Here is a 57,671-nt window from a genome sequence, read left to right as displayed (position 1 = left end):
TCCGCCTGCCGGCCGCTGCGGTACAGCGCCAGCATCAGCAGTTCGCGCAGCCGCTCCCGCAGGGGGTGGGCCGCGGTCAGCGCGGTCAGCTCCGAGACGGACTCCGCGTGGCAGCCCTGCTCCAGGTCCATGTCGAGCCTGGACTCCAGGAGTTGCAGCCGCCACTCCTCCAGGCGCACGCGCTGGGTGTCGGCGTACGGCCCCGGGATCCCGGCCAGCGTCTCGCCGTCCCACAGGGCCAGCGCCCCGTTCAGGTGCTCGCGTGCCCGGCCGAGGTCGCCGCCGCCCCGCGCCTTCTCCGCGCGCGCCGTCAGCTCCTGGGCCGACGTGAGGTCCAGCGCCCCGTCGCCCAGCCCGCGCACCGCGTATCCGCCGGACTCGCTGACCAGGACCCCGGGGCCCAGCACCTTGCGCAGCCGGGAGGCGTACGTCCGCAGCGCCGCCAGCGCCTGCGAGGGCGGTTCGCCGCCCCAGAGCGCGTCGATCAGCTCCGCCGCGGTCGCCGTACGCCCCTCGCGCAGCAACAGGGCCGCCAGCAGCGCGCGTTGCTGCGGGGAGCCGGTCCGCAGGGGCTCCCCGCCCTGCCAGGCCCGCACCGGACCGAGCACGCCGAAGCGCACCGCGGCCGGTTCCGCGCCGGCAGCGGGGCCGGAGCGCCGCTGCTCAGGTACTCGCGGCCCACCGTCCATGCGTACGTCCCCCCAGGCATCCGAACAACGGTGCCAGTTTGCCTTGTTCACGCCTGTTGCGTCAGCCGTGGGAGACACCGATCACAGCACCGCGCCCCCGGTTCCACCACATCCCCACACACCCGCCGCCCCAGCCGCCCCGCCCACCGCGCGTGTTAGCCACCGGCACCCCGCCGGACCGGACCTCCGCGCCGGCCAGGACCGAAGGACAGAGCGTGCGCATCCCCCCGCCGGCCCTCCGCCCGACGGCCGCCGTCCTGCTCGCCGCCGCGCTGAGCGGATGCGGTGGTGGCGGGACCGCCGAGTACGGCACCGCGGACCGCTCGGTCACCGTGGACGCCGGTGACGCGTTCACCCTGAAGGTGCCGGTCGCCTCCTACATGGGCGACAACTGGTACCTGGCCGGACCGCGCCCCGGCACACGGTGCTGCGGTACGGCGGCAAGCGCCGGGAGATCCCCGGCGACGGCAAGGGCGACGAGTACTTCGACTTCACCGCGGTGAAGCGGGGCAGTGCCACCGTGCGGCTGCTGTTCTGCCCGCGCGGGCTGTGCCACAGCGTGCGGGAGGCCGAGTCCGAGGCGGCGTCCGGTCCGAGCCCTGCGCCGATCCCGACGGCCCGCTCCACGCCCGGCCCGGACCCCGCGTACTTCACGTACACGATCACCGTCCGCTGACCCGACCCGAGCGGAGAGCCTCATGCCCGCCACCCCCGAGACCCGCACGGACGACGACGTCCTCGCCACCACAGACATCGCCCTCCTTCTGCGCCACGGACTCGTCCGGCAACCTCTGCGCACCGCCCTGTTCGGCGACGGGGTCATCGCAGCCGCCGTCACCCTCGACCGGCTCGCGACCGTGCCGCGCTCGGTGGCCTACGTCGCCCGGATCGTCCGCTCAGGCGGCCTGCGGTACACCGCCGCCCTGCGTGAGCCGCTGCCGTCCCCCGAGGCGTCCGCGCGGCTGCGTGAGTGGCTGGAGGCCGCCGCGGACGCCGCCGGTGACGACGCGGAGGCCGAGACGCGTGCGGCCCGCTGGCTGGAAGCCGTCGCAGAGGTGCTCGGCCTGCGCCACGACGCTCGCCGCCGCCACGGGCGTTCAGGGCGTTCCGGGTGATTCTTCCCCCGCGGGTGCGCTCCGGCCGACTGTCAGGGACCAGCGCACAGTCGTAGGTGCCTCGACGGAGACGGTGCCGTCGTGGTCCGCTCCCGAAACGGCCACTTGGTTGTAGGTGGTGCTGACCTTGCCGGCGAGGCACTTGAGGGGGAAGGCGACGTGTACGGGCCGCACGGCGACTTCGACGGTTCCCTTGCCCTGGCACCGCACGGCGACGATGAGCGCGTCGCCCTTCCTCCCCTTCGCGAACCCGACCTCGGCGTTCCCCGTGGTCGCCGTCCGGCGGCCGGCCAGTGTCTCGTCCGCGTCCAGTTCCGGCGGCTTCTGCACGGCAGGTTCCGTGCCGCTGGGAGCGGTGGGCGCCGCTGCGTGCGATGAGGTCGCGTGCCCGGACCGAGCGGGTTGCCCGGTGCCGGAGCGGTCCGCGGAGCAGGCGGCCACCGGGAAGAGCATGGCGACACCCAGCATGCTGAGCGCGATGGGTGTCCTGCGAGGCATGGGCATGTCGGCGAGCAGGGCTCGGCTGCGCACGCGCATGACTTTCTCCTTCGGCAAGGGAGGCAATTCATTGCGAGCAGGTGCTCATCCGCTTTCCGGCGCGATCATGGCAGCCGGCCCGGGCGGACTGTCGGCTTCCGCGGATGTTCTGAGCAAGACATGAGCTTGATGTACGGGGCTGCGGTCCGAGGCCTCCCGGCCCGGCCGCTGCCGGAGTCTCAAGCGCCGCCCAGGAACACCGGGTTGGTGAAGGCGGCCATCACGCCCGGGACCGGGCCCAGGGCCGTTTCGTGGCGGAGTTCGGCGCGGACGTAGGCCGTGCGGGCCGGGGTGGTGTGCCATTCCAGCGTGCCTCTGCCCGACACCGGCAGGGGGCCGGCCGTGGCCACGACGCCCTGGTCGGTGACGAGCCGTACCGAGCAGCGCGGGACGCCGGAGGCCTCCAGGTTTACCGTCACGCCGGAGTCGTCCGCCGCGGTCAGCCGTTCGCCGATGCCGGCCCGCCGGCCGTCCGCCGCGGTCGCGGTGAGGGCGAGCCGGACGTGCCGGGACTCGGCGACGTAGGAGCGGCCCGCGCGCAGTCCCTCCAGGACCGCCGCACGGGTGAGGTCCTCGGCGAGGACGACCGTCTGGGGCAGTCCGACCGTGTCAGGGGCGCGGTGGGCGTCGCTGCTGCCCATCGCGGGCAGCCAGGACGTCCGGCCGCCGTCGGAGAGCAGGGCGTCCCACGCGGCCAGCGCCACCTCGTCGTCGGGCGTCCAGGGCCCGTTCCACACCTCGACTGCGTCCGCCTCCGCGAGGCCGTGTCGCCAGCCGCACCCGATGCCGTCGGCGTACGGGTGCGCGGGTACGGCCAGGCCGCCCGCCCGCCGGATCTCCCGCGCGAACCGCCCCCAGTGGCCGTCCCGGGCCCGGTACCGCCAGTCGATGAAGGTGCCCGGGTCCGTGCCGACGGCCAGGACGTGACCGTTCCGCGTGGTGACCTCCTCGCCCAGCAGGACCAGCAGGTCGTCGCCCGCCGCGTCGGCCCAGTGGGCGTGCGAGGCCGTGGTGTTGTGGTCGGAGCTGTTGACGAAGTCCAGCCCGGCCCGGCGGGCCAGCTCCGCGATCCGGGCCGGGGTGCGGCGGCCGTCGGAGTGCCAGGAGTGCAGGTGGCAGTCCCCGCGGTACCAGTCCCGCCCCCTGCCCGCGGCGCGCGCCGGCGGATGGACGGGCCGGGGGGTCTCACCGGGCGCCCCGGGCGTGAGCGTCACCGTCAGCTCGTACGACAGCCCCTGCGGCGCCACCGTGTACGGGCCGAGCACGATGTGCCAGGTGCCGGGGCGGAGCGGGCCGGGGAGGTAGCCGGGGGTCGCCTCGTCGGCGCGGACGAAGAACTCGGTACGGGCGCCGCCGGACCAGCCGCGGAAACCCGGGCCGCCCGGCTCCGTGCCCCGTTCGTCGAAGAGGCCGATGTCGAGCGCGTTGCCCGGGGTGCCGGCGGGCACCGGGGGCCGGTCGTAGGTGTAGGAGACGTGCAGCCCGGCGGTGCCCGGGGGGACGTGGACGGGCACGTACACGTAGTCCGGGGAGCCCGGGGGCAGGGTGCCGCGCAGCGTGGTCACCCCTCCAACGTAGGCCGGTCCCCGGCACCCGGGGCCGTTTCCGGCCCGCCGCGCGGACGCCCTTCCCGTTCGCGCGACACAACCCCCTTTTCCGCCCCCACACCCCCCCCCGCGTGCCCGCACCCACCCGAGCTCCCGGCACCCCCCGCGTGCCCGCCCCCCGCGTGCCCGCCTCACCCCACCCCCCGGCCCCCGCCGAGCTGCGCCCCCGCCCCACCGCCCCGGACCGTCGCCCGGTCGGTAGGGACGGGCGGGCGTTCGCCGGGTACAGATGCCCCATGCGTATCGCAGTCACCGTCTTCCTGACCGACGAGACCATCGCCCCCGTGCCGCTCGCCCGCGAGCTGGAGCAGCGCGGCTTCGCCGGGCTGTACCTGCCCGAGCACACCCACATCCCCGTCGAGCGGACCACCCCCTACCCGGCCGGCGGCGACCTGCCGCGCGAGTACGGCCGCACCCTCGACCCCTTCGTCGCCCTCGCCCAGGCCGCCGCCGTCACCGAACGGCTCGGCGTCGGCACCGGCATCACGCTGGTCGCCCAGCACGACCCGATCGACCTCGCCAAGCAGGCCGCCACCCTCGACTTCCTCTCCGGCGGCCGTCTCACCCTCGGCGTCGGCTACGGCTGGAACGTGGAGGAGGCCGCCGACCACGGCGTCGAGTGGCGCACCCGCCGGGACCTGGTCCGCGACCGGATGGCCCTGATGCGGGCGCTGTGGTCCGAGGAGCCCACCGCGCACGAGGGCCCGTACGGCGGTGTGCGGGCGAGCCACGCCCACCCCAAGCCCGTGCAGCGGCCGCGGGGTCCGGTCACCGGCCCGCGCACCCTGCTCGGCGGCGCCGCGGGCCCGGGACTGTTCCAGCACATCGCGGAGTACGCCGACGGCTGGCTGCCGATCGGCGGCCGCGGCCTGTCGGAGTCGCTGCCCGTCCTGCGGGCCGTGTGGGCCGACGCCGGCCGGGACCCGGCCGCCCTCCAGGTCGTCCCGTACGCGGTCCGCCCCACCCCGGACAAGCTGGAACACCTGGCCGCCCTGGGCATCGAGGAGGTCGTCGTCCAACTGCCCCCGGCGGGCGAGCCGGAGGTGCTGCGCGCGCTCGACGCGTACGGCCCGCTCGTCGGGTAGCGCGCCGTCAGGCGGCCGGCGGGGGCCGCGGCACCCCCGCCGCCGCTGATCAACGCGCCCGTATCCTCGAAGGATGACGACTTCCGCGACCTCCGGAACCGGCCCCACCGAGAACTCCATGCGTCGCGCCCTCAAACGTGCCCGGGACGGTGTCGCGCTCGACGCCGCCGAGGCGGCGGTGCTGCTCCAGGCCCGCGGCGAGGCCCTCACCGACCTGGCCGCCTCCGCCGCCCGGGTGCGCGACGCGGGCCTCGCGCAGGCGGGCAGGCCGGGCGTCATCACCTACTCGAAGAGCGTCTTCATCCCCCTCACCCGGCTGTGCCGGGACAAGTGCCACTACTGCACCTTCGTCACCGTCCCCGGAAAGCTCCGCCGCGCCGGCCACGGGATGTTCATGTCCCCGGACGAGGTGCTGGACATCGCCCGCAAGGGCGCCGCCCTCGGCTGCAAGGAAGCCCTCATCACCCTCGGCGACAAGCCCGAGGACCGCTGGCCCGAGGCCCGCGAGTGGCTGGACGCCCACGGCTACGACGACACCATCGCCTACGTCCGCGCCGTCTCCATCCGCATCCTGGAGGAGACGGGCCTGCTGCCCCACCTCAACCCCGGCGTCATGAGCTGGACCGACTTCCAGCGGCTGAAGCCCGTCGCGCCCTCCATGGGCATGATGCTGGAGACGACCGCGACCCGGCTGTGGTCCGAGCCCGGCGGCCCGCACCACGGCTCACCGGACAAGGAACCCGCCGTACGGCTGCGGGTGCTGGAGGACGCCGGCCGCTCCTCCGTCCCCTTCACCTCCGGTCTGCTGATCGGCATCGGGGAGACGTACGAGGAGCGCGCGGAGTCCCTGTTCGCGCTCCGCAAGGTCGCCCGCGCCTACCACGGCGTCCAGGAACTGATCATCCAGAACTTCCGCGCCAAGCCGGACACGGCGATGCGCGGCATGCCGGACGCCGAACTCGACGAACTGGTCGCCGCCGTCGCCGTCGCCCGGCACATCATGGGCCCGAGCGCCTGCCTCCAGGCCCCGCCCAACCTCGTCGAGGGCGAGTACGAGCGGCTCATCGGCGCCGGCATCGACGACTGGGGCGGGGTCTCCCCGCTCACCATCGACCACGTCAACCCCGAACGCCCCTGGCCGCAGATCGAGGAACTCACCGCCCGGTCCGCGGCGGCCGGCTTCGAACTGCGCGAACGCCTCTGCGTCTACCCGGAGTTCGTCCGCCGCGGCGAACCCTGGCTGGACCCGCGCCTGCGCCCGCACGTCGCCGCGCTCGCCGACCCGGAGACCGGACTCGCGCGCGCCGGCGCGGTCGTCGAGGGCCGGCCGTGGCAGGAGCCGGAGGAGGTCTTCACCGCGTCCGGACGCACCGACCTGCACGCCTCGATCGACACCGAGGGCCGTACGGGCGACCGGCGCGAGGACTTCGACGAGGTGTACGGCGACTGGGCGGCCCTGCGCGAGGCCGCGGCCCCCGGCATGGTCCCCGAGCGCATCGACACCGACGTGCGCCAGGCGCTGCGCACGGCCGCCGACGACCCGACCCGGCTCACCGACGCCGAGGCGCTCGCCCTGCTGCACGCGGACGGCCCGGCGCTGGACGCGCTGTGCCGGGTGGCCGACGACCTGCGCAGGTCGGTGGTCGGCGACGACGTCACCTACATCGTCACCCGCAACATCAACTTCACCAACGTCTGCTACACCGGCTGCCGCTTCTGCGCGTTCGCCCAGCGCCGCACCGACGCCGACGCCTACACCCTCTCCCTGACCCAGGTCGCCGACCGCGCCCAGCAGGCGTGGGACGTGGGCGCGGTGGAGGTGTGCATGCAGGGCGGCATCCACCCCGACCTGCCCGGCACGGCGTACTTCGACATCGCGCGGGCGGTGAAGGAGCGCGTGCCCGGGATGCACGTGCACGCCTTCTCCCCGATGGAGGTCGTCAACGGTGCGACCCGCACCGGCCTGTCGATCCGCGAGTGGCTGACGGCCGCCAAGGAGGCGGGTCTCGACTCCGTGCCCGGCACGGCCGCCGAGATCCTCGACGACGAGGTCCGCTGGGTGCTGACCAAGGGCAAGCTGCCCACGGCCACCTGGACCGAGGTCATCACCACCGCCCACGAGCTGGGCATCCGGTCGTCGTCCACGATGATGTACGGCCATGTCGACCAGCCCCGCCACTGGCTCGGCCACCTGCGCACCCTGGCCGGCATCCAGCAGCGCACCGGCGGCTTCACCGAGTTCGTGACGCTGCCCTTCATCCACACCAACGCCCCCGTCTACCTCGCCGGCATCGCCCGCCCCGGCCCGACCATGCGGGACAACCGGGCGGTCACGGCGATGGCCCGCCTCCTGCTGCACCCGCACATCCCCAACATCCAGACCAGCTGGGTGAAGCTCGGCACGGAGGGCGCGGCGGAGATGCTCCGCTCCGGCGCGAACGACCTCGGCGGCACCCTCATGGAGGAGACGATCTCCCGGATGGCGGGTTCGTCGTACGGCTCCTACAAGTCGGTCCGGGACCTGGAGGCGGTGGCCGAGGCGGCCGGACGGCCCGCGAAACCCCGCACCACGCTCTACGGCGACGTGCCCGAGGAACGCCGCCGGGCGGCCGCCGCCTCCGACGGGCACCTTCCCGACCTGCTCCCTGTCCTGGAGTGAGCGCGGACTGAGTACGATGATCCGACCCCGACCTCAGACGGGGGACTCATAGCGGAGGAGATGCGTACCCGTGGCTGCCCGACTGCCCTCGTGGGCCTGGGTCTCCGGCCTGACGGTGGGGGCCACCGCCGCCGTCATCGCCCTCGCGATACAGGCGAATCACGGTTCGCATCCCACGGCCGCGGTGGTCGAGCCGCGGCCGTCGGCGTCGGCGTCGGCCGGCACCGCGCCGCGCCCCCATGCGTCGGCCGACCCGAAGCCGCCGTCCGAGCCGGTGCTGCCGGAGCAGTCCGGCACCGGGCGCCGGATCGTGTACTCGCTCGGTGAGAAGCGGGTCTGGCTGGTCGACGCGACCGGCGCGGCCACCCGCACCTTCACCGTCTGGCCGGGTACGACGGGCCCGCAGCCCGGCCGGTACTCCATCACCCTGCGCAAGCCGGCCGGCACCGGCTCGGACGGCGTCGGGATCGAGCACATCATGTACTTCACGCTGACGAAGACCGGCGTGAACGTCGGCTTCTCCAACGCCATCGACGGCTCCTCGCCGCCGCCCGCGAACGGCATGGAGACCGCCGGCATCCGCCTCCACAAGGAGGACGGTGCCGCGCTGTGGGCCTTCGGCGCCCCCGCCACCCCGGTGGCGGTCGTCCAGTAGCCGTCAGACGGCGTCCGGTTGCCGGTCACCACCCGGCAACTGGTTGACGATCAGAGCGAGTCCGGCGAGCACGATCACCCGGGTCGCCGCGTCCAGCCCGTTCCAGGTCTTGGACTGCCACATCGCGAACCACTCCCCGCCGATCGCCACGAACCCGGCGCCGAACAGCAGCAGGATCATCAGCAGACCGTAGGTGGAGACGCGCCGGGCCCGCTCGTGCCGGCGCAGCGCCCACAGCGCGGTTCCCCAGATCAGGACGACGGCCGCCAGCGACTCCCACACGATGATCGCGTCGTAGGCGGCGTCCTGGAGCCCGGTGCCGGTGACGGCCCGGCCCATCAGCGCGTCGTCCTTGAACGTCGTGTCCATCGCCAGCACATGCCGGACGAACTGCTGGTTGGTCCCGTAGTCGGTGATGTTCCCGAGTGCGACCAGGGCGATGTAGAGGGCGAGGATGCCCGTGAGCACCCCGGCGGCCAGGGACGGGCCGGTGGCGCGGCGGGTGGTCCCGGCGGGGCTGCTGATGTCGGTGGGGGTGGTGGTCATGGCTGAATTCTCCTTGGCGAAGCCCGAGTTCGTGCGTGGGCATTGCGCCAGAATGAGAAGGCGGACCTCCGGGGGAAGGGCGTACGAATGGCACGGACGCACCCGTCGATGCAGGAGCTGATCGGGCGGCGCAGAAGGGCGGGATTCGTCGGGCGCGGCGGCGAACGCGCCGCGTTCCGGGAGAACCTGGACCTCGCGCCGGAGGACGAGCGCCACCGCTTCCGGTTCCACGTGCACGGCAACGCGGGTGTCGGAAAGACGTTCCTGCTCAGGGAGTGGGAGCAGATCGCGCGCGAACGCGGCGCGCTGACGGCCTATGTCGACGAGGGCGCGGACAGCGTGCCGGAGGCGATGGCCGCGATCAGCCGTGAACGCGCCAGGCAGGGAGGGGAGTTCAAGAGACTCGACCGCGCGCTCGCCTCTTACCGTGAGCGGCGGCACGAGGCCGAGGCCGTGGCCGCCGCACTGGACTCCGTGGCGGACGGTCCGTCGCCTGCGACCGCCACGGCGGTCCGGGCGGGGCTGGCGGGGCTGGGTCTGATCCCCGGCGCCGGCCCGTTCGTGGGCGCGGTCGACCCGGATCTCGTCGGCCGGTACGCGGACCGGCTGCGGCGGGGGCTGAGCGCGCGGTTCGGCAACCAGGACGACGTCCAGCTGGTGCTGTCCCCCGAGCGGGCGCTGACGCCCAGGCTGCTGGACGAACTCGCGGAAGCGGCGGCCGGCGTGCGGTGGATCGTCCTGTTCTTCGACACCTACGAGCGCACCGGGCCGTTCCTCGACGGCTGGCTGCACGACCTGATGACCACCGACCGGTACGGCGCCCTGCCCGCCAACGTGGTCCTGGTCACCGCCGGACAGCACCCTCTCGACAGGACCCGCTGGGGCGGCTTCACGGACTTCACGGCCGAGGTGCCGCTCGGCCCGTTCACGGAGGCGGAGACCCGCGGACTGCTGGCGGCGCGCGGGGTGGTGGACGAGCCGGTCGTCGCGGAGGTCCTGCGGCTCACCGGAGGACTGCCGCTGCTGGTGTCGACGCTGGCCGCGCAGCGCCCCACCGGTCTCGACGACATCGGGGACCCCGGCGCGACGGCGGTCGAACGCTTCCTGAAGTGGGAGCCGGAACCCGCCCGCCGCGCGGTGGCGCTCGCCTGCGCGCTGCCCCGGGGGCTGGACATGGACGTGTTCCGGGCAGCCGTGGACACCACGGACGGCCCGGACGGCGCGGGCGGTCCAGGGAGCCCGGGGAGCCTGGGAAGTCCGGGGAGCGCGGAGGAGACGGAGGCCCTCTTCGCCTGGCTCCGTGGCCTGCCCTTCGTGGACGACCGGGGCGACCGGCTCCGCTACCACGATCTCGTACGGGAGACGATGCTGCGCCTGCAGCGCCGCCGTTCCCCGCAGCGGTGGCGGGAACGCCACGAACGGCTCGCGGCGGTCCACGGCCGCTGGTGCGAGGAGGCCGCCGACGGCATGCGCCCGGAAGCGGCGCGGGAACAGAAGCGGTGGCGCGAACTGCGCCTGGAGCGGGCGTACCACCTCCTGTGCGCCCGGCCGCGCACGGAGCTGCCCGGGGCGCTGAGGGGCGCGGTCGAGGCCTGCCGCTGGGGGCGGGCGGACGGCCGCCGCTGGGCCCGCATGCTGGAGGAGGCGGGCGGCGCGGCGGACGACGAGGAGCTGCGGCGCTGGGGCCAGGGGCTCCGGGACGCGCTCGTGGACGACCGGCAGGGGGTGACCAGGGCCGTGGACCTGCTCCTGTCCCGCCCCGGACTCGACCTGTCAGGACAGGCGCTGGCGTACGGCCTGCGGGGAAGGGAACTGCTGAAGGGCGACGATGCCCGGCGGGCGCTGGCCGCGTTCGACCAGGCGGTCGCGTCCGGCGAGCGCGCGGCTCTGCCGGACACCGACCTGAGCCGCCTCCACCGCGGCCGCGGCCTCACCCACCGGGCCCTCGCCGACCTCCCGTCCGCGCTGGCCGACCTGGACCGGGCCGACGCGCTGGCCCCCGGCAGCACGAAGGTCCTCGCCGACCGCGCGGAGACCAGCAGGCTGGCCGGGCGCCACGAGGCGGCCGACAGCGATTTCGGCCGCGTCCTGATCCTCGATCCGGGCAGCGTCTCCGCGTTCGCGAGCCGCGCGGTCTGCCGGCACGCGCTCGGCCGTCTCGACGAGGCGCTCGCCGACTTCGACCGCGCGCTGGACCTCGACGCCGACCATCTGTGGGCGCGGATCCGCAGAGCCCGGCTGCACCGCGACCGCGGCGAGTGGGACGAGGCGTTCAGGGACCTCGACGAGGCCGTCGCCCGCGCCCCGGACCTGGCGTGGCCGGCGTCCGAGCGGGGCGACTCCTACCGGCGGGCGGAGCGGTACGAGGAGGCCGTCGCCGAACTGGGCAGGGCCATCGCGCTCCAGCCCGGGTACGCCTCGGCCCTGGCGAGCCGGGGCGCGACCCTCTGCGCGCTGGGCCGGTACGAGGAGGCGCTCGCCGACCTCGACCACGCGGTCGCGCTGGGGCCGGGCTTCGTCTGGGCACTGGTGCACCGGGCACGCTGCAAGCGGCGGTCCGGCGACGAGGAAGGGGCGATCGCCGATCTGCGGCTGGCCGCCGAGGCGGCGCCGGACGACGTCGGGCCGCACGCCGAGCTGGGCAGGGCCCTCTGGCGCAGCGGCCGCCACCGGGAGGCCCTGCCCGTCCTGCGCCGCGTGACGGAACTGGACGCGGAGGACCCGTCGGCCCCGGCGCTCCTGGGCGCGGTCCACCGCGAGCTGGAGGACCACCCGGAGGCCTTCCGGTGCCTGGACCGCGCGGTGGCCCTGGACCCCGGACACGGCTGGGCGCTGGCCCAGCGCGCCCTGGCCGCCCTGGAGACCGGCCGCACGGAACGGGCCCTCGCCGACCTGGACCGGTGCCTTGCCCTCGCGGCGGACGGGGGCGGGGTCCACGGGCCGGACGCGGAACCGGTCTGGCCCGTCCTCGCCGCGTGCGCCGCCGCGCTCACCGGGCTCATGACCGCCCCGGGAGCCGACCGGGCCGGCCTCGCGCCCCGCCTGGCGGCGGTGGAGGCGGCCCGGGACGCCGACCGCGCCCGCTACGCGTCGTGAACGGCGAAGCCGAGGAACTCCGTCCAGGTGGCGTCGGCGACGGTGAGCCGGGCGCCGTCCCTGTCCTTGGAGTCCCGGATGTGGACGGCGGCGGGGGTGAGGGCGACTTCGAGGCAGTCGGGCCCCTCGTTGCTGCTGTGGCTGCTCTTGAACCACTCCAGCGGGGTGGAGGTCATCTCTCTTCTCCGATCAGCTGCTCGATGAAGGACAGTGACTCCCGTGGCGGGAGAGCCTGCGCCCGGATGATCCCATAGCGTGTTTCCAGTAGTTGGACCTCGCGTGGATCACTGACCACACGGTTGTAGGTCTGTCCCTCTTCGTGGGCCACGGTCTTGCCGTCCCGGAGTTTCAGCAGGCGGATCGGTCCTCCCATGCCCGCGTGGTCGTCACGGTCGGTGGGCATCACCTGGATCTCCACATGCCTCAACGTGCCGATCTCCAGCAGGCGTTCGAGCTGCTTGCGCAGCACCGGACGGCCGCCGATGGGCCGCCGCAGGGTCACTTCCTCCTGGACGAAGGTGAGCGTGGCCCGTGGCACCCGCTCGAAGACCGCCTGTCGGGCCAGGCGCGCGCCGACGTGGCGGTCGATCTCGTCCTCGGTATACGACGGCCGGCGCATCGTGTACAGGGCTCTCGCGTATTCGGGCGTCTGCAACAGGCCGTGTACGTAATGGTTGGCGTAGGCACCGAGTTCGGCGGCGCAGTCCTCCAGCTTGGTCAGATCACGGACGCTTTTCGGATACCGCGCCCTTTCCAGGTCCGCCTTCATCGCGGACAACTTCCCGCCCGCGCACACCGCTTCGTCGGCCGCGTCCAGGAAATCCGGCTTGGGGATCCGCCGGCCGCGTTCCACGGACGACACCATCTCCTCGCCGTACCCGATCCGCGCGCCCAGTTCCCCCTGCTTCAGCCCGGCGGCCTCCCGCCACATCCTGATCTGCCGCCCGACCGCGCGGAGCACGGCCTCGGCCTCCTCGTCCTCCATGCTGTCTCCTCGCGACGCACGGCACGCACTGCACAGAGTGGTCGTCGCTGTTCAGCGTAGGGACGGGCGGCCACGCTCGGTGACGAATGGGAGATTCCGCCTCGCGGCGACCGGGTCCCGCCTCTCCACGATCCGGTGACCGAGGAACCGGCCCGGCGCCGAAATCCCCCGGCGGAAACCCGTACCGGGTCGTGGCACGCCACGATCCGGTGGCTCCCGACATCAGAAGACCAAAGAACCGGGGGAAAGAACCAACCCCACCCCCACCTCCCCCGTCGGTCACCCGCGGGAGTGAATATGCCCAACGAAACTGGCGTGGCGGGGGAGTTGTGGTGCAGCGTCTGCCTCAGCAGGTTCGGACATGAATCGGCCCCCGCCGGGACTGGCATCCCAGGACGAGGGCCTGATCACCCAGGAAGTTAGGAGCTTCCCGATGACTAACAAGAAGCGTAACGCGCCTCCTCGCTCGAAGTCCGCTCATCCTCGTTCCGGCGTCCACCACGTCAAAGAGCCGCTCCTCGACAACTTCACCGTGGTCGGCAACGACCTGGCGCAGCACAAGGAGTTGTCGCTGGTGGCGATCGGTCTGGCGCTGCACATCCAGTCGCTGCCCGAAGGGGCGCCGATCGGCATCAAGGTGCTGGCGGCCAAGTTCCCCGAGGGTGAGATCCGGATCGCCGCGGCCCTGCGGGAGCTGGAGGAACACGGATACCTCACGCGTGCCAGGGAGCGTCTTCAATCCGGACAACTGACCACCCGGACGACCTCGTTCAACAAGCCCCGCCGCGCGCTGCTGACCGCCGCCGTGGCCGCGGCCGCCGCCGGTACCGCTGCCGATGCCGCTGCCGACTCCGATGCCGGCGCCTCGCGCCCGAAGCGTGAGCGCCCGGTCCCGCCGAGGGCCGCCGTCACGGGCCGGTCGGGGGCGTCCAGGGCCGGGAGCCTTCTCGCGGGGCTGCGGGCGCACGACTCCCGGCTGCTGCTCGCCGAACGGGACGTGCACCGCCTGGCACCGCTGGTCACCGAGTGGCTGGACCGGGGCGTGCCGCCCACGGCCGTGGAACGCGTCCTGACGGCCGACCTGCCCCAGGACCCGATCAAGCACCCGGCGGCGCTCCTGAACCACCGGCTCACCGCCCAGTTGCCCCCGCACCTCCCCGCCCCGGCCGCGCGCCCGCCGGAGCCGTCCCGCCCCGATCCCCTGCAGACCTGTGACGGCTGCGACCGGGCCTTCCGCGCCCCCGCGCCCGGCCGCTGCCGGGCCTGCCGGGACTCGTCCGCCGCTGCCTGAACCCTCGCCGAACCGGCCCGTTTCGGCCGTACGGACCTTCCGTTCCGGAAACTTGACGCGGCGAAGCGCTCACAGCTGTGCGGGAATGACCCGGCGGGGTCGATTCGCCCCCGTGAACCGACCGTCCTTGGTCGATTACAGTGCTGCCCGTCGTACGTACGGACGGTGCCGCGAGGAGGTCTGGGTGAGTGCGACAACCGGTGCCGTCTGGGGACGCGTCGAACAGCAGGACTTCCGCAGCCGGGTGCGCGGCACCCTGCTCGGCGTCGCCCTCGGGGACGCGCTGGGCGCGCCGGTGGACGGGCTCGCCCTGGACGAGATCAGGGCCGCGTACGGCGGGGAGGGCCTGCTGGACCTCGCCCCCGGCCGGGTCCGGCGGGGGACCGTCACCCACCACACCCAGCTCACCCTCTTCACGGTGGACGGGCTGATACGCGCGCAGGTCCGCCGGGACACCGGCGCCTGGCATCCGCCGACCGACCTGCACCGGGCGTATCTGCGGTGGGCGGCCACCCAGTGGGACTGGGGGCCCGACGAACGCCGCGCGGAGGACGGCTGGCTGGCGCGCGAGGAGTGGCTGTACGCCCGCCGTGACCCCGCCCGCTCGCTGCTCATCGGCTTCGGCGACGCGGTCATGGGCACCCTGGAGTCACCGAAGAACCCCGGTGAGCTCGGGCCCGAGGCCGTGACGCGTTCGGCGCCCTTCGGCCTCCTCGTCGGCTGGGAGCCGCAGCTCGTCCTCCAACTGGCGGTCGAGTGCGCGGCGCAGACCCACGGGCACCCCATCGCGTGCCTCGCGGCGGGGGCGTACGCCGTCATCGTCCACGCGCTCGCGCGCGGCGACAGCATGGACGGGGCCGTTCAGCGCTCCCTGCTCCTGCTGGCCGGCCGCCCCGGCTGCCAGCCTGTCGCCGGAGCCCTCCAGCACGCTCTCGGCGCGGTGAGGCAGGGGCTGCCCAGCCCGACCCGTGTCGAGGAACTCGCGGGGGACGGCACGGCCGACGGGCTCCTCGCCGCCGCCGTCTACTGCGCGCTGGTGGGGGAGGACGTGCGGCACGGGCTGTGCCTCTCCGTCAACCAGAGCGGCCCCAGCGCGGCGGCGGGCGCGCTCACCGGCGGCCTGCTGGGGGCCCTGCACGGCGAGACGGCCCTCCCGCCGGCCTGGCTGACCGAGCTGGAGGGCCGCCCCACGCTGCTGGAACTCGCGGACGACTTCGCCATGGAGATGACCCAGGGCCCCGCCCTCCACACCCCCAACGGCTCCGCCCCCGGCTGGCTCATCCGCTACCCCCGAGCCTGACCCCCCGAAGAACCCCAAGAAACCCCGCACCCAGAACCCCGGCCAGACCCACCCTCCAACGAAGCCCCCCCCCGACAACCCCCTCAAGGGGCGCGAGGAACCGCGCAACCACACCCCCGGCCAACGCCCACCTTCCAACGAGGCCCCCCGACAACCCCCTGAAGGGGCGCGGGGACTGCGCAACCACACCCCCGGCCAACGCCCACCTTCTAACGAAGGCCCCCCCCACAACCCCCTCAAGGGGCGCGGGGAACTGCGCGACCAGCCCCCACCCACCCGCACCCGACATCACACCGCCCCGCCCCCTACTCCCGCACCGCCTCCCCCGCCGCCTGCCCAGGCACCCGCACAGCCCCGACCCCACCGACATCCCCGTCCGTGTTGATGAGCTCGATCACCGCCACCCTCTCCTCCGTGTCCTCGGGCCGCACGAACCCGATCACGACATACAGCACCAGCGACACCGCGAGCGGCACGGACACCTGGTACTGCAACGGCACCCCACCCTCGACCGCCCAGTCGATCGGATAGTTGACCAGCCAGAACGCCAGCAGCCCCGCCGCCCAACTCGTCAGCGCCGCCGTCGGACCGGACCGGCGGAACGCCCGCAGCAGACCCAGCATCATCGGGATCGCGATGGGCCCCATCAGACCGGCCACCCACTTGATCACCACGGTGATGATGTCCTTGAACGTGGGCGAGTTGACCTGCGTGGCCACCGCCATGGACAGCGCCAGGAAGACGACCGTCGTGATCCGCGCCGCCAGCAGCCCCGACCGCTCGCCCCACGCCCGCGCCCGCCGCGACACCACGGGCGCGACATCCCGCGTGAACACCGCGGAGATCGCGTTCGCGTCCGACGAGCACATGGCCATCGTGTGCGAGAAGAAGCCGACGATCACCAGTCCCAGCAGCCCGTGCGGCAGCAACTGCTCCGTCATCAGCCCGTAGGAGTCCGAGCCGTCCGGCTTCTGCGCGTGCACCAGCAGCGGGGACATCCACATGGGGAAGAACAGGATCACCGGCCAGACCAGCCAGAGGACCGCCGACAGCCGCGCCGACCGCTCCGCCTCCCGCGCACTGCCCGTCGCCATGTAGCGCTGGGCCTGGTTGAGCATGCCGCCGTTGTACTCGAAGAGCTTGATGAAGAGGAACGCGAGGAGGAAGACCGTGCCGTAGGGGCCGACCAGCGGCTTGCCGTGCCCGTGCAGCGCCGGCTGGTCCCACGCGTCGAGGAAGCCGATGTTCCTGTCGCCCAGCTTCAGCAGCACCGCGACGAACATCGAGACACCGGCCAGCAGCTGGATGACGAACTGCCCCAGCTCGGTCAGCGCGTCCGCCCACAGCCCGCCGATCGTGCAGTAGACGGCGGTGATCGCGCCGGTGATGAGGATGCCCTGGTTCAGCGAGACACCGGTGAACACCGACAGCAGGGTCGCGATCGCCGCCCACTTGGCACCCACGTCCACGATCTTCAGCAGCATCCCCGACCACGCCAGCGCCTGCTGGGTGGGCAGGTTGTAGCGGTTCTTCAGGTACTCCAGCGGGGAGGCCACATGGAGCCGGGAGCGCAGCCGGTTGACCCGCGGCGCGAAGAGCCGGGAGCCGATCGCGATGCCGAGGGCGATCGGGAAGGACCAGGTGACGAACGAGGTGACGCCGTAGGTGTACGCGATGCCCGCGTACCCGGTGAACATCACCGCGCTGTAGCCCGACATGTGGTGCGAGATGCCGGAGAGCCACCAGGGCATCTTGCCCCCGGCCGTGAAGAAGTCGCTGACATCGTCCACGCGCCGGTGCGACCAGACGCCGATCGCGACCATCACACCGAAGTAGCCGATGAGTACGGCCCAGTCGAGACCGTTCATGTCTCCCCTTCCAGCGTTCGCATCCAGGGTCAGGAATGTGAACTCTGGTTTCGAACATGGACGTGCGGCAAGGAAGAGGAAGGTCAAGAGGAAGTAAAGATGTTCGCTTTGATGACCTCAGTTCACGGACATGAACGCGCGAGGGGTCAGTTCAGCTCATCGGGACACGGCGTGCCGCGCGGCAGCTGGTACGGCGAACCGAGCCGGTAGGTGCCCGCCTTCGGCGCCAGCAGCACGGTCCACCGCACGCCCTGCTCGTCCTGCCCGGTCTGCGCCAGACACCCGTTGACGTTGTCGTACGACTTCGGCTCGCCCTCGGCCCGCCGCTTGGACGCCGGCGTCTCCCGCGGCGGCTCGACACCCACGCCGTGCTCGTCCACGAGGCCCAGCCACGGCGAGTACGGAATCTTGATCACGATCCGCCCGGCCTTGCCCACCTCGAGGGTCATCTCGCCCTGCTCCGCCCGGTCCACCACCGTGTTCGGCTCGGCCAGCGGTACCGGGTCGGTCACCTGGAACAGCTGCCAGTCGGCGTCGCCCCAGACCTGCTTCAGATACGGCATCCCGCGCTGGACCAGCGCGCGCTCGCGCTCGCCGCCGGAGCCGTCGGGGTCGTCCTTCGGCAGCACCACGTAGTGCACCGCCCACCGCCGCAGCCACTCGTGGTAGTTCGCCGAGTTGAGCGTGTCGTCGTAGAAGAGCTGGTTGCGCTCCATGTCGGCCTGCCGGTTCCAGCCGCGCGCCAGGTTGACGTACGGCGCGAGCGCCGAGGCCTCGCGGTGCGAGCGGGCCGGGATCACCTCGACCCGGCCGCGCTCCGCGCCGAACCCCTGCAACTGGTGGACGAGCGGGGCCAGCTCACGGGCCCAGGACGCCGCCGGGGTCGTGTGCACGATGTCGTCGACCGTCTTGAAGCCGATCCAGCCGGCGAAGCCCAGGCAGGCCAGCACGGTCGCGTACCACTTGCGCGAGCGCGGCACCGTGAACGGCAGCGCCGCCACCAGCGCGGCCCCCGCGAACAGCATCGGCAGCCGCGAGATGTTCGAGCCGATCTGCGAACTGATCAGCCACACCAGGACCACAGACAGGCTGTAGACGCCCGCCGTCAGCCGGACGGTCACCCACTCCTTCGGCACGAGGAACAGGCACAGCAGCCCGTACAGCAGCGGCATGACGACCGAGCCGAACGTCATCGGCTGGGTCCCGGAGAACGGGAACAGCCACGCCGACACCGCCACGACGGCCGACGGCGCGAGACCGAGCGCCCACGCGCCGGGGCGGCGCTTCTGCAGGAACAGCGCGGCCGCGACCAGGCCCACGAAGAGACCGGCGACCGGCGAGGACATCGTGGCGAGCGCCGCCAGCGGGGCGGCGGTCAGCGCCTTCGCCCAGCGTTTGAACCGCCACTTGTGCGGCCAGCAGAACACCGCCGCGACCGAACCGAGCGCGAACATCGTGCCGAGCCCGAACGTCACCCGCCCCGACACCGCGTTGCACAGCAGCGCGAAGACCCCGGCGAGGGCGGCGCACAGCGGGTTCCGGACCACCCTGCTCCGGAGCATGATCAGCGTCAGCAGGCCCGCCGATATCGTCCCGGCGATCATCATCGTCGTACGGACGCCGAGCACGGACATCAGATACGGCGACACCACGCTGTACGACACCGGGTGCATGCCCCCGTACCAGGCGAGGTTGTACGCCGAGTCCGGGTGCCGGCCCACGAACTCCGCCCAGGCGTCCTGCGCGGCGAGGTCGCCGCCGCTGTTCGCGAAGGTGAAGAACCACAGGATGTGCAGCACCGCCGCGAGCGCGGTGACGGACAGGACGGGGCGTGTGACGAACGCCTGCCGCACGGGCTCGGCGGCGGCGCGGGCCCTCTGCCACAGGGGTTCGGCGGCTACGCGGACCCGGACCCACCACAGGGGAGCGGCGGGGCCGTCGGCGTCGCCGTGACGGTCCGTGCGGTTCCCGGAGGAAGTTCCGTCACTCTCCGTGTCCGTCGCGGATGCGTGCATGCGCGGACCGGACCCCCGGCCGGGGTCGGTGTCGTCGGCGCGTGTCGGCTCGGCTGTGGCCACCTGAAGGCACTCCCCGTGTCCCGTCTTCTGTTCTCGGCCGTGTCCCTCGGTGTTCTCGGCCGCTTCCCGTCCAGTTCGCGGCCGCGTCCCGTGACCGGCGACCTGCCCCGATTCGTGACGCTAGCACGCACCCCGCCGCGGGGCCCCCGAGTGGGGCCCGGCAGCGGGGTGCGCGGGGGTACCGCCGGGCCGCGCCGGGCGGCCCGAGGTGCTGTGATCAGCCCAGACGGGTCAGCTTGGCCGAGAAGCCCGGCTCGACCAGGTCCTTCTCCAGGGCCACCGGGACCTTCACCGCACCGGTCGATCCGTCACCCACGGTGAGCGTCCCGACCGTGGTGCCGGCCTTGGCGGTGTGCGGTACGGGGGAGGCGGCGAAGGAGAGCTTCACCTTGAGGCCGGACCAGCCGGCCGCCGTGACGTCCTGCGTGGCCACGACCGGGGTGCGGCCGCCGAGGCCGTCGTCGACGTACCCGACGACGTCGCCCTTCTTCAGGATCGTCGCCGACTTCAGCGCGCCCTGGGCGGACCTGATCAGCTTGTCGCCGGCGTCCAGCACACCGCTGATGATCGTGTTGTCGAAGCCGCCGGCCGGCTGGCGCATCGCGGCACCGATGATGAGCCGCGTCTCGCCGTCGACCTCCTGCTTCGCCGCGAAGACGAGGTTGCCGAGGGCGGAGGTCGTCGTACCGGTCTTGATGCCGACGACGTTGTTGTGGCCGACCAGACGGTTGTAGTTCGAGTGGTTGACGCCCTTGTAGTCGTCGTACGACATCATCGCCGAGACCTCGCGGAAGGCGGGCATCTCCATCGCGGCCTTGGCCAGCTTCACCTGGTCCACCGCCGTGCTGACCGTCGAATCGGTCAGACCCGAGGGGTCGGTGTACGTCGTCTTGTCCATGCCGAGGTGCTCGGCGGCGTCGTTCATCTTCGTCACGAACGCCTTCTCCGAGTGCGCGTCCCAGCGGGCGAGCAGACGGGCCACGTTGTTCGCGGAGGGCAGCAGGATCGCCTCCAGCGCCTCGCGCTCGGAGATCCGGTCGCCGGCGGTGACGGCGACGGTGGACTCCTGGCCGGCGCTCGACTGCTGCTCGGCCGGCTTGTCGATCTCGATCTTCGGGCCGGCCTCGCCGCTCTTCAGCGGGTGGTCGCGGAGGATGACGTACGCCGTCATGACCTTCGCGACACTCGCCGTCGGCACGGGCTTCTCCTCACCGGAGGAGCCGAACGTGCCGATGCCCTGGACGTCCAGGGCCGCCTGACCGGAGGACGGCCAGGGGATGTCCGGCTTCGCGCCGTCGAAGGTGTACGTGTCCTTCGTGGTGAGCCCCAGGGTGGGGTCGGGCAGCGTCCGGAAGTTCTGTACGACCGCAAAGACGACCGCCAGGAGCAGCACCAGCGGGGTCCAGATCTTCACCCGGCGGAGCAGGGTGCGGACCGGGGTCTCCGGCGGCGGCGGGGTGTTCGTCAGCTCCGCCAGGAGGTCCAGCGGGGGCCTGGGCGGCAGCGGCTGCTGCGTGGTCCGCTCGGGACCGACCTGCGGAACCTGCCGGGTCGCCTCCGAGGGCGCGGTGGACGCGGGGGCCTTGAGGTCGGGCTTCAGCGCGACGAACTTGCTGGTGCGCTCGGGGTCGGCCGCGGACTTCTTGTCCGACGCGGTGTCCGGCTTCGACGCGGTGTCGGGCTTCGACTTGGCGTCCGGCTTCGGCGCGGTGTCGGGCTTCGACTTGGCGTCCGGGGCGGACTCGGTGTCCGGCTTCGGCTTGGCGGGCGCGGGGGACTTGGGCTTGGCCCCGAGCTTGAGCATGGTCGTGGGCTGGTCGACCGCGGGCTTCTTGTCCGGCGCGGCGTCCTGCTCCGGCGCGGCGTCGGACCGGGACCCGGTGCCGGACTCGGGCTCGGCGTCCGGCTTCGGCTTCGCGGGCGCGGAGGACGTGGACTTCGCCCCGAGCTTGAGCATCGTCGTGGGCTGGTCGACCGCCGGCTTCTCGGGGCGCAGGGCCTTGAAGACGGTGGTGGGGTGATCGGTGGGCGCGTCGGCGTCGGGCTCGGACTCGGCGTCGGGCTCGGACTCGGCGTCGGCCTCGGGCTTGGCGTCCGACTCGGGTTCGGCGTCGGGCTCGGGCTCGGTGTCCGACTCGGGTTCGGCGTCCGGGGTCTTGGTGTCGCCGGGGGCCGGGGTGTCGTCGGCGTCGAGGGTGGTGTCGGCGCCGGTGTCGGCCGCGGCCTTGTCGCCCTCTGCGGCCCGCGGGGCCTCTTCGCTGCCCTTCGGGGCGTCCTTGGCCTTCTCGGCGGCCTCAGGGGCGTCCTCGGCGTCCTCGGCGGTCTCGGTGTCGTCGGAAGCGGCGGCGTTCTTGTCGTCGTCGCCGTCCGCGTCGTCCTTGCCGTCCTCACTGCCCTTGCCGTCGCCTATGGTGCGCGCTTCGGGCTCGGCATCGGGCTCGGGGCCGGTCCCGTCCTCGGAAGCCGCGTCGAGGCCGACCTCGGCCTCGTCCCCGGTCTCCTCGTCCTCGGACGCGTCCTTCTCGGCGGCCACCGCGGAGTCGTCGTCGGCGACATCGTCGGCGACGGCACCGGACCCGGCGCCCGCCTCCGGCCGCTTCTCCGCCTCGGGCTCCTTCTCCGCCTCCGGCTTCGCGTCGTCCGACTCGGCCGTGCCCGCGGGGGAGTTGGGGGTCCTGGCCGAACGGACCCAGGACGAGACGGCCTCGCGGAGGTCGGCGTCGTCCTTCTCCGGGCTCCCCGGGTTCTCCCGGTTCTCCCGGCTCTCCGGTTCGGCGCCCCGGTCCGTCAGCACCTTGGTGGCCGTGTCAGCCGCGGCCGCCGAGGAATCCTTGTCGCGGGAGACCGACGGACGCGGATCGCGAGTCTCGGAAACCGAGCCCCCGCTCCCCGATGTCCGTTCCGCCGACGACTCGTGCTGCTTCGACCTGTCGGGGGACTCGCCCGCCACCGATGCCTCCTCCATGCGCCGCACGCCCACTCGCGCGCCCTGTCCGAACCATGTACCAGTGTCCTGTGTGAGAGTCTGGCCCTCGCGGTAGACGAGAACGACATACCTGCCGGTTCCCTCACGAAGCGGTCACGCACCCTCGACAGATGAATGTGAGAGGCGTCACCCTGTCATTCATCCACGCGGGGAGGCATGGATGGGCAGGAGCCGCAGAACAATTCCGGAAGAGCTTCTGCTGCTCGCACTGGACCCGGCCACGGGTACCACTGCGCAGCCGCAGTCGCTCGACCTCGGTCTGGCCGGAGCGCAGCTAGTGGAGCTGGCGCTGGCCGGACGGATAGCCCCAGACGGGGATCGTATCGCCGTGGTGGTGCCACGGCCGACAGGAGATCCGACTCTGGACTGCGCGTTGGAGCTGCTGCGAAGGCGCGGCGCTCCGGTACGGGCCGTCCACTGGATCGGCGGACCACGACTAGGACTGCGACAGACCTATCTCTCGCATCTGGAACGCTGCGGCATGGTCGCCGCCGTGGCGGGACAGATGTGCGGGGTGCTGCCGACGACGCGGTACCAGGCGACGGACACCGCCATCAGCCGGGAGATCCGAGCCCGGCTGGACTCCGCGATCCGCACCGGCGTACCGCCGGATCCGCGGACCGCGGCGCTCGCCGCGCTGGCCCACGCAGTCGGTCTCGGCAAGCACCTGTATCCGGGGAACGAGGGGCGTTCGTCCCGCTCCCGGCTGCGGGATCTGATCCGGCACGATCCGATGGGCGGCCTGGTCGCACACGCCGTCATGGACGTGCAGAACGGCGCGGCCGCTCAGCCGCGGCGTGGCCCGGCGACGGCCGCCAGGCCCGGCGCCCCCGGAGTGAGGGCGGTCGCGGCCGAACCCGCGCGCGGGGTGCCGATGCAGCCGCACCACAGCCCCATGGCACGCGCCGCGGCGCACTGAACCGCACACCGGCGGAGTCCGGGACCGGTCGGGCGACGCCCGAGGCCGGTACGCGAGACGCTGGTCGGAGCGGGGTGGCGGGACCTTCGAAGGTCCCGTCACCCCGCTCCGCCGCTTTCGCGTATGCGCGTTCCGTGCCCGAACCGGTGCGTACGCGCCGCATATCCACCGTTTGCCAGCGGTGTGAAGTGCCTTGGTGGCAGTCTGCTGAGCAGCAGATACGCAAAGTGTCGGAAACAGGCAGGCAGCCGGAGGTGCACGTCCCGTGGCGTCCAGTGTCAATCCCACCGTCAGGCGGCGCCGACTGGGTCAGGAGCTGCGCAGGCTCCGTGAACTCAAGGGCATGACGGCCGAAGAGGTCGCTGAGCGGCTGCTCGTGTCCCAGTCGAAGATCAGCCGGCTGGAGAACGGCCGCAGGAGCATCAGCCAGCGCGACGTACGCGACCTGTGCGGGGTGTACGAGGTCGAGGACCAGCGGATCGTCGACTCGCTGATGGAGATGGCCCGCGACTCGCGGCAGCAGGGCTGGTGGCACACGTTCGGCGACATCCCGTACAGCGTGTACATCGGTCTGGAGACCGACGCCGAGTCGCTGCGCGTGTACGAACCCCAGCTGGTGACCGGCCTGTTGCAGACCCGCGCCTACGCGGAGGCCCTGGTGCGGGGCGCGTTGCCGGAGACCTCGACGGCCGAGATCGACAAGCGCGTCCAGGTCCGTATGCGGCGACAGGAACGTATCACCGCCGAAGGGGGCCCGCTCCGGCTCTGGGTGGTGCTGGACGAGGCCGCGCTGCGCCGGGTCGTGGGCAGCAAGCTGGTGATGCGCGAGCAGCTGGAGCACCTGACGGAGATGTCCCACCTGCCGCACGTCACCGTGCAGGTGCTCCCCTTCGAGGTGGGCGCCCACCCCGGGCTCAACGGCCAGTACGCGATCCTGGAGTTCACCGACGCGGCCGACTCCAGCGTGGTCTACCTGGAGGGCGTCACCAGTGACCTGTACCTGGAGAAGGCCCCTGACGTGCAGAAGTACGCCGTGATGTACGAGCACCTGAGGGCGCAGTCGCTGAACGTCGAGCAGTCCCGGCACCTGATCGCCAAGGTCGCCAAGGGCTACGCCGACTGACCTGGAGGTGACGGGAAGCGCCGGATCGTACACGGCGGGCGGCACGGGTGGAAGGAACCTCTGGAATATGCCATCCGCTTGAGTGAACGACTACTCCGTGAGAGGCAGTTGACCGGTAGCGTCGATCACGCCAATCAGTCAGACAAGGTTGGCGGGAACCGCACTACAGCAACTCGCAACAGGAGTGGACATGGCACTGATTCAGGGCGCTTCGGAGACGTGGATGAAGTCCTCCTATTCCGCGGGCAACGGCGCCTGCGTCGAGGTCAAGTCGCCCACCGTCTCGGCACTCGCCGTACGCGACTCCAAGGTCGTCGAGGGCCCCGTCCTGGCTTTCCCCGCCGCCGCGTGGAACGCCTTCGTGACCTCGGTCAAGGCATAGGGGGATCTCCCCGATCTTGCGCCGTAGACGCTCGACGACAACTGCACAGGCACCACCGACCGAGCCCTCTCGCCCGGACGACGTCCCAGCCGAGAGGGCTCGGTGCGCCCCGAGAGGGCTCGGTTCGCCCTGAGGGGCGGGCCGTTCAGCCCAGCAGGCCCTCGACGGCCGTCACGATCTCGGCGGACTCCGGCTCGGTCTGCGGCGAGAAGCGCCCCACGACCCGGCCGTCCGGACCGATCAGGAACTTCTCGAAGTTCCAGCGGATGTCACCGGTGTACCCCTCGCCGTCGGCGAAGCCCACCAGGCGCTCGTAGAGCGGGTGCCGGCCCTCGCCGTTCACCTCGACCTTCTCGGTCAGCGGGAAGGTCACGCCGTAGGTCGCGGAGCAGAACTCGGCGATCTCCTCGGCGGTGCCGGGCTCCTGCCCGAGGAACTGGTTGCAGGGCACACCGAGCACGGTGAAGCCCTGCCCGGCGAAGCGCTCCTGCAGCCGCTCCAGTCCGGAGTACTGCGGGGTCAGGCCGCACTTGGAGGCCACGTTCACGATCAGTACGGTCTTGCCCGTGTAGCTCGCCAGCTCGGCGGAGCCGCCCTTGAGGGCCCCGATCTCGATGTCCAGCACGGAGGCGTCGTTGTGGTCGGTAGTCGTCATGAGCGGATGCTAACTCCGGAGCCCGGCGCTCCTGCCGCGGCCCCGTGACCTGAGCCGCTACGGAACCGGCGCGCCGGCCCCGACCTCAGCCCCGGCCCCGGGCCCAGCCCCGACCTCAGCCCCGGCCCCGACCTCAGCCCCAGCCCCAGCCCCGGCCCCGCGCCCGATGCCTCCCCGCTCGGCGCTCGCCCGTGGTCCGGCTCCCCGCCGCCCGGCGGCCTCCCGCGGCCCGGTGCTGTGCCGTTGCCCGGTGTCCGGGGCGTCGGCGGGTCCGGTGCACGGGGCATCGGCGCGTCCGGTGTCCGGGGCGCCGGCCGGTGCGGAGGCCGGGGTGCCCGTGGTCCCGGCCTCCACCAGCACGTCACCCGCCGCCGTGCGGACGTACAGCACCGACCGGCCGGTCCGACGACGGGTGACCAGGCCCGCGTCCCGCAGGACCTTCAGATGCCGGCCCACCGACCCCAGCGCCTGCCCGGTCAGCGCCGTCAGCTGGGTGGTGGTCAGCGGGGAGCCGAGCAGGACGAGCACCCCGGCACGGGCCGCCCCGAGCAGCGCGCCCAGGCCCGCGGGCACGGGCCGGTCGGCATGGCCGGCCAGCACCCCGGTGCACGGGTAGACGACGGCGTACCGCTCCCCCTCCTCCCAGGACACCCAGCCGTGCCGCTGCCCGGTCACCGGTGTGAGGAGCAGCTCGGCACCGGAGATCTCCCGCGGCGGGTACGCGTGCGTGTTCACCTGGAACCGGTCGCCCCCGAGCCACCGCGTCCCGCCCGGCCGCAGCGCGTCCAGCACACCGGCCCAGCCGCCCCGGCTCACCTGGGCGGTCCGCGCCATCACGTCCGCCTCCAGCACCCGTCGGCGCCGCTCCCAGGACGGCCGTACGGTCGTCCCCCACACCCACTCCAGCAGGACGGCCGCCCGCTCGGGCAGATCGTCCCGGTCCAGCACGGCCGGCAGCGGTCCGGCGAGGGAGGTGCGCAGATGCGCGCGGGCGGCCTCCGGGCCCACCGCCCGCACCCGGGCGACCTCGGCGGCGAAGTCCTCACCGCCCCGGGGCGCGGGGGTCAGGAAGTCGGCGTTCCACGCCCGGCCCAGCCCCGCGTCCACCAGCCGCGCGGTCACCGGCCCGTCCGCGAGCAGCGCCCGGTACGCGGGCAGGTGCTCCCGCAGCCACCGCTGCTCACCGGGATGCGCGCCCGCCCCCGCGTGCAGCAGCTTCAGACTCGCGATGGTCTCCGCGAGCGGCGAGATGACGAACCGGCTCCTGGCCAGCGTGTCCGCGTCGAGCCGCCACCACCCCATGACACCGGCCTCCCCGGTCCGACTTTTCGCACGGTGGCGAAACCCTGACGAGTATGCGCCGCCGCGCCGCAGACTCCCCGCATGCCCAGTTACCGATCCCTGTTCCGCACACCGGAGTTCACCCCGCTGTTCCTCGGCGGGGCCGCGCAGACCGCCGCGCAGACGCTCGGCGCGCTCGCTCTCGGCACGCTCGTGTACCGGGCCACCGGCTCCCCGCTGCTGGCGGCGGTCAGCATGTTCGGGCCGAGCCTGGCCCAGGTGCTGGGCGCGACGCTCCTGCTGTCCGGCGCCGACCGGCTGCCCCCGCGCACGGCGCTGACGGCGATCGGACTGGCCTTCGCGGCCGGTACGGCGTTCCAGGCGCTGCCCGGTCTGCCGGCGGGCGCGCTGCTGGCCGTCGTCCTGCTGCTGGGGCTGGTGGCCTCGCTCGGCGGCGGCGTCCGCTGGGGTCTGCTCAACGAGATCCTCACCAAGGACGGCTATCTGCCCGGGCGTTCGCTGTTCAACATGATGAACGGTCTGGCGCAGATCGCCGGCTTCGCCACCGGCGGTGCCCTGCTCGCCGCCCTGTCCCCGCGGATCTGCCTGCTGCTGTCGGCGGTCCTGTACCTGACGGCCGCGCTGGTCCTGCGGTTCGGCCTCACCCGGCGCCCGCCCCGCGCCGCCGGGCGCCCCTCCCCGGCGGCGACCTGGCGCACCAACGCGCTGCTGTGGTCCGACCGCGGGCGCCGGCTGACCTTTCTGGGCCTGTGGCTGCCCAACGGCCTGGTGGTGGGCTGCGAGTCGCTGTACGTGTCGTACGCCCCCCGCGCGGCCGGTGCCCTGTTCGCCTGCGGGGCGCTGGGCATGCTCGCCGGGGACGTGACCGTGGGCCGGCTGCTCCCACCCGCCGTGCGGGCCCGCCTGGCGACCCCGCTGCTGCTGCTCCTCGCGGGGCCGTACCTGCTGTTCGTCACGCACCCGCCGCTGCCGGTGGCGGCGGTCTGCGCGACCGTGGCCTCGGTGGGCTTCGGGGCGAGCCTGGTGCAGCAGGAACGGCTGATGGACCTGACCCCCGACGAACTCGCCGGTCACGCCCTGGGACTGCACTCGGCGGGCATGCTGACGATGCAGGGCGTGGGCGCGGCGCTCGCCGGTTCGGCGGCCCAGCTCACCTCGCCGGCCACCGCGATGACGCTGACGGCGGCCGGCTCGGTGGCGGTGACGCTGGCGCTGGCTACGGCTGCTCGGCGGTCTCCGCGGCCTCGGCGGCCGGTGCCGGAGCGGGAGCCGGTGCCGGTGTCGGCGCTGGAGCCGGAGAGTGGGCCGGTGCCGGGATCTGGGCCGGCGTCCGGGCCGGAGCCACGGCCGGCGTCTGGGGCCGGCTCTCGGGCTGAACCTGGGCCGGGTCCTGGTCCTGCTGGTCCTTGCTCTGGTTCTGGGGCGGGGTCTGCTGCGCCGGAACCGACGGGGCGTTGAGGCTGGCGCCGATCTGCTGGGCCGCCTTGTCGAAGTAGCGCAGCAGTTCGACGGGGAACGGCATGACGAGCGTGGAGTTCTTCTCCGCGGCCACCTCGACCACCGTCTGCAGAAGCCGCAGCTGCATGGCCTCCGGGGTGTCGGACATGATCCGCGAGGCGTTGGCGAGCTGCTGCGCCGCCTGGAACTCGCCGTCGGCGGTGATCACCCGGGCGCGCCGCTCCCGCTCGGCCTCGGCCTGCCGGGACATCGACCGCTTCAGCGACTCGGGGAGCTGCACGTCCTTGATCTCGACCCGGTCGATGTGGACGCCCCAGCCCGCGGCCGGGCTGTCGATCATCAGAGCCAGCCCCTCGTGCAGCCGCTCCCGGTCGCTGAGCAGGTCGTCCAGGTCGCTCTTGCCGATGATGGACCGCAGGGAGGACTGGGCGACCTGGCCGACGGCGAAGACGTAGTCCTGCACCTCGATGGCGGCGCGCAGCGGGTCGGTCACGCGGAAGTACACGACGGCGTCGACCTTGACCGACACGTTGTCCTTGGTGATGCCCTCCTGGGTCGGCACGGGCATCGTCACGATCTGCACGTTGACCTTGCGCATCCGGTCGGCGAACGGGACGAGGAAGGTCAAACCGGGCTGCCGGTACGTCGGCAGCGCCTTGCCCATCCTGAACACCACCCCGCGCTCCACCTGGTTGACGACCCGCATCCCGCTCCTGAGCACGAGCAGCAGGAAAGCGAGCGCGAACACCACTGCGACGACGGTGCCTTCCATGGCACTCCATTCTCCGACGCGACATCCATCCGGTCCCGACAAGGGGGAGGACACCATGGTGGGGTGCGCCGGATGCGCCGGGCGCGTCAGGGAACCGTAAAGAAAACCGGCGTACGCGGATGCGGGGGAGCGGGCTGGGGGCGGGCCGGGACGGCCCGGGAGCGGGCGCCCCGCCGGTCTCCGGAATGCGGACGTGAACGCTGTTGTTATGTCCTGAATGAGCAAAATACCCAGAAAGGCCGGTTCCGTTCCGGCCGAACCCGCGGCGGCCGGGCGTGATGCGGTCCGGGACCTGCTGGCGGCGCGGCGCGCCGCCACCCATGACCGGATCGAGGCGCTGAGCCGCGACTTCCGGACCATCGTCGAGGCGAACGCCCTGGTGGCGGTCGACGACGAGCACGACCCGGAGGGCCAGACCACCGCCTTCGAGCGGCAGCACATCGCCGCCCTGCTGGTGCGGGCCCGCGACGACCTGGAGAAGCTGGACCAGGCCCTGGAGCGCCTTGAGCAGGGCGACTACGGCCGCTGCGAGGTCTGCGGCACACAGATCCCGGCCGAGCGCCTGGAGATCCGCCCGGCGGCGACCATGTGCGTCCACTGCGCGGCGGTACCGCGCGGGCGCTGAGCGGCACCCCGCCTGTCGGTGCTGGTGCTGGTGCTGGTGCTGGTGTCGGTGCCGATACCGGGACCGATACCGATGCCGGGACCGCGGCTCACCCGTGTTCCGGGCCGGAAGCCCGCCGCCGGCGCCACCACGCCACGACCGATCCCGTCTCGCCGCGCCGGTGGGGCGGCACGAGGAACCTCGGCCGGTTGAACCACGTGATCGTGGCGTGCGCGGCGAGCAGCGGCAGCGAGCCCACCACGAGGAGACTCCCGACGAGGTCGGCACCCGCGACCAGCGCGACCCCGCCGAGCGTCATGCCCGCCAGCCACCCCGCGAAGGCGACGACACCCCGCTCGTGCCCCCTGACGACGGCCGGGTCCGAAGCGAACCGGCTCATGTCCAGCGCGGGCGCGCGCTCGGGGTCGGTCCAGTGCAGCCACGCGGCCCGCACGAAGAACGCGCATGCCCCGCCCCAGAGCAGCAGGGCGAACACCCCGAAGCTCACGTCCGCCACGGCCCTCACCGCCCCCTCCCCGGTCGCCGCCGGGGCCATCATCCGGCCGGCGGTCCGCCGAGGGAAAGGGGGGGTGAGGCCTGAACTCATGAAGCGGAGTCGGGTACTTCCGGATGGTCGTCGAACATCATCTGAGGCGTGTGCCCCGGCTGCGTGTACTCGGTGCTCACCGGCACACACTGGCGGTCCGTCCCGGCGGTCTGGGAGTGGGTGCCGGAGAGGGCCGCCTGGGTGTCGACCGTCTTCTTGACGGCGCCCTTGCCGAAGGTCGTGCCGGACTGCCAGTCGGGTCCGATGACGAGCACCAGCCCGTCGGAGGTGCCCTGGTGGAGACTCTTCGCGGGCAGGCCCAGCACACCGGCGACGCTCTGCGCGGCGGCGCTCTGACCGGGACCGTAGGTCAGGGAGGTCGCGGAAGCCGGGGTGCCGCTCGTGCCGGAGGTGCTCTCCTGGCTGTATCCCGCCTCCTTGAGGGCGGCGAGAACGTCCGCGGCACGCCCGGACACGGTGGTGCCGTTCTCCACGGACACCGCCACGGTGGAGCGGACGACGTTCGCGGCCGCCTTGGCGGCACTCGCCTGCGCCTTGTCCGACGACGTCTTCTTGGACGAGGACTTCCCCTTGGTGAGGGGCTGGTCGTCGGCGATGGCGTCGAACAGCTGGTGGGCGTCGGCGGCTTCGAGGACCTTGCCCGAGAGCCCCGGGGTCGTGTCCGGGGTGTTCTTCATGGTGGTGAAGGTGATCCGGTTGGTCGGCACCTTGTTCAACTCGCGGGCGAGATTGACCAGTTTGAGAGGGGTGTCGAGATTGTCGCTCACCGTCAGGGCGTTGGTGGCGGCATTGGCGATCTTGTACAGGGCGGGCAGGTCGGTGAACGTCCCGGCCTTCTTCAGCTGGTTGATCATCCCGGTGAAGAAGAGGTGCGTGGCGGACGTACGGCCGACGTTGTCACTGCCGTCGCCGAAGGAGTCCCGCGTCCGCAGGAACTGCAGGGCGGCCTTGCCCTTGAGGTCGTGCCAGCCCTTGGTGAGCTTCAGGCCGGAGTTCTTGTCGTAGAGCCGGTCGGTGAAGCACATGTTGACGCCGCCGACGGCGTTGGACATGTCGATGACTCCGCCGAAGTCGACCATGGCGAAGCCGTCGACGGGTATGCCGGTCAGCTTGTGGATCGCCGTGTCCGTGCACCCGGGGCCGTACTGCAGCGTCGAGTTGATCTGACCGAAGCCGCCGGCGGTGTGCGCCTGGGTCTTGGGATCGGTGCACTCCGGCAGCTGCGTCATCAGGTCGCGCGGGATGCTCATCACCGAGATGTTGCTGCGGTCCGCCGAGAAGTGGACCAGCATCTCGACGTCGGCCCGCGCGCCGGCCGCGTCGCCGCAGGCGCCTCCCAGCTTGCAGTCCTTGGCGTTGCCGCGGGTGTCGGAGCCTATGAGCATCAGGTTCAGCGGGGTCCGCCCGAAGGGGTCGGCCTTCTCCACGCCCAGCGCGGCGGCCTTGTCGTCACCGGTGAACGACGCCTCCGACTTGATGTTCCCCGCCAGCTGGAAGTACAGGTACGCCACCGCGCCGCCGCCGACGACCAGGGCCATCCCGGTCACCAGGGCGACGATGCGCAGGCCCTTCCGCTTGGGGCGGCTCTGCGCCCTGCGCCGCGCGCCGCGTCCCGCGGGAGCCTGCGCGGCCGGCCGCCTGCCGGCCTTGCGGCGCGCCGCCCGGCCTTCCGGTTCCGGCTCCGGCCCCGGCTCGACGGCGTCCTCGGCCGGCTCGCCCGCGGCCGCGCCCCTCCTCCGGCGGCTCATGCGCGCCCCCTGCGGTGAGCGTCCGGCAGTCCCGGAGCGCCCGGGCGTCCTCGGTTCCACGTCCGTTCAAGCAATCTGGGCTCCTCCGCAGGCGTCGATCCCGCCGTGGACGGACACTCCGGGTCCGCCGTGGCCCTGCCGGGGCGAGCGCCGCGGAGACCGCACCGGACCGCGGGGCCCCTCACTCGGTATGAGGTGCTCGTCACCGCGGAACTGATGTGAGCGTTCACTCTTGTGTCCTCACCAATGAGAAGGCTGTGGATCGAGGAGGCCGAGCCGGCGTGCGGTGCGCGGGCCGGCGCCGTCCGCCCTGCGGAACCCGCCGTCCGGCCGGCCCTTCCACCGCGAGCCGCGTACGTGCCACATGATGGATGCGATCATATGTACACGCGCAGAAGTCGCCAAGATTGGCCACTCTTCGACGTTTGAACGCCCAAAACCCGTACTGAAGTTGCCGGCGCCGTCACGTCACGCGCCCGTCGGCCGGCCGCCGGGACGCGTTCGCCCCTGGCACGCCACGCGCCTTCGCCGGCCCCCGTGGACCCCGGCAGGCCACCTGGCTCACGACGAGGCCGCGACGCCTCGGCCCGGCACACACCCCGCCGCCGATACCGAGGCACCCGTGGCCTACGACTCCTGCGCCACTGCCTTCCTGATCCGCGCGAGGTGCACGGCCCCGGCGACCCAGCTCGCGAACAGCAGCCCGGCGGCGGACTCCAGCATGGCGGTGTAGCGGACGCCGTCCGTGACCACCTCGGCCAGATAGATCCCCGCGTCGAAACTCCCCAGCACAAAGAGGCAGACCGAGGCACTTCCCGACGTTCCCCGCGCCCTGCCGCCCGTCGCCCCCACCTGAACATCCCGCATGCCGCTCATGATGAAGGTGTTCGAGCCGCGGGACCAGATCCCGGCAACTGCTGCGACACCACGACACGGCAGCGGCGACCATGCCCTGCCGACGGGCCATGAGCGGAAAGGTCTCCCACATCGCTCTGCCCGGGATCTTCCCCGGGCGGCCCGATCGCGGCGAGCGTCACCCGGAAGGCCACACACCCACTGACCGACCGGGGCAGGGGAGTCAGGGCCGGCCTTTCCCGGAGGCCGTCAGGGAGGCACCGTCGTCGATCGGCGAAGCGGCAGCCCGCCTGGCCCGCTCCGTCTCGGCCTTGTCCGATCCCTCGAAGTACTCGTCCAACTCGCTGTATCCGGGCTGCCCGGCACACTCCGCAGGTTTCCAGTCGCCGGGATTCCAATGCCTGGGGTGCGCGACGAGAACGTCGGCCCAGGCATCGATGCAGGCCAGGCGGGCCGCTGCTGCGCTCGCATCCGGCGTCACGGTCGGAAACACCGGCAGTTGCCCCCGTCCGCCCTCCTTGTCGCTACCGCTGCCGCATCCCGCCGCCGCGAAAGCCTTGGGGCACCTCATGAAGTCTGAAGCCCACCTGCAAGCCGTAATCGGCAACGACACTCTTTGTCACCAATTGGTAACTCGTTGCTTTCTCGCCTGGCCGTCGCGTTAGGTTTCCTTGCCATCGGGCGGGGTGAACTGGGGGGACGATGAGCGGGCCAACGGGAAACGTGCCGACAGCGAGCGGCTTCTGGGCCCATCAAGGACAGGCGTGGCGCAGTCTCGGTCGCTCGATGAAACTGGCATACCGCAACCGCCGGGGCGGATTCATCGCAACGGTTGCAGCGGTGCTGGCGCTGCCTACGGGCGGTGGACTGCTGCTCTGGCCGCACGGTGATGACATCCACATCACCTCGATGGATGACAGCAAGGCTGTGGTCATCTCCCGTTGTGTGCCGACCTTGCGAGGAACCGGCACGCCCCCGAAGGGACACCATCTCTGGATCACGGTCGAGTTCCTGGACAAGGCGGGCGACAACCGTGTGATCTTCGTGCGTGAGGCCACGGTCCGCAACGGAGGCTGGCTCGCTGACCAGTTGAACGTCGGTGGGGCCGGCCATGTGGGCAATACGTACACGCTGACCGTCGTAGATGTGGATGCATCAACACATACGATGCTGACGACCGCGGTCATCGACATGTACAAGACGAGTACCAAGACGCAACCCGCCGGTACTGACCTCTGGCGCTTTTCTTCGCACGGCTATCCGACCGGTGCTCAACCGCGCGACGAGGTCAGCGTCAGCCGGGGCACCGACCAGCGCTCCTGCGCCGAGATCTCCACCGGGCAGAAGCCCACGCCCTAAAACCTCCTGGCTTCGCCGCGTCCGCCGGCCTCCGCGTCATCCGGCTGTCACGGCCGACCGACCCGTTGATGTCAGAAGGAGATGTCAAAGGCCCCGGACCATGATCGGTCCGGGGCCTTTGCGCTGTGCCCCCGGCAGGATTCGAACCTGCGACACCCGCTTTAGGAGTGGGATTGGATCCTTGCTGGGGGGTGCCTGGGCGTGCTGTGTGGTGTTGTTCTGCCTGATCAGCGCCCTGCAGTATGAGTGGAGGTCCACTGTGTGACGGCTCGTCTCGCGCCGTCCGCTCACGCAGCGCTCACGCATATGAACTGTCCCGCGCCCCACATCGACCTCTACTGTCCAACTCATGCACATGGACGCAGAACGACTCGCGGGTTCCTCGCGCAAGTGGATGACCGCCGCTTTCGCGGCCTTCTCTGATGGACCGTCCTCGGAAGACATGGCGGTCCATCACGCGGGTGTGGCCACCGAGCATCTACTCAAGGCGTTCCTCGTCAGTCTGCACCCGACGCTGATAGTCGACGCCAAGGACTTCAATTCGATGCTCTACGCCACGGGACATGGCGCGCTCCTTCAGGTTCGGGGGGCACAGGTCAAGACGATCCAGCTCGGTGAGGCGTATGACCGAGTGCAGAAGATCTTGAAGGGCAAGATCCCCCCGAAGCCCAAGGTCTGGCCGCTCGCTGATGCACGTAATGGCGTTGCCCACTGCGGGTACCACGATCGGGCAGAGGTGAATGTGGTCTTCACCGACTGCATTACGGTGATCGATCAGCTGCTTGTAGAGCTTGCGATTGGGCCTGACTATTGGGGTGACTACAAGGCATTGCACGACAAGCTGCTCGGCGAGGGCGTGGAAGCTGCTCGTGTTCGGCTGGAGGGCAAGCTTGCCAGAGCCCGGCGCGTCTTCGAGGAGCGGTATGGGCACATAAACGAGAAGAATCGGGAGCTCGTGCTGACCACCGTTGCTCGTGTGACCACTCCGGGGTTCATCGGCGAATACTCCGCGCCAGCGGCCTGTCCTGCGTGCTCGTCACAGGGCTCGTTGATGGGGCACAGTTCCGTGGATGAAGAGAGGTGGGCCGTCGTGCTGACACCCCACATCTTTCGGTGCTTTGTCTGCGATCTTCGCCTGGAGCTGGCGGAGCTTGACCTGCTGGTTGTACCCCTTGGAGGCGACGTCGACCTGGACGTTTCGCCCGAGGACTTTTACAGCGAGTTCGAACCAGACGAGGATTACGAGCCCGACGGCGATGACGACGAGCCGGACTATAGCGCGCGGCTCCTTGCCTACAGGAAACGGTGACGGCCTCATGGCAGGCAGGGCTGGGGCGCGGGGGAGCCCCGCTCGATCTCTGGCAAGGGCGTACCGAACATAGAGCGTGTGGGCAAACACGCCTCGGCGTCCGCTGGGAATGTCGACTCGAACCCGTCGTCTCGTTGGCCTGCAGCCTCATCTGCTGGAGACACCGGATGAAGCTCCAGTCACGGTCCTGGTACGAGGAGCTTCCGATAGCCGCCGCTACAGAATTCTGTATTTCTGGATAGGGCGCGATAAAGTGCCGCCTTCCAGTGATTTATGCCCTTCCTCTCCGCCCCTCGAGCCAAAGCGCCAAGAGTCGATCGCAGTCCTGAATCGCCAAATGAGTCGTACGTTTCATCGTATAGATCAATCTGATCCGTCAGCTCGGCTACGGCCTCCATCTGGTAGAAATCGAAAAGGCCAAGTATCTTGAATTGCCTTTCGATCCTCCCGAAGGTGAAGTTGTCAACTTTGTCGGAGCGATGCAAAGAGTATCTGATCGAGACGCTGTTGCCGATACTGATTTCCGCGAATAGTGTTTCGATGTCCGGGAATTCGTCGAAGTATGCATGGAACATGAGCAACCCGTCTGCTCTGTCGCACTCGTCACCTTTTAGTCGATTGCATCTTTCGCAAACGGGGATAAGGTTGTCGGCTAGGATTGAATATTCCGGGAACTGATTCTTTGGAAGGAAGTGGTCGAGGGCGCAGACCTGGGCTCTTTCGCATAGAGGGCACCGAGAGTTGCGGGCCAGAGCTGTCCGGAAGATCGAGTTTCTGAGATCTTCCAGGGGGCGACCCCTGTCCAGAAGCGCGTAATTTCCCAGAAGAGCTTTGGTGAGCACATCGGAACCGTGAGCAAGTGACGTAAACCGGCGAATATCTCGTAGTACGTCCTCGTAGTTCCCGTAGGCGTCGATGATTCCCGTGCGCACTCCCATGAGCACACGTCGAGAGGACGGTCTTCTCCGGCTCACGGCAAGATCGAGATCGGCAAGACGGTCTCTGTCCGGGCGGGGGAGCCGAATCATCTACCGGGCCGATCACGACTGATGCTCGCCAGGTAAGAAATGGACTGCGCGCTCATCTCGCCGTCGAAAAGTTCCATGATCTCATCCAGGTGCAAACTCTCCTGCATGGACCGGAGGGTTGAGTGATAGTCGGTCGCGCTGCTGTCCAAGTTGAATACGTGGCGTGTCAGCAGTCCTACGTTTTCTGCGAAAGTTTCGATCTCCGGAGTGGCAACGAGTGTGAGATCTCCGAATCGCTGCAGGACCCTGACGTAACGTCTGGGCACTTCCTGGAGGAGGACCGGGGAGTGCGTCGCCATCACGGCGTAGGAGTTGAACTGATCCAGGGATATATTGATGCTCTTGAGGAGGGCGGCCAGGAGCGGAGGGTGCAGGTGGGATTCGGGTTCGTCGATGAGAACTAGTGATCCGGGCTCCAGGTGGGCCACAAGCTGCACAACAATGTTGAGCACGAGTTTGTGTCCGGTGCTGAGGCCAGAAAAGGAATCCCGCCATGAATCGCTGTCGAAGGCGAAGGTGTCGGACAGCTCGACCCGTTTGAACGAGGGTTCGCGGCTCAGCGGAGAGAGGGCTGCTGCCAGTCTCTGTTTACGCTCGGGTGTACTAGCTCTAACGAGGGCGGACACGATGTCTCCCTGGATCTCCTCGGCACCTTTGAGTGACCCGGTGCGGGGTGCGGCGTGACCAAGGCTGCGATCGTATCTCCGAAGGCCGCAATAGGTATATCCGGACACCTCGCCGCTGGATTCCAGCCGGTCCTCTTCCTGTCGGTTCTTTCCCGGCAGGTCGAACGTGTCGAAAGCGCTGTAAGAGATGGCTATAACCGAGGAGAATCGTGGCGCACCGGCTTCTTCGGGGAATTCTCCGTACCGGCGGATGAAGCTCTCGTCGGCTCGGTCGGTGAGGTCTGCATGCGCGGTGTTGGCTAGGTTGGCAAGGAGCTGCGTTTTTCCGCATCCGTTGTAACCTACGACGACGTTGATGCGTCCGGGCAGGGGGTGGCGGTCCGCGAAAGCAAAATTAATGGAGAAGGGCTCCCCTCCGACACTCGTTCTGAACGTGAACGCGAGCGCACTGTCCCGTGGGGTTATTGCTCCTCCGAATAGGGCTGTGGCGTCTCTCAGTGCGAGTTCGGCGTTCCCGTAGCGCAGGAGTGAGGAGGCCATCGCCGGCTCGTTGGCGAACGATTCCCTGAGTGAGGAGTCGATAGCGATATCGCGGAGCCCGAACAGGATACTGTCGCGCAATTCATCTGGAAGTCCGTGCAGCGCTTCATAGTAGGAAAATGCCTGCCCGAGTGAGCAGTAACTGTCATCGAGCTGAACGAAACTTTCGGGGATCTCGGTGGCGCCGCCACGTTGCCCTCTTTTGATGATCTTGACGGGTCCCAAGTCGATGGACGCCTCCGTTCGAGACGGGTACAGATGGGCGTCGAACATGGTTTTGAATCCGAAATCATCCCAGAGGTCACGCCGGAGGACGAGTGCCGGAAGACTGGACGGCACGGTGAAGCCCGCGCTGCGAGGCACTACAAGAAAATGCATCAGCGTACTCCAGAGTGTGTCCATCAGAACCGATATAAGCGAACTGCTAGGCGTCCGAGCCTGGGAGAGCCGGGGCAGCGGGCAGGGGCACAGAAAGGCCCTGCCCGCTGCCCGACCGGTCAGTCGAAGAGGCTCTGCAGTCTCGACTCGATCCAACCGGGCCGCCGAAGCAGCTCGAACGTATCGACCGCGACGACCGCGCGCTGTGGCGGTTCGCTGTCCAGGACCGGGTTCTCGAACGACTCGAATACTTCGAAGCCCTCTGCCTCCAGTGAGGCCAGAGCTCGGGCCACACGCTTCGAGCGGGCGGGACCGGTCCAGGACTCAAGAGGATGAGTGATGAGGACTGCGAGATCATCGTGCTGGATGTCTTTCAGGACTGGCAGGCCGTGGGAGGAATCGGCCTTCCAGTGCGAGAAGCTTCTGGCGAACTGCTCGACGCGCTCGAACGCATAGACCTCCTCAGCGGCGAAGTCCGGGTTCTCCCCATCGAGCAGTTCGACCATCTGTGTGGCAAGGCGCCAATCGAGCAGCGGGTGGTAGGCGCTGTTGCTGTAGTCCCGCAGGCAGTCGTAGCAGGACGAGTCGCACGGCGCGGCCACCAAGCTGCCTGAGCGGTGGCGGGTGAGATCGGCCGCGACCTCACGTGCGGCGAGCAGGAATTCGGCAGGGCGCTTCCCCAGCCAGGTCGAATATCCGGCACCGTTCTCCAAGGTGTCCGAGAGGAAGACTTGTGCCTGGACACTGCCCTCCTCTTCCCCCCGGACGGGGTACAGACCCGCCGAGAGCTCTCTTCCGTCGATGTCCAGGAGCCTGACGGCAGCGAGTTTGAAAACCGTACCGAGTGAGAGCCAAGCAGCCCTTGCGGCCATGCGTCTAGGGTCGAGAGCCAGATCGGCGGGTTGCTCGCGGAGGCCGACCAAGAGAACGTCGGTCAGTTTCGCCGAGGCCAGTGCCAGCCTCTCCTCATTGCTGACTGAAGGCTGGGTGGGCAGGCCCAGATCTCTCGCGCGGTCGGCATCGGCCAGGAGTTTCGTGTCCAGCAGACCGTCGTGTCCCTTGACCTTGCCGAACTGGTATCCCTCACCGGTTCCCGCGTTGACCACCACGATGCGTCCCTGGCCACTCCTGAATTCAGCGGCCTTAGTGCAGCGTGGGACGAGCGCTGATGTCGTGTCGAGGGTGAGGCGCGCGGAGAACGCGCGTGGTGTGAATTCGAAGGTGCCGTCGTAATCCTGAGCCTTGTAGCTGGTACGAAATCCGAGAGGCTGACACGACGGGAGCATCCGGTAGTCGCCGGCTTCTCCTGCGGTGGCCCCACACACAGGACACGAATGCTCGGATTCGCGGAGATTGACGGAGAGGCACTTGGCGCAGATGCCCACCATGAGACGATCGCTGTCCGGAGCCTTGCCGGGCAGCCACTGCCCGCCCGCGGGCTCGTACGTCACGAGGCCGACTGCTGTGTGCAACGCCTTGTCCTTGACCACTTCACCGCCGGGCGCCCATTCCGAGATGGCGATGTCGATGTCCCGGTCGATGACGTCGGTGAGTTCCGGTCCGTGCGGCCTCTGATGGTGCAGGTTGCGGACCCTGGTGGGGAATCCGAACATGGGGAGCACTCCGTGCTCAGCGAGCGACTGGCTGAGCGGACCCGCGTCCGGTGCGTTCGTCACCACCTCCTCGATCTCGGAGTAGAGGCGGGAAGTGGCCCAAGACACCAGAGTATCCACCGAAGGCGCGCCAGGAGACGCCCCTTGTAGGAGAACCTGGCCCGCGTGTCTCTTAGCGATATCGTTCCCGTCCAGCCAGGCGCGGACGTCATCCCGTACCTGTGGCCATCCGCTGACGGTCCCGAAGGGCCCGTGGACATTACGTCCCGGATCCCAGTCGGATGTTCCCTCGACCGACCGAAAGGCGAGAGTCAGCAGGCTTGCTGCGTAGCAACGGAGCAGGATCTCCAGGCGATCGAGATCCACATATGGGCTCGGCGAGGGGTCGCCGGTGATGCGATAGGGGTGCTGGAAGTAGTGGTCGTCATGGGTCCTGGTGCCACGGCATAGGGTCAGGGCGATGGACAGGTGATCGAGTCGACGGCCGGCCCGGCCCACGCGCTGCTGGTAGTTGAAGCGCTGTGGTGGCATGTTCGCCATTACCACCGCGCGGAGCGCGCCGATGTCGACGCCAGCCTCCATCGTGGTGGTGACACTGAGTAGGTCGACCTCATCGACCAACTCGATGTCCTTCCCGCTCAGAAAGACCGACTGGAAGAGGGCTTGCCGGGCCTGCGCGTCGTCGTTGTCGGTCTGGCCCGTCAGCTCTTCGCAGTGGAGTCTGAAGGGGATCCCGGCCTCGCGGGCCAGGAAGGTGTAATAGTCGTCCAGGGTGACGGAATCCGGGTCGAGGGGTTGGGCAACGAGATGTGAACTGAGGCAGAAGGCGCAGACGCCTGCGGAGCCTTGGAGGTGCCTTCTGGTACAGCGTTCACAGCGCCATTCTGTCCCGCCGGCCAGGACGATCCTGATCTTCTGCCCTTCGATCCGGGGCTCCGTGTCGCTCAGCCCCAGTGCATTCTTCACCTCTTGGACCAGTGCGTCCGGGAATACATCGTGACGTTGTGCGACGGCCTTGATGTATTTCCTCGCTGCCGTGTGCAGATTCGCCGGCGGCTCAGGCCGCTGCTCCTGGAACTGGCGGCGCACACCCAGCAGCCTCAGGGTGGACAGGCACACCTGGTGGAAGACCTCGTCAGTCAGCAACAGGCTCTTGAAGGTGATGTCCTGAGCGGCATGGCCGATGCCGAGCGACTCCAGGTCGCGGCCGCCTCCCGCAAAGACCGCCTGCTGGACCTGTGCCTGCACTGTCCGGTGGATTTCGGAACTCAGGACGCGCAGATCGTTGGTGAGGGAAGCATCGGGCCGTTGGACTGGGACGCCACTGTTCCAATCGTAGAGATTGGTCCAGCTCCGTGACTCGGTGCTTGCGCTCAGTGAAAACGAGGGTCCACCCGGATGCACGCCGTATGTGACTGCTTGCGTGCTGACTCCGTTGCCGAGTTCGACAAGTGTCGGGCCCTTCTGCTGGGCTCGGTAGTCCGCTAGCACGCGTTCGTGGTCGGGGGTGAGGCTGTCATGGGCCAAGGCGACCACTGCTGCGACCAGTTCGGGTGAACCAGTCGCAGCGAGCTGGGCTAGCGCGGCCTGGCCTGCCTGGTTCCCCTTGAATGACTCTGCTGCTAGGGCCACGAGATCCTTCGGATGGTCGAGGGCGGCGATCACGAGCTGCCTGACCAAGTCCTGATAGTGCGATCGCTCCAGGCCCGCCGAGATGCGGGCGGCGTCCTGTCGGCTGTCCGAGAAGACGACGATCTTCGTCTGCAGCTGCCTTTTGAGGGCGTCGGTCAGGACCTGGTTGGACTTCTCAAAACCTGTACCCATGGTGCGGATGGGGGACCTGGAGCGGGACGGGTCCTCGAACTGGCGAACGTTCTTGAAGATCTCCTTGTCTTCCCCGCAGCAGGGGCAGACCGTGGGGAAGGCGCGGACTTTACCGAGGTGGTTCTGCGGTTGGCTCTGTGCCACCAGCAGGTATCCGTTGTTCTCCTCGTCCGGGTAGCTGCCAACCTTGCCGCTCACGGGATCCAGCACGGCCGGAACAAAGGTGAACGTATACTCTGTCCGATTCCTCGCCCCCGGTCGGCCACCCTTGTGTTTGTGCGGCGATATGTCGAGATCGGAGCGTTCTCCCGCAGTGGGTAGAAAGATGCTGTATACATCGGCGGTGCGATCGAAGCGCGCTTTGTCCGGGAGGGATTCGAGATCAGTTGCGGTGGAGACCAGGTAGCGCCTGGTGGGATCAGGGCCGATGGTCGGAGAATTGAATCCGCCGAGGAAGACTTCTCCGCACGTGTCGCAGTACAGCAATTCCAGGACGCGAGCGCCGCATTCACAGGCATACCTGGGCCGGCTGTAGAGCTTTCCGACCAGGCGTTCCGCCGGTGACTCCGCGGTGTGTGGTTGGACCTCCGAGCAGTTGCGATCTGCGCACGCCCACATGCCGGTGACGTTCCGGAAGAACAGGTGGAGCCGGAATCGCGAGCCGGCATCCGCCTCCCCGTCGAGGCGCGAGATGAGTGCGTCGGTGGCGTCCAGCGCCTTGTCGGGTGCGAGGCCAGGGAAGAGCTTGGCGGACACGTCGGTCAGCGGCTTCGCTCGGGGAGAGTCGTCCTCGTCGCTCGCTCTGAACGCGGCCTGGAGCGCCGCGTGCCGGTCAGGAAGTGGCGGCAGGGCACCCGTTCCTTGGCCAACGGTGTCTGCCCAGGGCATGAGATCGGTCCTGCCCTTGGTCCGGACGCGTTCACCGGCCAGCACGGAGAAGCGGTCGGCTGACCGTCCGAAGAAGTCACTCAGAAACTTCCGGTCCACCGGGTTTTCCGGATCCATGGAGGCGGAGGTAGCGATCACGGACAGTTGGTCGGAGTCGGTGGACAGCCCGAGCCGGTCGATAAGCTTGCGTAGGAGGTAGGCGACCTCAGTGCCCTGAGTGCCCCTGTACATGTGGAGTTCGTCCACGACCAGGCTGAAGACGTGGTCCTTGGAACTCTTCAGCCAGTCACGGGTCCGATCGAAGACGGGATCCTCGTCTCGGCGCATGAGCATGATGTTGAGCATGCTGTAGTTGGTGATGAGGATGTCCGGCGGAGCGACCTGCATGTCCCAGCGAGAACGCATCTCGGCCCCGAAGGGGCGCTGGAGGAAGTAGCGGGCTTCCTCGTCCTCCACAAGGCCGTCCGCGATGCGCTGCTCCAGCTGGCGGCTTCGGTCCTCCATCGAGGCCAGAGTCCTGCGCAATTCCTTCATTTTGGAGGAGTTCGGCTTGGAAGCTAGCTCCAGCGGGCCGGCAACCGGGGTGCGGCCGGTGTAGCGTCCGAAGTGGAAGCGGTTGCCGTCACGGTGCCTGTCGAACCAGTCGCGAACGTCGGGTGCGTCCAGGCTGCGTCGCAACCTGATCAGCTGGTCCTCCACCAGCGCGTTCATTGGATAGAGGAACATGGCGCGCATGGCCGAGGGGCGACCGCTTCCGTGGCGCTGAGCCTGCCAGTGCTGTGACGTGCGCCACCAGGGCTGCTCGGCACCCCGGGGCTCCGCCGGTGCCCACTGACGGGATTCATTGGTCAGTCTGGCTAGCACCGGGACGAGGAAGGCTTCGGTCTTTCCGGAACCGGTTCCGGACGTCACCACGATGTCCCGTCCGTGGTTATTTTCCCTCAGTGCCTCCGCCTGGTGGGTGTAGAGCCTGGGGATTCCCCGGAGCAGGCCGGCTCCTAGAAGTCCGGCGAACTCCGGAAGCCCTATTTCCGCCGTTAGCTCTTCCAGCGTCTGGGCTGACTGCACATATTGAGGCAAAAGCTCCAGATACGGCTCCTGGAAGAGGACCCCGGGAGTGCGGAGTAGCTCTCTGAGCTCCTTGCCCACCGAAGAGTCGCGAAGGGAGTAGGCGGTGTCGTAGTACCGCTGGAAGTACTCGGAAAGTTGGCCGTGGACGGCCGACGGGGAGATGCCAGACATCAAGATCCTCACGGGGGCCAGACTTAGGGGACGAGTTGAAGTTTCTGGTATAGGGATTCGGCCAATTTGTTGGCGAATGCCCCGTCGATGTTCAGGTATTTGACGTAGCTCTTGTGCTCAGTGATCGACTCCCGGTCTGGCACTGTCTGCGAGTCGAGCGCGGTTAGTTGCGGCAGCAGCCCGCTGCGCAGCACGGCGGCGCGGGCGTGGAGATGCGGTAGTTGCATGCGTTTCGGGGCGTAAAGTTCCTGTCGCAGCGGGCTGTACCGCAGCACCCAGCGTTCTGCGCGCGCGAGTTCCGCGTACATCACCGTGCGCTTGTCGGCGATGAAGCCGCTCATTTCGATCCAGTAGATGTAGCGGTGGGTGTTGTAGCGCTGATACCGGTAGGCGCCGTGGAGGGGTGGTTCGCCGTGGCCTTCGACATCTGTCCAGATGTCACTTCCCCCCTCGGACATCTTCTGAGGCTCGATGCCGCCAGGCCCCCGCTGTACGCCACGCTCGGTAAGCATTTCTTGGAAGCGGGGAAGACGCAGAACGAGTTGATCTGCGGCACGGTCCTCGAAGGCGATGCCGAGCGCCTCGCAGAGAGTGCGGCAATCCTCAGGATCCGCTAGCGTCACCATCCGCACCGACGGGCCGTCGGCCTGTCGATGTGGCGGAAGTGGTACCACGGACTGCGCGAGGGCGGCAATGCCAGGGTCAGGGGCTTCGTGCAGCCGTTCCAGCCGCTGTATGAGCCAGAGCGGCCTTTGTCCCACTAGGAGCGCGTGCCCTCCGGAATTGGGCAAGGTGGTGAGGACCGGTGGCGTCACACTCCAGATCCGGGCTTCCCAGTCCACTTCGACATGGCCCAGAACCTGCAGGTTGTACAGCGCGATGCGCCAGTCCAGCATGGAACTTTCCTGCCTGCCCTTCCTCAGCCATGTGTACGTTTCGCGGAAGGCGTCGAGGCTCCCGGCGCCGCGTTCGGAGCACCACAGGAGGAGCTCGTCGTGCACCATTTACTTTCCTGCCGTGTAGTCGGTCCAGTCTTGTGCACAAGCCACTGCGGTGGTGGTGACGTTTCCCGAGGCCAGCCTGCGCCAGTCGGCTTGGCTGAGAAGTGTCCAGCTCCCTGAAGGCGCGCCATACGGGCCGGTTTGGACGATCGGGGCTCGCCAGGCCCTGGCGTTCTGGGAACTGGTCACCCGAAGCAGCCATAGAGCTTGGAAAGGCAGAGCAACAAGCAGCGGTTCGATGTCGATCGCGTGAGGCACGTGGTCCATGGTGGCAATCCAGGCTGGTGCTTCGGGAACGAGCTGGGCAGCGAGGCGATTCTTGCCCAGGGCGTAGATCGAGCCGCCGAGGCGCAGGAGGCTTGTCGAAGGAAGCGGGTCGCGCTGATAGCTTCCGAAGAACGAGCCGGACAAATGACCGGGCGGCAGCCAGGGGGCGGGCGCCAACGGGCTTGCCGAGTTTGGGACCCTGCTGGGGATGGTGGCCAGTTTGTCGCTCCTCGGAGGGAGCGCTAGTAGTGGCAGGGCAGCGCTCTCCCGGTAGCGCTCGACCAGGGTGAAGGAGAGCTTGCGATTCCCGACCTCGATGTAGTGCTCGCCGGCTGAGTGCACTCGATCCGCTAGCCGGATCGTGATCGTGTCCGTCGAGACTGGGGAAACCGGTGGCAAGGGCACCCCGTCGATGGTGACGGTGCGCGGATGGTCATCGGGAGTCGCTGGCAGAACAAGGTCGGGTGCGTACCCGAGGAGGTAGGTCTGTTTGCCGCCATCGATGCGGAGGCCGCCGGACAGGCGGGCCAACTGCTGGTGCAGTGGGGCCAGAGGGCCGACGACGCCTTGGACCGTCGCGGTTTGGGTCGGTGTGTAGCCGCTGAACAACGTCCAGCCGGGCGGCACCTGAACTCTGCGGGGCTGGCGTACGGCGTCTGACCCACAGGCAAGCATCACCGCCTCGGCCTGCGCTGCGAAGGCAGTCCTCACCAATACCCGATGCGGCACTCCGATTTCCGCTGCACTGACGGACGTCCACTTCCCGACCAGGTCGTTGGCCTGGAGGACGTAGAGGTCGCGAGCGGGGAGCATAAGCGTGGCGGTTTCGGCGGCCAGTTCGAGCGCCGATCCCGGAGTGAGCTTCTGGTCCGGAGGCGTGAGAGGTAGCCATTCCGCGCCCGAGGGAACCCTGACGATGTCGCCGTTCAGACTGAGCGATTCGAGACGGAGGTGGGAGGGGATGCGGGCTGCGATGCCGTAGGGGAAACCGCCAGCATCGGTCGTGAGAGACAAGGGCACATACGGCAAGCCAGCGGAGTTTCTCGGGAGCCCGTCGTAGTGGGCGAGTTCCTGCTGTAGGACGCTCGCCAAGATCGGTCGCAACTCCGGCGATGCCAGAGCACGCTGGATTCGCGGGCTGGGCCGATTGAGCCGTACCCACTCCTGGAACCGGGCGAGGAGTTCCGCTTCGGGGACCGAATCTCCCGGCTGCGCCCCGATCGCTGACAGGAACAGTCCGACTTGCACGCGGTCCGATCCGACCAGAACGGCTTGGGACAGTGACCAGCCGATGTTGACCTGGGTCGGATGGGGAATAGCGGAGGGCAGGCCGCGGCGGCCCTGTTCATGCTCGGTCAGCCACCACTTCAGGTGACCCCACAAGGTGGGGACGATCACGTCGTAGCCGTCCGGTATGCCGGAGCCTTCGTGCAGGCCGAGCAGCTCGCGGAGCGGGCGGTAGTAGGAGAACCTCCCGGCCACGTTGCCCTCGGAGCGGTTCGGCCGGGAGGCGGGGAGTACGGTCGCCGCGAGCACGGCGATGAACGGCGGAGTGCCGGTGGCCCCGTTCCGTCGCCACTGGCGAGCGCGGGAGGCGATGCCGCCGAAGGGGTCGCGGCCGAAGACTACGCTCCTGATAGCGACCCGGAAGTCGTCAGTGGCAGCCGGGAGAGTTGCGACGATCTTGGTCCGCCTGGTCAGCAGGTCAGCCAACAGGGCATCATCCACTGACAGATACACAGGGGTTGCCGCCTCGCGGATGGCGAAGAAGTGTTCCGCGAGCGTTCTGTTCCAACCGTCATAGTCCATGGGCAACCCCCTCAATTGCGTAGGAAGAAGTTAGCCCATCGGTGGGACATTGATCGCTTTTCGAACGTGCGTTTGATACTATCTGCCGCAGGCGTCCCTGTAGCTGCTGGACGGCCTTGACAATCGAGGTTTTCTCCGGTGAGCTCCCTATGTCAAGACTCTGAGTAGACTAACTTCGGGGAGTGCCTCCGTTGACCGCCGCACGATCGTCAGCCCGAACCCGGCCTATGGGGAAGGTGCTTTCTCTCTTCACCGGAGCGGGTGGTCTTGACGTAGGTCTGGAGCGGGCGGGGCTGGAGACCGTCGCTTGCGTCGAGCTCGACGCCGAGGCCAGATCCGTACTCGCGGCCAATCGGCCGGGATGGGCCCTGCCTGGCGATGGAGACGTCAACACGGCTGCCCAGCAGCTCGTTCCCCGTTCGCTGGGCATGAAGCCTGGCGAACTCGAACTCATCGCGGGTGGACCACCGTGTCAGCCCTTCTCCAAGGCCGCACAGTGGGCTTCGACAGCCCGTAGTGGCATGCAAGACGACCGGGCCAAATGTGTGCACGGGATGCTCGACTTGGTAGAGAGTTTCCTTCCGAAGGCATTGCTCATCGAGAATGTCGAGGGATTCCTGCGAGGCAGAGACAACGCCTCCGAGGTCATCGAGGAGGGACTCGCGGGTGTCAATGACCGGCATGGCACTTCCTACCAGCTGGTGGCCCAGGTCGTCGACGCGGCCGACTTCGGGGTACCACAGCACCGGCGCCGGGCCATCGGCATCGCCTACCGGGACGGTGCGGAGGTCCATCTACCGGAGGCCACGCATGCGCACAACCCGATGCGGGCCTGGGATGTGCTCTGGGATCTCGAAGAGAACGAGAAGCCTCCTGCAACAGGCCAATGGGCGGCGTTGTTGCCCTCCATCCCCGAAGGGGGCAACTACCTTCATCTCACGGCCCGTGGTGACGGGGAGGAACTCTTCGGCTGGCGGACCCGATACTGGTCGTTTCTGCTGAAGTTGGCCAAGGACCGGCCGTCATGGACCTTGCCTGCGTCCCCCGGACCGAGCACCGGGCCGTTCCACTGGGACAATCGGCCTCTGTCCGTGCGGGAGCAGATGCGCTTGCAGACCTTCCCTGACGAATGGCGCATCGACCACCCGTTCCGCGCTGGCCGACGGATGGTGGGCAACGCGACCCCCCCGCTCCTCGCAGAAGTGTTGGGGCGGACAATCGTCGGAGACCTTGAACTGGGCGAGGCTTCAGCCAGGGCCCGACTCTTGAGGGGAACGCCTTCTTTGTTGCCCGTGCGTCAACTGAGGGTCCCCCGCGCCGTCGCGCCCGTTCCAATACCTGAGGCGTACCAACCGCAGGTGGGCGCCAAGGAGGCTCATCCAGGCGAGGGGGTTGGACCGTCACCCCGACGGTTGGCGACGAGGGGGTGACCTGCCCTTCTGCTTTCTGCGCAGTCTGTGTCTGGGCAAGCCTCCATCGAAGGGAGCCTGTGCCGCTCACGCCCAGACGGCGTGCTGTGGAGGGTGCAAGTCAGCGGATGGCGCGGATCATCACGGTGAGAACCGGCGAGGCAGGTGACGGCTGGCTCTGTCCGATGTCCTCGTATCCCCACGACTTGTAGAGCGCGTGGACTTTTCCGTCGCCGGCGGCCGGGTTGACCATGAGCGTGACGTACGGCTCGCGGCGCGTGGCGAGGAGGGCGTCGTGGATGCGGCGGGCGGTGCCGGTCTTCCGCCAGGTCGGTCGGACGCCGATCTCCTTCAGGGCCACGGCCGGACGATCGGTGTACTTCTCCGCCGACGTCGGGCTGGTGCGCTGCCAGTAGCGGTCGCCGTGCTCGATGGTGTTGCCGTAGGCGTAGCCGACAGGATGCCCGTCTGCGTAGGCGAGGACGGCCGTGAACCCCTGCTCGGTGCCGTGCCGGTCCAGGCGCTCGCCGAACGCCGTGACCGCGTAGTTCGGCAGGTGGAGGAGCGGGGCGCGTACGTCGGCGTACACGTCGAGGAGGTCGCCGCGGGCGGTGTCGAGGGTGGTGAAGGTGCGCAGTTCGATAGCGGGCGCCGTGGTCATGCGGCCATCCTCCAGGTGGCGGTGTGGTCGGTCCAGGTCTGCACGGTGGGGCTGCTCGGCGCGGTGGCGCGCAGTGCGGCCCCGAACTCCTGCAGCATGCGCGTGACCCGGGCGTGCTGGGTGGCGGCTTCGGCGGGGACCTTCATCGCGGTGGCCGTGGCGGCGTCGGGGGCGCCCTGAGCGAGCTGGGCGTGTGCGAGCCGGGTCGTGGTGATGGCTCGGGACCGGACCATGTGGGGCCGGAGGGCGGACAGGCAGCGGTGGGCGTGGTACTCGGCCGTCGAGTAGTCACCGAGGGCCATGTGCGCGTCGTACAAGGGCTCCACCCACCGCCGCTGCTACTGCCGCGATGCCGAGACCGGCAAGCCGCTCGGCAAGAAGTGCCCCCAGCTCACCAACCGCAAGCACGGCTCCTACTCCATACGCCAGGAGCTCCCGCCCCGTCCCGACGGCACCCGCCGCTCCTTCAGCCGGGCCGGCTACGACTCCCTCAAGGCCGCCCAGACCGACCTCGACCACGTCCGCGCGCTCATCGGTCTCGCCGGTGCCGACGACGTCGAGGCCCTGGCCCAGATCGCCGAGCTGCTGGAGAAAGCCGCCGACGAGAAGGCCCCGCTGCCCGACATCGACGCGACCCGCAGGCGCCTCAGCCACGGTCTGGACCTGACGAACCGGCTCACCGTCGGTGAATGGCTGGGCATGTGGCTCGCCGGCAAGAAGGGGCGGCAGAGCGCCATAAGCCGCGACGAGAGCAACATCCGCGTGCATCTCAAACCGGGGATCGGGCACGTGCGGCTGGACCGTCTCCGAGTCACTCACCTGTCGGCGATGTTCGAGGCCATCGCCGAGGCCAACGTCGAGGTCGCGGAGGGCAACGCAGCCCGCCGCAAGGCGATCGAGGACCTCGCCCGGATCCCCTGGAAGGGGCGTGAACACCGCACCCGCCGCAAGGCGCTGAAGACGGCCATCGCGGGCATGGAGCCCTACCGCCGTATCGCCGGTCCGGCAACGCGCCAGCGGGTTCGCTCCACGCTGCGCGCCGCGCTGAACGCGGCGATCGCTCAGCAGCTCATCACCTTCAACCCGGCGGCCCACGTCGAGCTGGACGCGGGCAGGCGGCCCAAGGCACTCGTATGGACCGAGGAGCGCCTCCTCCATTGGAAGCGCACCGGCGAGAAGCCGTCGTCGGTGATGGTCTGGACGCCGGAGCACACCGGCCTCTTCCTCGACCACGTCGCCGAGGACCGCCTGTACGCCCTGTTCCACCTGATCGCGTTCCGCGGACTGCGCCGGGGCGAGGCATGCGGACAGAAGTGGACCGACACCAACCTGGACGCCGGCCTCATCACCGTGGCCAAGCAACTCGTCGTCGACGGCTGGGAGGTGTACGAGGACGACCCGAAGACCGACGCCGGCGCACGCACCATCGCGCTCGACTCCGCGACGGTCCAGGCGCTGCGACGACACCGGGCGCGGCAGGACCAGGACCGCAAGCAGTGGGGCAGCGCCTGGGCGGAGACCGGCCGAGTCTTCACCAAGGAGAACGGTGAACTGCTCCACCCCGCCAACGTGACCCGGCGGTTCGTCGAGCTGTACGAGGAGATCGGCCTCCCGCCGGTCCGGCTCCACGACCTCCGTCACGGTGCCGCGACCCTCGCCCACGCGGCCGGGGCCGACCTGAAAGACATCCAGGAGATGCTCGGCCACTCCTCGATCACCATCACGGCCGACACGTACACGAGCCTGCTCCCCGAGGCGGATCTGGCGATCGCCGAGGCCGCGGCTCGTCTCGTGCCGCGCGCCCGCGCCGCGTCCGAAAACATCGCTCCCTCAGCGGATGCCCAGCCCGACGACGTGGACCGTCCCGGCCCGGAACCCGTGCCGGACGGTGCTGATCCGTTGGGAGGAATTTCGGAGATCAACTCCCCGTCCGCTCACGCAAACGGCCCCGGACGAGGAGTCCGAGGCCGAATAGAACCCCTCCCTGGGGGAGAAGTCCCAGGTCAGAGCGGTAAGGCGTTGTGCCCCCGGCAGGATTCGAACCTGCGACACCCGCTTTAGGAGAGCGGTGCTCTATCCCCTGAGCTACGAAGGCGTGCTGCACTCGCTGGACAGGGTACCGGATCAGGGCGTCGGGGCGTGAGGAGGTAATGGCCCGGCGGAGCTGGGGGTGTCTCCCCGGTCTTCGCGGGTCCACGACGCCCGGCACGACACCTCGCCGCACGGCCGGATCACCCACGTACGCCCAGTACGAGGGCGATCCGACCGCACGCCGAGGCGCCGCACCGGACGCCGCGGCCTGATCCGCGAAGACCGGGGAGACACCCCCAGGTGTCAGGTGCGGGTGACGCGGACCTTGTAGTTGCCGTCGAGGTCGGCGCTCGCCACGTGGACGGTGATGCCGTGGCGGGGGTCCTTGAAGGTCTCGCCGGGGGCGAACGGGGCGTCGGAGAGTTCCGCCTGGACGTTGGGGCTGTGGGTGCAGCCGCCGCTGTCCCGGTGGGCGTCGTACACGGTGATCGGGCCGCGCCCGGTGTCCACGGTGGAGTCGACCTTGTAGATGAGGATGCCCGGCTTGCAGACCGCGTCGTCGTTGCCGCCGTGGACGCGCAGTTCGAGCGCGTAGGCGGTGCGCGGGTCGATCGGGACGATCACCAGCTTGCCGCCGCCCTTCTCGGACAGCGGCGTCAGCGTGTACTCGGAGCTGCCCGTCGCCGACACGCAGCCGACCTGGGTCGCGTCCAGCCAGCCCAGCTTCCACTTGTGCCAGCCGAGCAGGTCGTTGTCGGCGCCCCAGTCCTCGCTCATGATGTCCCAGTGGCCGACCGTGCCCCCGCCGTCCTGGGTGTAGAGGTCGGGCAGCCCGAAGGTGTGGCCGTTCTCGTGCGGCAGGACCCGGTAGCCGGTGTGCGAGTAGGTGCCGGAGCCGTCGTCCTGGCGGGAGTACACGAAGGACGCGTTGGAGACGGGGACCCCGTCGGCGACCGGGGCCTCGCCGTTGCCGGCGAAGGTCACGGAGAGCACGGTGTCCAGGGCGGAGGGCCCGGCGTTCGGGGTGACCAGCACGTTCAGCAGGTCGTACGAGCGGAAGTCCACGTCGGGATCGGCGGTGGCCACGATGTCCTGGACCAGGTCCCGGTACCCGGGGTCGAAGGGGGCGCCGCGTTCTATGCCGTAGTCCTCGAACGACTTGGGCATCCGCAGCCAGGAGGTGATGGGCGTCTCGGGGCGGTAGTCGAGGCGGCCGTACGACGCCGTGCGGAACCAGTCCTGGGTCTGCGGGAAGAACTCGTGGAAGCGGTCCATGGCGCTGCCCTCGCCGGGCGCGTCGGAGAAGTCGACCATCAGGGTCAGGGCGCGGACGGTGCCGGTGGAGTGGGAGTAGCCGGCCGGGGTCGGAAGGCCTTCCGTCATCTGTACGTCGGCGGCACCGTGGATCAGGCAGGGCAGCAGGGCGGAGGAGCGGGCCAGGCCCACGGGCCCGGCGGTGGTGGGCGCCGCCAGATGTCCGGTCCCCGCCGAGGTGCTGACCGCGAAGGTCAGCGTGATCACCGAGGCGAGGGTGGCCACGCGGCGCGGGCGTATGCGGCGGCGGGGTGACTGAGGCTGCATGAACGAACCTCTCGCTCCACGGCAGCCGCTGGTCTCCGACTGCACCCTTGCGCTCACCCTGTGTCGCGGTGGCGGAGGGCGCGCGCTGGGAGAGACCGATCGTGCTATTTCGGTGCGAGAAGGTGTGAATCGTGTCCAGTAGGGTGAATCGCGCGGGGTGATGCGGGGTGGGGGAGCGGTGCTCTCCCGGCGCGCGGCGAGTGTGACGCAGGTCACATGAAAACGGTCCGGGGGCGGGAAATAAGTGGGGACCCTTTCCCCGTTTGGAACACTGTCCGCGCGAAACGGGGAACTTCTCCCCGGATCACGGAGGACACCAGAAGCCGACGGCCCCCAGGGGCCGTGAACGACCCTGAACGATCCACCCTCGTCCGACTTGGAGTACGCCGTGCAGACCGCAACCCCCGTTCGCAAGGCGCACCGGCCCCGTGCCGACGCGCTGCGCAATCGGGAGCGGATCGTCACCGCCGCGCGGGAGATGTTCGTCGAGTACGGCCCCGACGTGCCGCTCGACGAGATCGCCCGCCGCGCCGGTGTCGGCAACGCCACGCTGTACCGGAACTTCCCGGATCGCGACGCCCTCGTCCGCGAGGTCGTCTGTTCCGTGATGGACCGCACCTACGAGGCGGCCGAGGGGGCGCTCGCGGAGACCGGTGACGCGTTCACCGCCCTGGAGCACTTCGTGCACACCGCGGCCGACGAACGCATCAGCGCGCTGTGTCCGGTCATCTCCAGCACCTTCGACCAGCACCACCCCGACCTGGAAGCGGCGGGGCAGCGGGTCGAGCGGCTGGTCGAGGGGGTCATGGACCGCGCCAAGGCGGCCGGGCAGCTCCGTCCGGACGTCGGTGTCGGTGACCTGCTGGTCGCCGTGGCCCAGCTGAGCCGGCCCCCGGCCGGCGCGGCGTGTCCCAGCGTCGACCGGTTCGTGCACCGCCATCTGCAGCTGTTCCTGGACGGCCTGCGGGCCCCGGCCCGCAGCGTCCTGCCGGGCACCGCCGTGACCATGGAGGATCTGCGCCAGCCCTGACCGACGATCAACGCCGGAATCCCGGATCCCGGTCCTCTCCTTCAGCGATCACCCACAAACTTCCGGCCGTCGACGAGGACGGCCGGTCCTCCCCGCGCGCCCGCGCACGCCCACGTGACCCACGTGCGCGCCCGCACCGGCACGCACGTACGCGCACGTCAGCGCGCGTACGCCCCTGAACACACAGCACCACGGTGCCGCGCACCGACACAGCGCGAAGCACAAAGCGCGAAGCAAGCACGAAGCGCGAAGCGCCACGCAGCACCACGGCACCACCCAGCACCACCGGTACGCACGAGCCCGCACGCCCGCGCACGCCGTCTTCCGCCCTTTCACAACGAAGTCCCGAAGTGGGTACCCCCATGTCCGAAGCAGCAACCAAGGCTCCCGGAGCCACCGCACCGAGCGGTGGCGACGCCAACCGCTGGAAAGCGCTGATCTTCATCGCGCTCGCCCAGCTGATGGTCGTCCTCGACGCGACCATCGTGAACATCGCCCTGCCGTCCGCCCAGCGTGACCTCGGCATATCCGACGGCAACCGGCAGTGGGTCGTCACCGCCTACGCCCTCGCCTTCGGCGGTCTGCTGCTGTTCGGCGGCCGCATCGCCGACCTGTGGGGCCGCAAGCGCGCCTTCGTGACCGGCCTGATCGGCTTCGCCGCCGCCTCCGTGCTCGGTGGCGCCGCCACCTCCGGCACGATGATGTTCGGCGCGCGTGCCCTCCAGGGCGTCTTCGGCGCCCTGCTCGCCCCGGCCGCGCTCTCCCTGCTCGCCGTCATGTTCACCGACGCCAAGGAGCGCGCCAAGGCGTTCGGCATCTACGGCGCCATCGCCGGTGGCGGCAGCGCCGTCGGCCTGCTCCTCGGCGGCTTCCTGACCGAGTACCTGGACTGGCGCTGGACGTTCTTCGTGAACATCCCGTTCGCGATCATCGCCTGCGCCGGCGCCTACTTCGTCATCCGTGAGCCCGAGGGTGCCCGCAACCGCGCCCCGCTCGACATCCCCGGCGTGATCCTCTCCGCGCTCGGCCTGGTCTCCCTGGTCTACGGCTTCACCCGCGCCGAGTCCGACGGCTGGAGCGACGCGGTCACCATCTCGATGTTCGTCGCGTCCGCGGTGCTGCTGATCGCCTTCGTGCTGGTCGAGTCCAAGGTCAAGGCCCCGCTGCTGCCGCTGCGCGTGGTGACCGACCGCAACCGCGGCGGTATCTACCTCTCGCTGGGCCTCGCGATCATCGGCATGTTCGGTCTGTTCCTCTTCCTGACCTACTACCTCCAGATCGTGAAGGGCTACACCCCGGTCAAGACCGGCTTCGCGTTCCTGCCGATGGTGGCCGGCATGATCACCGGCTCCACCCAGATCGGCGCCCGTCTGATGACCCGCGTCCGCGCGCGTCTGCTCATGGGCCCGGGCTTCCTGGCCGCCGGCATCGGCATGCTGCTGCTGACCCAGCTGGAGGTCGGCTCGTCGTACGCCGCCACGCTGCTGCCCGCGATGGTGCTGCTCGGCCTCGGCATGGGTACGGCGTTCATGCCGGCCATGGCGCTCGCCACCCAGGGCGTCCAGCCCCGGGACGCCGGTGTCGCCTCCGCGATGGTCAACACCTCGCAGCAGGTGGGCGGCGCGATCGGCACCGCCCTGCTGAACACGATCGCCGCGTCCGCGACGACGTCGTACGTCAAGGACCACATCGCCACCGCGACCTCCAAGCCGCAGGCGCAGCTGGTCCAGCTGCAGGGCATGGTGCACGGCTACACCTCGGCGATCTGGTTCGCCGTGGGCATCCTGGCGCTCGCCTCGCTGATCGCCTTCACCTTCGTCAACGCCGGCCGTCCGGGTTCCACCCCGGTCGCCTCCGGCAGCGGCGACGGCGTGGAGGACGAGGTGCCGGTGCCGGTGGTCGCCCACTGACCGGCGGGTACGTGAACCGCAGGGCGTGAACTAGCGGAGCCAGGGCAGGTCCGCACCCGCTTCATCGGGCTGAAGGCCCTCGGCGACGATCTCCATGATCTCGCCGAGGGCCTTCTGCTGTTCCGGGGTCAGCCGCTCGAACAGCGCCTGCCGTACGGCGTCCACATGGCCCGGAGCGGTCTCGCGGAGCACCTCGGCGCCCGCCTCGGTGAGCACCGCGAACTGGCCGCGCTTGTCCGAGGGGCAGTCCTCCCGGCGCACCCAGCCGTTCTTCTCCAGCCGCGCGATCGCGTGCGACAGCCGGGAGCGGGTGATCTTCGCCGTCCTCGCGAGCTCGGTCATCCGCAGCCTGCGGCCCGGCGCCTCGGCGAGGGTGACGAGGAGGCCGTAGTAGATGTGCGGCATCCCCGCGTCCCGCTGGAGCTGGCGGTCGAGGTGGTCCTCCAGCAGCGTGGTGGCGTGCAGATAGGCGCGCCAGACGCGCTGTTCCCCGTCGGTGAGCCAGCGGTGCCGTGCGGCGGAGTCCGTTGCCGAGTTCATGGCTCCCACTGTACGAGCCACCTCCTTGAAACTTGAACAAGTCGGGCGTACGCTCGACAGAGAACTTGAGAGTTCAAGCATCAGGCTCCGGGGCGACGGGAACCGCCCGCATCGCCCCGGCGCCGGCCGGGAACGGACCGCCCGCGCGGGCCGGAAGCGCTCACGCGGGCCGAGACCACAGGGAGCCGCCGTCATGTCCGCCGCCACACCGCAGCCGTCCGCCGCAGGACGCGAGCGCATGCCCGCCCTCTACCTCAGCCACGGCGCCCCGCCGCTCGCCGACGACCCCGTCTGGCCGGGCCAGCTCGCCGCCTGGTCCGCCGGCCTGCCCCGGCCCAGGGCGATCCTCGTCGTCTCCGCGCACTGGGAGGAGGCCCCTCTCGCCCTCGGCGCGACCGAGACCGTCCCGCTGGTCCACGACTTCTGGGGCTTCCCCGAGCACTACTACCGGGTGCGCTACGACGCCCCCGGCGCGCCGGAGCTCGCCGAGTCCGTCCGCAAGCTGCTGCGCGCCCCCGGCACCCCCGTCCAGGACATGCCCGACCGCGGCCTCGACCACGGCGCCTACGTCCCCCTGGTCGAGATGTTCCCGGAGGCGGACATCCCCGTGCTCCAGGTCTCCCTGCCCACCCTCGACCCGGTGCGCCTGATGGAGACCGGCCGCAGGCTCGCTCCACTGCGCGACGAGGGCGTGCTGATCGTCGGCTCCGGGTTCTTCACCCACAACCTGGCCGCCCTGCGGCACGCGGGCGGCGTGCCGTCCTGGTCCGCCGAGTTCGACGACTGGGGCCGGAGCGCCCTGGAGGCCCGGGACTGGGACGCCCTGCTGGACTTCACGAACAAGGCCCCGGCCGGCCGGTACGCCCATCCGCGCACCGAGCACTTCGCCCCGCTCTTCGTCACCATGGGCGCGGCGGAGGCGGACGGGCGGGCGGACGCCCAGAAGTCGGTGATCGACGGGTTCTGGATGGGGCTGGCGAAGCGGTCGGTGCAGTTCGGCTGAGTCCGGCGCGCCGCGGGGCCGCCGGGCCGCCGGGTCACAGGGCCTTCTCGTACCAGGCCACGTCCCAGTAGCGGCCGAACTTGCGGCCCACCTCGCGGTGCGTGCCGACGTGCCGGAAGCCGAAGCGTTCGTGCAGCCGGGCGGAGGCGGCGTTCGGCTGGGCGATCCCCGCGTAGGCGCGGTGTACGTCCTCGCCCGCCAGGGCCTCGAAGAGGGCGCCGTAGAGCAGGGTGCCGATGCCGCCGCGGCCGGCCTGCGGGGCGACGTACACCGACGTCTCCACGGACGTGGTGTAGGCGGGCTTCGGGCGGTAGGGGCTGGATGTGGTGTATCCCAGGATTTCCCGGGAATCCGGGGTCGTGGCAACCATCAGGCGGTACGGGCCGTCTTCCGGGTGGGAGAGCAGCCAGGGGCGGCGCTCTTCCGGCGTGAAGGCCACCGTGTCGAACGTGATGGCCGTCTCACGTACGTAGTGGTTGTAGAGAGCCGTGAGGGCGCCGAGATCATCCTCGGTCCCCGGCCTGACCTGCACCTCTGTACGTCCGGAAGCCATCGTTCCTCCCTGCGTGGCGGAACAGGGTACTGCATGATCGGAAAAATTGAGGGGCCGGCCGGGAATTCTGTCCTGATTCCAGTCGTTGTTTCCCACAGATGCAGGGCACTCAAGGAGAGTCCGGAAGACGGTCCCGGAGTGCCGAGCGTTCGCCAGGACCACCCGCCAGCCCTCCTCCAGGCTCGC

General features: G+C 69.8%; 41 protein-coding genes, 1 tRNA gene and 4 pseudogenes (1 of these 46 cut by a window edge). 20 read left to right on the top strand and 26 right to left on the bottom strand.

All coding sequences use genetic code 11. The features are described 5' to 3' along the window. A protein-coding gene (locus ACIPRD_RS22875; protein ID WP_401565506.1) for a BTAD domain-containing putative transcriptional regulator crosses the window boundary here: on the bottom strand, positions 1-689 show its start. Its footprint begins 2,278 nt before the window's first position; 689 of the gene's 2,967 nt are visible here — the first part of the coding sequence; its start codon is at positions 687-689; the stop codon falls past the left edge of the window. Positions 690-1,113: 424 nt separating this feature from the next. Between ACIPRD_RS22875 and ACIPRD_RS22870 the strand changes: the two genes are divergently transcribed. Next, positions 1,114-1,365: a hypothetical protein gene (locus ACIPRD_RS22870; RefSeq protein WP_401565505.1), complete on the top strand. Its 252-nt coding sequence runs from the start codon at positions 1,114-1,116 to the stop codon at positions 1,363-1,365. Between the two features lie 22 nt (positions 1,366-1,387). Beyond that, positions 1,388-1,804 (top strand): hypothetical protein, encoded by a 417-nt coding sequence (locus ACIPRD_RS22865; RefSeq protein WP_401565503.1) that lies wholly within the window; start codon positions 1,388-1,390, stop codon positions 1,802-1,804. Here the strand turns inward: ACIPRD_RS22865 and ACIPRD_RS22860 are convergent. Together ACIPRD_RS22860 and ACIPRD_RS22855 are read right to left on the bottom strand one after the other, a co-directional pair. After that, positions 1,787-2,341: a hypothetical protein gene (locus tag ACIPRD_RS22860; RefSeq protein WP_401565500.1), complete on the bottom strand. Its 555-nt coding sequence runs from the start codon at positions 2,339-2,341 to the stop codon at positions 1,787-1,789. The genes ACIPRD_RS22865 and ACIPRD_RS22860 overlap by 18 nt on opposite strands. A gap of 179 nt (positions 2,342-2,520) precedes the next feature. Then, positions 2,521-4,029, bottom strand: a complete 1,509-nt coding sequence (locus tag ACIPRD_RS22855) for a CehA/McbA family metallohydrolase (protein ID WP_401565497.1) — start codon at positions 4,027-4,029, stop codon at positions 2,521-2,523. Positions 4,030-4,184: 155 nt separating this feature from the next. Here ACIPRD_RS22855 and ACIPRD_RS22850 point away from each other — a divergent pair, with 155 nt between their 5' ends. The 3 genes from ACIPRD_RS22850 (at position 4,185) to ACIPRD_RS22840 (ending at position 8,347) form a co-directional block, all read left to right on the top strand. Next, positions 4,185-5,033 (top strand): TIGR03619 family F420-dependent LLM class oxidoreductase, encoded by an 849-nt coding sequence (locus tag ACIPRD_RS22850; RefSeq protein ID WP_401565495.1) that lies wholly within the window; start codon positions 4,185-4,187, stop codon positions 5,031-5,033. A gap of 73 nt (positions 5,034-5,106) precedes the next feature. Continuing rightward, complete coding sequence (locus ACIPRD_RS22845) at positions 5,107-7,692, top strand: bifunctional FO biosynthesis protein CofGH (RefSeq protein ID WP_401565493.1); 2,586 nt, start codon at positions 5,107-5,109, stop codon at positions 7,690-7,692. A 70-nt stretch (positions 7,693-7,762) separates the two neighbouring features. Continuing rightward, positions 7,763-8,347, top strand: a complete 585-nt coding sequence (locus tag ACIPRD_RS22840; protein ID WP_401565491.1) for a hypothetical protein — start codon at positions 7,763-7,765, stop codon at positions 8,345-8,347. 3 nt (positions 8,348-8,350) lie between these two features. Here ACIPRD_RS22840 and ACIPRD_RS22835 read toward each other — a convergent pair whose 3' ends face one another. Next, complete coding sequence (locus tag ACIPRD_RS22835) at positions 8,351-8,893, bottom strand: DUF2165 domain-containing protein (protein WP_356404800.1); 543 nt, start codon at positions 8,891-8,893, stop codon at positions 8,351-8,353. An 87-nt stretch (positions 8,894-8,980) separates the two neighbouring features. Between ACIPRD_RS22835 and ACIPRD_RS22830 the strand changes: the two genes are divergently transcribed. Further along, positions 8,981-11,989 carry a tetratricopeptide repeat protein gene (locus ACIPRD_RS22830; protein ID WP_401565489.1) on the top strand — a complete coding sequence of 1,003 codons (3,009 nt, stop codon included), beginning with the start codon at positions 8,981-8,983 and terminating at the stop codon, positions 11,987-11,989. On the opposite strand, the gene ACIPRD_RS22825 is transcribed toward ACIPRD_RS22830, so the two are convergent. Together ACIPRD_RS22825 and ACIPRD_RS22820 are read right to left on the bottom strand one after the other, a co-directional pair. Further along, positions 11,977-12,165 carry a DUF397 domain-containing protein gene (locus ACIPRD_RS22825; protein ID WP_401565486.1) on the bottom strand — a complete coding sequence of 63 codons (189 nt, stop codon included), beginning with the start codon at positions 12,163-12,165 and terminating at the stop codon, positions 11,977-11,979. The genes ACIPRD_RS22830 and ACIPRD_RS22825 overlap by 13 nt on opposite strands. Beyond that, the gene (locus ACIPRD_RS22820; RefSeq protein WP_401565485.1) at positions 12,162-12,974 is read right to left on the bottom strand and encodes a Scr1 family TA system antitoxin-like transcriptional regulator; all 813 of its coding nucleotides are present in this window, start codon (positions 12,972-12,974) and stop codon (positions 12,162-12,164) included. Before ACIPRD_RS22820 ends, ACIPRD_RS22825 begins: the two co-directional genes overlap by 4 nt. 433 nt (positions 12,975-13,407) lie before the next feature. Here ACIPRD_RS22820 and ACIPRD_RS22815 point away from each other — a divergent pair, with 433 nt between their 5' ends. Beyond that, entirely contained in the window at positions 13,408-14,265 is an 858-nt protein-coding gene (locus tag ACIPRD_RS22815; RefSeq protein ID WP_401565482.1) for a helix-turn-helix domain-containing protein, read from the top strand. Between the two features lie 184 nt (positions 14,266-14,449). Beyond that, positions 14,450-15,565, top strand: a complete 1,116-nt coding sequence (locus ACIPRD_RS22810; RefSeq protein ID WP_401565479.1) for an ADP-ribosylglycohydrolase family protein — start codon at positions 14,450-14,452, stop codon at positions 15,563-15,565. A gap of 305 nt (positions 15,566-15,870) precedes the next feature. Here the strand turns inward: ACIPRD_RS22810 and ACIPRD_RS22805 are convergent, their stop codons facing one another. The 3 genes from ACIPRD_RS22805 to ACIPRD_RS22795 all read right to left on the bottom strand — a co-directional run bounded on the left by ACIPRD_RS22805 (position 15,871) and on the right by ACIPRD_RS22795 (position 22,461). Further along, on the bottom strand, positions 15,871-17,433 hold the full coding sequence (locus tag ACIPRD_RS22805) for a sodium:solute symporter family protein (protein ID WP_356404812.1): 1,563 nt from the start codon (positions 17,431-17,433) through the stop codon (positions 15,871-15,873). A 146-nt stretch (positions 17,434-17,579) separates the two neighbouring features. Continuing rightward, positions 17,580-19,511, bottom strand: a complete 1,932-nt coding sequence (locus ACIPRD_RS22800; protein ID WP_401565477.1) for an MFS transporter — start codon at positions 19,509-19,511, stop codon at positions 17,580-17,582. A 217-nt stretch (positions 19,512-19,728) separates the two neighbouring features. Beyond that, positions 19,729-22,461, bottom strand: a complete 2,733-nt coding sequence (locus ACIPRD_RS22795; protein ID WP_401565475.1) for a D-alanyl-D-alanine carboxypeptidase — start codon at positions 22,459-22,461, stop codon at positions 19,729-19,731. Between the two features lie 196 nt (positions 22,462-22,657). Between ACIPRD_RS22795 and ACIPRD_RS22790 the strand changes: the two genes are divergently transcribed. From ACIPRD_RS22790 to ACIPRD_RS22780, 3 genes are all read left to right on the top strand, one after another. Further along, positions 22,658-23,416: a GPP34 family phosphoprotein gene (locus ACIPRD_RS22790; protein ID WP_356404818.1), complete on the top strand. Its 759-nt coding sequence runs from the start codon at positions 22,658-22,660 to the stop codon at positions 23,414-23,416. A 265-nt stretch (positions 23,417-23,681) separates the two neighbouring features. After that, positions 23,682-24,539, top strand: a complete 858-nt coding sequence (locus tag ACIPRD_RS22785) for a helix-turn-helix transcriptional regulator (protein ID WP_356404820.1) — start codon at positions 23,682-23,684, stop codon at positions 24,537-24,539. Positions 24,540-24,729: 190 nt separating this feature from the next. Continuing rightward, positions 24,730-24,921, top strand: a complete 192-nt coding sequence (locus ACIPRD_RS22780; RefSeq protein ID WP_356404822.1) for a DUF397 domain-containing protein — start codon at positions 24,730-24,732, stop codon at positions 24,919-24,921. A gap of 145 nt (positions 24,922-25,066) precedes the next feature. On the opposite strand, the gene ACIPRD_RS22775 is transcribed toward ACIPRD_RS22780, so the two are convergent. Then, a complete protein-coding gene (locus ACIPRD_RS22775; RefSeq protein WP_356404824.1) occupies positions 25,067-25,576 on the bottom strand; it encodes a glutathione peroxidase in 510 nt (169 codons plus the stop codon). A gap of 342 nt (positions 25,577-25,918) precedes the next feature. Continuing rightward, positions 25,919-26,878 (bottom strand): annotated as a pseudogene (locus ACIPRD_RS22770) (ArsR family transcriptional regulator); the annotation flags it as partial. A gap of 81 nt (positions 26,879-26,959) precedes the next feature. Here ACIPRD_RS22770 and ACIPRD_RS22765 point away from each other — a divergent pair. After that, complete coding sequence (locus tag ACIPRD_RS22765; RefSeq protein ID WP_401565472.1) at positions 26,960-28,336, top strand: MFS transporter; 1,377 nt, start codon at positions 26,960-26,962, stop codon at positions 28,334-28,336. Positions 28,337-28,583: 247 nt separating this feature from the next. On the opposite strand, the pseudogene ACIPRD_RS22760 reads toward ACIPRD_RS22765, so the two are convergent. After that, positions 28,584-29,000 (bottom strand): annotated as a pseudogene (locus tag ACIPRD_RS22760) (SPFH domain-containing protein); the annotation flags it as partial. Between the two features lie 325 nt (positions 29,001-29,325). Here ACIPRD_RS22760 and ACIPRD_RS22755 point away from each other — a divergent pair. Continuing rightward, positions 29,326-29,733, top strand: coding sequence for a TraR/DksA C4-type zinc finger protein (locus ACIPRD_RS22755; RefSeq protein ID WP_356404828.1), 408 nt, complete (start codon positions 29,326-29,328; stop codon positions 29,731-29,733). An 88-nt stretch (positions 29,734-29,821) separates the two neighbouring features. Here the strand turns inward: ACIPRD_RS22755 and ACIPRD_RS22750 are convergent, their stop codons facing one another. The 3 genes from ACIPRD_RS22750 to ACIPRD_RS22740 form a co-directional block, all read right to left on the bottom strand. Beyond that, entirely contained in the window at positions 29,822-30,229 is a 408-nt protein-coding gene (locus ACIPRD_RS22750; protein WP_356404830.1) for a hypothetical protein, read from the bottom strand. Positions 30,230-30,315: 86 nt separating this feature from the next. After that, the gene (locus ACIPRD_RS22745; RefSeq protein WP_401565468.1) at positions 30,316-32,028 is read right to left on the bottom strand and encodes an LCP family protein; all 1,713 of its coding nucleotides are present in this window, start codon (positions 32,026-32,028) and stop codon (positions 30,316-30,318) included. A gap of 627 nt (positions 32,029-32,655) precedes the next feature. Then, the gene (locus ACIPRD_RS22740) at positions 32,656-32,895 is read right to left on the bottom strand and encodes a hypothetical protein (RefSeq protein ID WP_401565466.1); all 240 of its coding nucleotides are present in this window, start codon (positions 32,893-32,895) and stop codon (positions 32,656-32,658) included. Positions 32,896-33,669: 774 nt separating this feature from the next. Between ACIPRD_RS22740 and ACIPRD_RS22735 the strand changes: the two genes are divergently transcribed. Continuing rightward, a complete protein-coding gene (locus tag ACIPRD_RS22735; RefSeq protein ID WP_401565465.1) occupies positions 33,670-34,242 on the top strand; it encodes a hypothetical protein in 573 nt (190 codons plus the stop codon). Positions 34,243-34,591: 349 nt separating this feature from the next. Next, a complete protein-coding gene (locus tag ACIPRD_RS22730) occupies positions 34,592-35,551 on the top strand; it encodes a hypothetical protein (RefSeq protein WP_401565463.1) in 960 nt (319 codons plus the stop codon). Positions 35,552-35,730: 179 nt separating this feature from the next. Here ACIPRD_RS22730 and ACIPRD_RS22725 read toward each other — a convergent pair whose 3' ends face one another. The 5 genes from ACIPRD_RS22725 to ACIPRD_RS22705 form a co-directional block, all read right to left on the bottom strand. Then, a complete protein-coding gene (locus ACIPRD_RS22725) occupies positions 35,731-36,483 on the bottom strand; it encodes an HNH endonuclease (RefSeq protein ID WP_401565461.1) in 753 nt (250 codons plus the stop codon). A 92-nt stretch (positions 36,484-36,575) separates the two neighbouring features. Further along, entirely contained in the window at positions 36,576-38,147 is a 1,572-nt protein-coding gene (locus ACIPRD_RS22720; RefSeq protein ID WP_401565459.1) for an AAA family ATPase, read from the bottom strand. Positions 38,148-38,242: 95 nt separating this feature from the next. Then, positions 38,243-43,690, bottom strand: a complete 5,448-nt coding sequence (locus ACIPRD_RS22715) for a DEAD/DEAH box helicase (RefSeq protein ID WP_401565457.1) — start codon at positions 43,688-43,690, stop codon at positions 38,243-38,245. A gap of 23 nt (positions 43,691-43,713) precedes the next feature. After that, positions 43,714-44,694: a hypothetical protein gene (locus ACIPRD_RS22710; RefSeq protein WP_401565455.1), complete on the bottom strand. Its 981-nt coding sequence runs from the start codon at positions 44,692-44,694 to the stop codon at positions 43,714-43,716. Next, positions 44,695-46,767, bottom strand: a complete 2,073-nt coding sequence (locus ACIPRD_RS22705) for a hypothetical protein (RefSeq protein WP_401565453.1) — start codon at positions 46,765-46,767, stop codon at positions 44,695-44,697. Positions 46,768-46,994: 227 nt separating this feature from the next. Between ACIPRD_RS22705 and ACIPRD_RS22700 the strand changes: the two genes are divergently transcribed. Beyond that, positions 46,995-48,197: a DNA cytosine methyltransferase gene (locus ACIPRD_RS22700; protein WP_401565450.1), complete on the top strand. Its 1,203-nt coding sequence runs from the start codon at positions 46,995-46,997 to the stop codon at positions 48,195-48,197. Between the two features lie 100 nt (positions 48,198-48,297). Here the strand turns inward: ACIPRD_RS22700 and ACIPRD_RS22695 are convergent, their stop codons facing one another. Together ACIPRD_RS22695 and ACIPRD_RS22690 are read right to left on the bottom strand one after the other, a co-directional pair. Continuing rightward, positions 48,298-48,837, bottom strand: coding sequence for a GNAT family N-acetyltransferase (locus ACIPRD_RS22695; RefSeq protein ID WP_401565448.1), 540 nt, complete (start codon positions 48,835-48,837; stop codon positions 48,298-48,300). Next, positions 48,834-49,145 (bottom strand): annotated as a pseudogene (locus ACIPRD_RS22690) (hypothetical protein); the annotation flags it as partial. The gene ACIPRD_RS22695 and the pseudogene ACIPRD_RS22690, both read right to left, overlap by 4 nt. On the opposite strand from ACIPRD_RS22690, the pseudogene xerC reads away from it, so the two are divergent. After that, a pseudogene (gene xerC / locus ACIPRD_RS22685) lies at positions 49,138-50,812 on the top strand (tyrosine recombinase XerC). The pseudogenes ACIPRD_RS22690 and xerC overlap by 8 nt on opposite strands. 47 nt (positions 50,813-50,859) lie before the next feature. On the opposite strand, the gene ACIPRD_RS22680 reads toward xerC, so the two are convergent. Both ACIPRD_RS22680 and ACIPRD_RS22675 read right to left on the bottom strand, forming a co-directional pair. After that, positions 50,860-50,932, bottom strand: a tRNA-Arg gene (locus tag ACIPRD_RS22680). A gap of 239 nt (positions 50,933-51,171) precedes the next feature. After that, complete coding sequence (locus ACIPRD_RS22675; protein ID WP_401565445.1) at positions 51,172-52,449, bottom strand: M6 family metalloprotease domain-containing protein; 1,278 nt, start codon at positions 52,447-52,449, stop codon at positions 51,172-51,174. A gap of 388 nt (positions 52,450-52,837) precedes the next feature. On the opposite strand from ACIPRD_RS22675, the gene ACIPRD_RS22670 reads away from it, so the two are divergent. Together ACIPRD_RS22670 and ACIPRD_RS22665 are read left to right on the top strand one after the other, a co-directional pair. Beyond that, a complete protein-coding gene (locus tag ACIPRD_RS22670; RefSeq protein ID WP_401565442.1) occupies positions 52,838-53,479 on the top strand; it encodes a TetR/AcrR family transcriptional regulator in 642 nt (213 codons plus the stop codon). A 362-nt stretch (positions 53,480-53,841) separates the two neighbouring features. Further along, complete coding sequence (locus ACIPRD_RS22665) at positions 53,842-55,389, top strand: MFS transporter (protein ID WP_356406435.1); 1,548 nt, start codon at positions 53,842-53,844, stop codon at positions 55,387-55,389. Positions 55,390-55,419: 30 nt separating this feature from the next. Here the strand turns inward: ACIPRD_RS22665 and ACIPRD_RS22660 are convergent, their stop codons facing one another. Beyond that, positions 55,420-55,929 carry a MarR family transcriptional regulator gene (locus ACIPRD_RS22660; RefSeq protein ID WP_356406432.1) on the bottom strand — a complete coding sequence of 170 codons (510 nt, stop codon included), beginning with the start codon at positions 55,927-55,929 and terminating at the stop codon, positions 55,420-55,422. 193 nt (positions 55,930-56,122) lie between these two features. Here ACIPRD_RS22660 and ACIPRD_RS22655 point away from each other — a divergent pair, with 193 nt between their 5' ends. Further along, positions 56,123-56,932 carry a class III extradiol ring-cleavage dioxygenase gene (locus ACIPRD_RS22655; protein WP_356406429.1) on the top strand — a complete coding sequence of 270 codons (810 nt, stop codon included), beginning with the start codon at positions 56,123-56,125 and terminating at the stop codon, positions 56,930-56,932. Positions 56,933-56,966: 34 nt separating this feature from the next. Here ACIPRD_RS22655 and ACIPRD_RS22650 read toward each other — a convergent pair whose 3' ends face one another. Beyond that, positions 56,967-57,485, bottom strand: coding sequence for a GNAT family N-acetyltransferase (locus ACIPRD_RS22650; protein WP_401565438.1), 519 nt, complete (start codon positions 57,483-57,485; stop codon positions 56,967-56,969). Between the last annotated feature and the right edge of the window lie 186 nt (positions 57,486-57,671).

This window comes from Streptomyces sp. NPDC090108 (genome assembly GCF_044747185.1).
GTDB lineage: Bacteria > Actinomycetota > Actinomycetes > Streptomycetales > Streptomycetaceae > Streptomyces.
Note: the sequence above shows the minus strand (reverse complement) of the source record. Positions and strands in the feature narration are given on the sequence as shown.

What these genes read in the sequence shown, in the direction of transcription:
- ACIPRD_RS22865 (WP_401565503.1), top strand. Translation starts at nt 1,388, where the DNA reads ATGCCCGCCACCCCCGAGACCCGCACGGACGACGACGTCCTCGCCACC.
- ACIPRD_RS22860 (WP_401565500.1), bottom strand. Translation starts at nt 2,341, where the DNA reads ATGCGCGTGCGCAGCCGAGCCCTGCTCGCCGACATGCCCATGCCTCGC.
- ACIPRD_RS22850 (WP_401565495.1), top strand. Translation starts at nt 4,185, where the DNA reads ATGCGTATCGCAGTCACCGTCTTCCTGACCGACGAGACCATCGCCCCC.
- ACIPRD_RS22845 (WP_401565493.1), top strand. Translation starts at nt 5,107, where the DNA reads ATGACGACTTCCGCGACCTCCGGAACCGGCCCCACCGAGAACTCCATG.
- ACIPRD_RS22835 (WP_356404800.1), bottom strand. Translation starts at nt 8,893, where the DNA reads ATGACCACCACCCCCACCGACATCAGCAGCCCCGCCGGGACCACCCGC.
- ACIPRD_RS22830 (WP_401565489.1), top strand. Translation starts at nt 8,981, where the DNA reads ATGGCACGGACGCACCCGTCGATGCAGGAGCTGATCGGGCGGCGCAGA.
- ACIPRD_RS22825 (WP_401565486.1), bottom strand. Translation starts at nt 12,165, where the DNA reads ATGACCTCCACCCCGCTGGAGTGGTTCAAGAGCAGCCACAGCAGCAAC.
- ACIPRD_RS22820 (WP_401565485.1), bottom strand. Translation starts at nt 12,974, where the DNA reads ATGGAGGACGAGGAGGCCGAGGCCGTGCTCCGCGCGGTCGGGCGGCAG.
- ACIPRD_RS22815 (WP_401565482.1), top strand. Translation starts at nt 13,408, where the DNA reads ATGACTAACAAGAAGCGTAACGCGCCTCCTCGCTCGAAGTCCGCTCAT.
- ACIPRD_RS22805 (WP_356404812.1), bottom strand. Translation starts at nt 17,433, where the DNA reads ATGAACGGTCTCGACTGGGCCGTACTCATCGGCTACTTCGGTGTGATG.
- ACIPRD_RS22790 (WP_356404818.1), top strand. Translation starts at nt 22,658, where the DNA reads ATGGGCAGGAGCCGCAGAACAATTCCGGAAGAGCTTCTGCTGCTCGCA.
- ACIPRD_RS22780 (WP_356404822.1), top strand. Translation starts at nt 24,730, where the DNA reads ATGGCACTGATTCAGGGCGCTTCGGAGACGTGGATGAAGTCCTCCTAT.
- ACIPRD_RS22775 (WP_356404824.1), bottom strand. Translation starts at nt 25,576, where the DNA reads ATGACGACTACCGACCACAACGACGCCTCCGTGCTGGACATCGAGATC.
- ACIPRD_RS22765 (WP_401565472.1), top strand. Translation starts at nt 26,960, where the DNA reads ATGCCCAGTTACCGATCCCTGTTCCGCACACCGGAGTTCACCCCGCTG.
- ACIPRD_RS22755 (WP_356404828.1), top strand. Translation starts at nt 29,326, where the DNA reads ATGAGCAAAATACCCAGAAAGGCCGGTTCCGTTCCGGCCGAACCCGCG.
- ACIPRD_RS22745 (WP_401565468.1), bottom strand. Translation starts at nt 32,028, where the DNA reads ATGAGCCGCCGGAGGAGGGGCGCGGCCGCGGGCGAGCCGGCCGAGGAC.
- ACIPRD_RS22740 (WP_401565466.1), bottom strand. Translation starts at nt 32,895, where the DNA reads ATGCGGGATGTTCAGGTGGGGGCGACGGGCGGCAGGGCGCGGGGAACG.
- ACIPRD_RS22735 (WP_401565465.1), top strand. Translation starts at nt 33,670, where the DNA reads ATGAAACTGGCATACCGCAACCGCCGGGGCGGATTCATCGCAACGGTT.
- ACIPRD_RS22730 (WP_401565463.1), top strand. Translation starts at nt 34,592, where the DNA reads ATGCACATGGACGCAGAACGACTCGCGGGTTCCTCGCGCAAGTGGATG.
- ACIPRD_RS22720 (WP_401565459.1), bottom strand. Translation starts at nt 38,147, where the DNA reads ATGGACACACTCTGGAGTACGCTGATGCATTTTCTTGTAGTGCCTCGC.
- ACIPRD_RS22715 (WP_401565457.1), bottom strand. Translation starts at nt 43,690, where the DNA reads ATGTCTGGCATCTCCCCGTCGGCCGTCCACGGCCAACTTTCCGAGTAC.
- ACIPRD_RS22710 (WP_401565455.1), bottom strand. Translation starts at nt 44,694, where the DNA reads ATGGTGCACGACGAGCTCCTCCTGTGGTGCTCCGAACGCGGCGCCGGG.
- ACIPRD_RS22705 (WP_401565453.1), bottom strand. Translation starts at nt 46,767, where the DNA reads ATGGACTATGACGGTTGGAACAGAACGCTCGCGGAACACTTCTTCGCC.
- ACIPRD_RS22700 (WP_401565450.1), top strand. Translation starts at nt 46,995, where the DNA reads ATGGGGAAGGTGCTTTCTCTCTTCACCGGAGCGGGTGGTCTTGACGTA.
- ACIPRD_RS22695 (WP_401565448.1), bottom strand. Translation starts at nt 48,837, where the DNA reads ATGACCACGGCGCCCGCTATCGAACTGCGCACCTTCACCACCCTCGAC.
- ACIPRD_RS22675 (WP_401565445.1), bottom strand. Translation starts at nt 52,449, where the DNA reads ATGCAGCCTCAGTCACCCCGCCGCCGCATACGCCCGCGCCGCGTGGCC.
- ACIPRD_RS22665 (WP_356406435.1), top strand. Translation starts at nt 53,842, where the DNA reads ATGTCCGAAGCAGCAACCAAGGCTCCCGGAGCCACCGCACCGAGCGGT.
- ACIPRD_RS22660 (WP_356406432.1), bottom strand. Translation starts at nt 55,929, where the DNA reads ATGAACTCGGCAACGGACTCCGCCGCACGGCACCGCTGGCTCACCGAC.
- ACIPRD_RS22655 (WP_356406429.1), top strand. Translation starts at nt 56,123, where the DNA reads ATGTCCGCCGCCACACCGCAGCCGTCCGCCGCAGGACGCGAGCGCATG.
- ACIPRD_RS22650 (WP_401565438.1), bottom strand. Translation starts at nt 57,485, where the DNA reads ATGGCTTCCGGACGTACAGAGGTGCAGGTCAGGCCGGGGACCGAGGAT.